Origin of the sequence: Pedosphaera parvula Ellin514 (assembly GCF_000172555.1) — a bacterium.
Lineage (GTDB): Bacteria > Verrucomicrobiota > Verrucomicrobiia > Limisphaerales > Pedosphaeraceae > Pedosphaera.
Genome location: NZ_ABOX02000009.1, coordinates 115,344 through 173,014, shown reverse-complemented (window position 1 = coordinate 173,014; position 57,671 = coordinate 115,344). Strand labels below are relative to the sequence as shown.

40 protein-coding genes and 2 tRNA genes (2 of these 42 cut by a window edge) are annotated in these 57,671 nt (G+C 52.0%); 20 read left to right on the top strand and 22 right to left on the bottom strand.

What is annotated here, in order from left to right; genetic code table 11:
* Both CFLAV_RS09545 and addA read left to right on the top strand, forming a co-directional pair.
* On the top strand, positions 1-1,191 hold the 3' portion of the coding sequence (locus CFLAV_RS09545) for a PD-(D/E)XK nuclease family protein (RefSeq protein ID WP_007414492.1). 2,199 nt of this gene lie to the left of the window's left edge; the window shows 1,191 of its 3,390 coding nt (coding positions 2,200-3,390); its start codon lies off the left edge, out of view; it ends in the stop codon at positions 1,189-1,191.
* A gap of 139 nt (positions 1,192-1,330) precedes the next feature.
* Complete coding sequence (addA, locus tag CFLAV_RS09540; protein ID WP_007414491.1) at positions 1,331-4,966, top strand: helicase-exonuclease AddAB subunit AddA; 3,636 nt, start codon at positions 1,331-1,333, stop codon at positions 4,964-4,966.
* A gap of 16 nt (positions 4,967-4,982) precedes the next feature.
* Here addA and grpE read toward each other — a convergent pair whose 3' ends face one another.
* Positions 4,983-5,894, bottom strand: a complete 912-nt coding sequence (gene grpE, locus CFLAV_RS09535) for a nucleotide exchange factor GrpE (RefSeq protein ID WP_007414490.1) — start codon at positions 5,892-5,894, stop codon at positions 4,983-4,985.
* A gap of 248 nt (positions 5,895-6,142) precedes the next feature.
* Between grpE and CFLAV_RS09525 the strand changes: the two genes are divergently transcribed.
* From CFLAV_RS09525 to CFLAV_RS09490, 8 genes are all read left to right on the top strand, one after another.
* The gene (locus tag CFLAV_RS09525; protein ID WP_007414488.1) at positions 6,143-6,634 is read left to right on the top strand and encodes a PulJ/GspJ family protein; all 492 of its coding nucleotides are present in this window, start codon (positions 6,143-6,145) and stop codon (positions 6,632-6,634) included.
* A 12-nt stretch (positions 6,635-6,646) separates the two neighbouring features.
* Positions 6,647-7,210, top strand: coding sequence for a PilW family protein (locus CFLAV_RS09520; protein ID WP_007414487.1), 564 nt, complete (start codon positions 6,647-6,649; stop codon positions 7,208-7,210).
* Between the two features lie 16 nt (positions 7,211-7,226).
* The gene (locus tag CFLAV_RS09515; protein WP_150107341.1) at positions 7,227-8,735 is read left to right on the top strand and encodes a DUF7305 domain-containing protein; all 1,509 of its coding nucleotides are present in this window, start codon (positions 7,227-7,229) and stop codon (positions 8,733-8,735) included.
* 357 nt (positions 8,736-9,092) lie between these two features.
* Entirely contained in the window at positions 9,093-9,995 is a 903-nt protein-coding gene (locus tag CFLAV_RS09510; RefSeq protein WP_007414485.1) for a diacylglycerol/lipid kinase family protein, read from the top strand.
* Between the two features lie 159 nt (positions 9,996-10,154).
* Entirely contained in the window at positions 10,155-11,036 is an 882-nt protein-coding gene (locus CFLAV_RS09505) for a sugar phosphate isomerase/epimerase family protein (protein WP_237712387.1), read from the top strand.
* 256 nt (positions 11,037-11,292) lie between these two features.
* Positions 11,293-12,015, top strand: coding sequence for a hypothetical protein (locus CFLAV_RS09500; protein WP_007414483.1), 723 nt, complete (start codon positions 11,293-11,295; stop codon positions 12,013-12,015).
* Positions 12,016-12,093: 78 nt separating this feature from the next.
* Positions 12,094-13,350, top strand: a complete 1,257-nt coding sequence (locus tag CFLAV_RS09495) for a DUF7305 domain-containing protein (protein WP_040547732.1) — start codon at positions 12,094-12,096, stop codon at positions 13,348-13,350.
* 21 nt (positions 13,351-13,371) lie between these two features.
* On the top strand, positions 13,372-14,616 hold the full coding sequence (locus CFLAV_RS09490) for a DUF7305 domain-containing protein (RefSeq protein WP_007414481.1): 1,245 nt from the start codon (positions 13,372-13,374) through the stop codon (positions 14,614-14,616).
* A 342-nt stretch (positions 14,617-14,958) separates the two neighbouring features.
* Here CFLAV_RS09490 and CFLAV_RS09485 read toward each other — a convergent pair whose 3' ends face one another.
* The 8 genes from CFLAV_RS09485 to CFLAV_RS09450 all read right to left on the bottom strand — a co-directional run bounded on the left by CFLAV_RS09485 (position 14,959) and on the right by CFLAV_RS09450 (position 29,004).
* On the bottom strand, positions 14,959-15,684 hold the full coding sequence (locus CFLAV_RS09485; protein ID WP_150107340.1) for a response regulator transcription factor: 726 nt from the start codon (positions 15,682-15,684) through the stop codon (positions 14,959-14,961).
* Positions 15,665-17,671, bottom strand: a complete 2,007-nt coding sequence (locus tag CFLAV_RS09480; RefSeq protein WP_150107339.1) for a sensor histidine kinase — start codon at positions 17,669-17,671, stop codon at positions 15,665-15,667. Before CFLAV_RS09480 ends, CFLAV_RS09485 begins: the two co-directional genes overlap by 20 nt.
* A 115-nt stretch (positions 17,672-17,786) precedes the next feature.
* Positions 17,787-17,957: a hypothetical protein gene (locus CFLAV_RS35490; protein ID WP_160164542.1), complete on the bottom strand. Its 171-nt coding sequence runs from the start codon at positions 17,955-17,957 to the stop codon at positions 17,787-17,789.
* A gap of 44 nt (positions 17,958-18,001) precedes the next feature.
* On the bottom strand, positions 18,002-18,847 hold the full coding sequence (locus CFLAV_RS09475; protein ID WP_007414478.1) for a prepilin-type N-terminal cleavage/methylation domain-containing protein: 846 nt from the start codon (positions 18,845-18,847) through the stop codon (positions 18,002-18,004).
* A 345-nt stretch (positions 18,848-19,192) separates the two neighbouring features.
* Positions 19,193-23,533, bottom strand: coding sequence for a glycoside hydrolase family 78 protein (locus tag CFLAV_RS32110; RefSeq protein ID WP_007414477.1), 4,341 nt, complete (start codon positions 23,531-23,533; stop codon positions 19,193-19,195).
* A 227-nt stretch (positions 23,534-23,760) separates the two neighbouring features.
* On the bottom strand, positions 23,761-27,633 hold the full coding sequence (locus tag CFLAV_RS09460; RefSeq protein ID WP_007414476.1) for a beta strand repeat-containing protein: 3,873 nt from the start codon (positions 27,631-27,633) through the stop codon (positions 23,761-23,763).
* Between the two features lie 362 nt (positions 27,634-27,995).
* Positions 27,996-28,071 (bottom strand) — tRNA-Lys (locus CFLAV_RS09455).
* A 126-nt stretch (positions 28,072-28,197) separates the two neighbouring features.
* Complete coding sequence (locus CFLAV_RS09450; protein WP_007414475.1) at positions 28,198-29,004, bottom strand: M48 family metallopeptidase; 807 nt, start codon at positions 29,002-29,004, stop codon at positions 28,198-28,200.
* Positions 29,005-29,960: 956 nt separating this feature from the next.
* On the opposite strand from CFLAV_RS09450, the gene larA reads away from it, so the two are divergent.
* Both larA and CFLAV_RS09440 read left to right on the top strand, forming a co-directional pair.
* Positions 29,961-31,223 (top strand): nickel-dependent lactate racemase, encoded by a 1,263-nt coding sequence (gene larA, locus CFLAV_RS09445; RefSeq protein WP_007414474.1) that lies wholly within the window; start codon positions 29,961-29,963, stop codon positions 31,221-31,223.
* A gap of 171 nt (positions 31,224-31,394) precedes the next feature.
* Positions 31,395-32,861 (top strand): arylsulfatase, encoded by a 1,467-nt coding sequence (locus CFLAV_RS09440; protein ID WP_007414473.1) that lies wholly within the window; start codon positions 31,395-31,397, stop codon positions 32,859-32,861.
* Positions 32,862-32,878: 17 nt separating this feature from the next.
* On the opposite strand, the gene CFLAV_RS09435 is transcribed toward CFLAV_RS09440, so the two are convergent.
* Entirely contained in the window at positions 32,879-33,985 is a 1,107-nt protein-coding gene (locus CFLAV_RS09435) for a formylglycine-generating enzyme family protein (protein ID WP_007414472.1), read from the bottom strand.
* Positions 33,986-34,207: 222 nt separating this feature from the next.
* Between CFLAV_RS09435 and CFLAV_RS09430 the strand changes: the two genes are divergently transcribed.
* Both CFLAV_RS09430 and CFLAV_RS09425 read left to right on the top strand, forming a co-directional pair.
* Positions 34,208-34,918, top strand: coding sequence for a hypothetical protein (locus tag CFLAV_RS09430; RefSeq protein ID WP_007414471.1), 711 nt, complete (start codon positions 34,208-34,210; stop codon positions 34,916-34,918).
* A gap of 251 nt (positions 34,919-35,169) precedes the next feature.
* Complete coding sequence (locus CFLAV_RS09425; RefSeq protein ID WP_007414470.1) at positions 35,170-36,018, top strand: CPBP family intramembrane glutamic endopeptidase; 849 nt, start codon at positions 35,170-35,172, stop codon at positions 36,016-36,018.
* A 442-nt stretch (positions 36,019-36,460) separates the two neighbouring features.
* Here the strand turns inward: CFLAV_RS09425 and CFLAV_RS09420 are convergent.
* Positions 36,461-36,550 (bottom strand) — tRNA-Ser (locus CFLAV_RS09420).
* Positions 36,551-36,864: 314 nt separating this feature from the next.
* On the opposite strand from CFLAV_RS09420, the gene CFLAV_RS09415 reads away from it, so the two are divergent.
* A complete protein-coding gene (locus tag CFLAV_RS09415; RefSeq protein ID WP_007414469.1) occupies positions 36,865-37,839 on the top strand; it encodes an NBR1-Ig-like domain-containing protein in 975 nt (324 codons plus the stop codon).
* Between the two features lie 48 nt (positions 37,840-37,887).
* On the top strand, positions 37,888-38,073 hold the full coding sequence (locus tag CFLAV_RS35485; RefSeq protein ID WP_160164541.1) for a hypothetical protein: 186 nt from the start codon (positions 37,888-37,890) through the stop codon (positions 38,071-38,073).
* Positions 38,074-38,130: 57 nt separating this feature from the next.
* Here the strand turns inward: CFLAV_RS35485 and CFLAV_RS09410 are convergent, their stop codons facing one another.
* The 7 genes from CFLAV_RS09410 to CFLAV_RS09380 all read right to left on the bottom strand — a co-directional run bounded on the left by CFLAV_RS09410 (position 38,131) and on the right by CFLAV_RS09380 (position 47,239).
* The gene (locus CFLAV_RS09410) at positions 38,131-38,607 is read right to left on the bottom strand and encodes a hypothetical protein (protein WP_007414467.1); all 477 of its coding nucleotides are present in this window, start codon (positions 38,605-38,607) and stop codon (positions 38,131-38,133) included.
* 65 nt (positions 38,608-38,672) lie between these two features.
* The gene (locus CFLAV_RS09405) at positions 38,673-39,962 is read right to left on the bottom strand and encodes a TolC family protein (protein ID WP_007414466.1); all 1,290 of its coding nucleotides are present in this window, start codon (positions 39,960-39,962) and stop codon (positions 38,673-38,675) included.
* Positions 39,959-43,120, bottom strand: coding sequence for an efflux RND transporter permease subunit (locus CFLAV_RS09400; RefSeq protein ID WP_007414465.1), 3,162 nt, complete (start codon positions 43,118-43,120; stop codon positions 39,959-39,961). Before CFLAV_RS09400 ends, CFLAV_RS09405 begins: the two co-directional genes overlap by 4 nt.
* A gap of 28 nt (positions 43,121-43,148) precedes the next feature.
* On the bottom strand, positions 43,149-43,841 hold the full coding sequence (locus CFLAV_RS09395) for an RraA family protein (RefSeq protein ID WP_007414464.1): 693 nt from the start codon (positions 43,839-43,841) through the stop codon (positions 43,149-43,151).
* 50 nt (positions 43,842-43,891) lie between these two features.
* Positions 43,892-45,070: an efflux RND transporter periplasmic adaptor subunit gene (locus CFLAV_RS09390; RefSeq protein ID WP_040547786.1), complete on the bottom strand. Its 1,179-nt coding sequence runs from the start codon at positions 45,068-45,070 to the stop codon at positions 43,892-43,894.
* Between the two features lie 49 nt (positions 45,071-45,119).
* On the bottom strand, positions 45,120-46,562 hold the full coding sequence (locus CFLAV_RS32105) for a sensor histidine kinase (protein ID WP_007414462.1): 1,443 nt from the start codon (positions 46,560-46,562) through the stop codon (positions 45,120-45,122).
* Positions 46,559-47,239, bottom strand: a complete 681-nt coding sequence (locus tag CFLAV_RS09380) for a response regulator (protein WP_007414461.1) — start codon at positions 47,237-47,239, stop codon at positions 46,559-46,561. The genes CFLAV_RS32105 and CFLAV_RS09380 overlap by 4 nt, the downstream gene beginning before the upstream one ends.
* A gap of 342 nt (positions 47,240-47,581) precedes the next feature.
* Between CFLAV_RS09380 and CFLAV_RS09375 the strand changes: the two genes are divergently transcribed.
* Positions 47,582-48,127, top strand: a complete 546-nt coding sequence (locus tag CFLAV_RS09375) for a hypothetical protein (RefSeq protein WP_007414460.1) — start codon at positions 47,582-47,584, stop codon at positions 48,125-48,127.
* Between the two features lie 72 nt (positions 48,128-48,199).
* On the opposite strand, the gene CFLAV_RS09370 is transcribed toward CFLAV_RS09375, so the two are convergent.
* Together CFLAV_RS09370 and CFLAV_RS09365 are read right to left on the bottom strand one after the other, a co-directional pair.
* A complete protein-coding gene (locus tag CFLAV_RS09370; RefSeq protein WP_007414459.1) occupies positions 48,200-49,207 on the bottom strand; it encodes a sulfate ABC transporter substrate-binding protein in 1,008 nt (335 codons plus the stop codon).
* A 19-nt stretch (positions 49,208-49,226) separates the two neighbouring features.
* On the bottom strand, positions 49,227-50,633 hold the full coding sequence (locus CFLAV_RS09365) for an OprO/OprP family phosphate-selective porin (protein WP_007414458.1): 1,407 nt from the start codon (positions 50,631-50,633) through the stop codon (positions 49,227-49,229).
* 573 nt (positions 50,634-51,206) lie between these two features.
* Here CFLAV_RS09365 and CFLAV_RS09350 point away from each other — a divergent pair.
* The 3 genes from CFLAV_RS09350 (at position 51,207) to CFLAV_RS09340 (ending at position 55,795) form a co-directional block, all read left to right on the top strand.
* On the top strand, positions 51,207-52,793 hold the full coding sequence (locus CFLAV_RS09350) for a sigma-54-dependent Fis family transcriptional regulator (RefSeq protein ID WP_007414456.1): 1,587 nt from the start codon (positions 51,207-51,209) through the stop codon (positions 52,791-52,793).
* 111 nt (positions 52,794-52,904) lie between these two features.
* Entirely contained in the window at positions 52,905-54,155 is a 1,251-nt protein-coding gene (locus CFLAV_RS09345; protein WP_007414455.1) for an HlyD family secretion protein, read from the top strand.
* A gap of 26 nt (positions 54,156-54,181) precedes the next feature.
* Positions 54,182-55,795, top strand: a complete 1,614-nt coding sequence (locus CFLAV_RS09340; RefSeq protein WP_007414454.1) for a DHA2 family efflux MFS transporter permease subunit — start codon at positions 54,182-54,184, stop codon at positions 55,793-55,795.
* A 72-nt stretch (positions 55,796-55,867) separates the two neighbouring features.
* Here CFLAV_RS09340 and CFLAV_RS09335 read toward each other — a convergent pair whose 3' ends face one another.
* Both CFLAV_RS09335 and CFLAV_RS09330 read right to left on the bottom strand, forming a co-directional pair.
* Positions 55,868-56,659: a type II secretion system protein gene (locus CFLAV_RS09335; RefSeq protein ID WP_007414453.1), complete on the bottom strand. Its 792-nt coding sequence runs from the start codon at positions 56,657-56,659 to the stop codon at positions 55,868-55,870.
* 52 nt (positions 56,660-56,711) lie between these two features.
* Positions 56,712-57,671, bottom strand: partial view of a LamG-like jellyroll fold domain-containing protein gene (locus tag CFLAV_RS09330; RefSeq protein WP_007414452.1) — the final stretch only. The gene runs 3,285 nt beyond the window's last position; the window shows 960 of its 4,245 coding nt (coding positions 3,286-4,245); its start codon lies beyond the right edge, outside the window; it ends in the stop codon at positions 56,712-56,714.

Genomic DNA, 57,671 nt, shown 5'->3' with positions numbered 1-57,671 from the left:
TTGCGCGAGCGATTGAAACATTTTTCAACCACGCCAACTGAAGAATCGCTTTCACCAGAGCTGGCGGAACGGCTTTACGGCCCGGCCTTGCGCACATCCGTGAGCCGGATGGAACAATTCGCCGCCTGTCCGTTCAAGTTTTTCGTCCACTCCGGCCTGCGTGCCGAGGAGCGAAAGAAGTTTGAGTTGGATATACGGGATCAAGGCAATTTTCAACATGAAGTGCTCGCGAGTTTTCATGAGCAGTTGAAGACAGAAAATAAACGGTGGCGTGACATCAGCCCACAGGAAGCGCGGGAACGCATCAAGTCCATTGCCCTGACCATGATGGTGAGTTATCGCGATGGTTTGTTGCAAGTCAGTGAAGAAACGCGCTTCACTGCGCGCGTGCTTACCGAATCGTTGCAGGATTTTGTCGAGACGCTGGTGGGTTGGATGGGGCAGCAATATGCGTTTGATCCCAAGGCGGTGGAACTGCCTTTCGGAGAGGATTTGTTCCCAGCATGGGAGCTTGAACTCGGCAAAGACCATAAACTCCTGTTGCACGGACGCATTGATCGCATCGATATCTGCCGCGAGTCGGAGGATGCCGAGGAAGCGCTTTGCGTGGTGGTGGATTACAAGTCGAGCCAAAAGCAGCTCGATCCGTTGCTGATGGAGCATGGACTCCAACTTCAATTGGCAGCGTACCTGAATGTTCTCCGCCATTGGCCTGATCCGCGTCCCATCTTCGGCGTGCAACGATTGATTCCCTCAGGCGTGTTTTACGTAAATCTGCGTGGCCGATACGATCGGGAACAAAACCGTGATCTGGCATTGGCAGCCAGTGAATCCGCGCGCAAACTCGCCTACCGCCACTCAGGCCGGTTCGATGCGGGCGTGTTGTCCAGGCTGGATCAGCGCCCGGGTGTGAAGGAAGGCGACCAGTTCAATTTTCGCCTGACCAAGGATGGGAAGATTCATGGCAATTCAAAGGAAGCGATGGAGACTCAGGCTTTTGCGATGTTGCTGAACGGGGTTGAAACTTCCTTAACCTCAATGGGGCAGGCAATTTACTCAGGAGTGGCCAAGTTGGATCCGTATCGGAAGGGAACCATGACGGCTTGCGAGGGTTGCGATTATAATTCCATCTGCCGCGTCGATCCATGGGTGCATCAGTTTAGGGTGTTGCGGAAAGCTGAGGAGGCATGAGGGCGGAGTAAAACCGAGAAAGCTTCCTGCCTGCAGGATTTTGCAACTCGCCATTTCGCCATTGGCAGCTTATACTAAAAACTTAAATTGATTCAGAAATGCGGGCTCTTACCTGTTATTTCCATTTCAAATTGCGTCCATGAGTTTTACCCCTGCACAACAGGAAGCCATTATTGCGCGCGGAAACGTGCTCGTCGTCGCCGGAGCCGGGACCGGGAAGACCCGCACGCTGGTGGAGCGTTGCCTGCATTGCCTGGTGGAGGAAAAGCCGCCGACTTCGCTGGATGAAATTCTCATGGTTACGTTTACGGATGCGGCGGCGGCGGAAATGCGTCAACGTATCCGGGCCCGGCTGGAGCAGGAATTGGCGAAACATACGGACGACTTGCGTTGGACGGAGCAGTTGACCATTTTCGATACAGCGCACATCGGCACACTGCATAGCTTTTGTCTGCAATTGGTGCGGCAGCATTTTTATGAACTGGAACTGGACCCGCAATTGACGGTGCTGCCCGAGGAGGAGGCGCGGTTGCTGGCGGATGAGACGTTGGAAAATTTGTTACAGTCCCATTATGCGGGTGACGCGGAAGGGGCTGAGGCAGTGCAACAGTTAATCCAGGTTCAAGGTCGCGGGTGGGATCAACCGATCCGAACGCTGGTCCTGCGGCTGCATCATTACACGCAAACGCTTCGTGATCCGGCAGACTGGTTAAAATCGCAACTCGAGATGTTCGCCTCGCCCGAGCCGGCACAATGGCGCACATGGCTTATCGAAGGCATTACGGATTGGCGCAACCGATGGTTACCGGCGTTGCAGAGTGAAAAGTCCGACAACTTGAAGGCCACCGAATGTTGCAGGGCGTTGGCGAGCCTGCTGGAGAATCCCTCGTTGGAGCAAGGCGCGGAAGCGTTGGAAAACATTTGGGCAGCCGATCTGGAGTGGCCACGAGGTAAAAAAACCGATTGGCGCAAGCCATTGGAGGATTTTTTGGAGGAGGCCACTTTCCTCAGATCCCTGGCGAGAAAGACAAAAGAGGTCGACCCGCTGGCGGAGGATTGGGATTGGATTCGCGGGCAAATGACGAGCCTGTTGGGATTGGCAGAACAGTTTAGTGCCGCGTTCAGCCTGGCCAAGCGGGAGTTGGGAGTGGTTGATTTTCATGATTTGGAGCAGCACTCGTTGCAATTGCTGTGGGATCGTAACACGAAACAAGCGACCGCAGTGGCGCGACAGTGGCGCAAGAAATTGCGGTTCGTTTTCGTGGACGAATACCAGGACATCAACGATGCGCAGGATGCCATTCTCAAAGCCTTGAGCCGTGAGGGCGAGGAGTCGAACCGCTTCCTGGTGGGCGACGTGAAGCAGAGCATTTATCGTTTCCGCCTGGCTGACCCGCATATTTTCCAAAATTATATCGAGACCTGGCGAGGCGCGGATGGAAAAGCGATTCCGTTGGTGGATAATTTTCGGAGCCGGGAAGCCATTTTGAATTTCATCAATTCGCTGTTTGAGGGATTGATGCGCCGCGACATTGGCAGCGTGCCCTACGACGATGAAGCGAGATTGCGCTTTGGAAATGCCGAAAATCGGGTGGACCTCAGTTGTGCGAAGGAAGATGCACCGAGGGTTGAGTTGCATCTGCGGCTCAAAGGCAGCCTGGAGGCGAAGGACATGCCCGAAGGTGAAGGCGAAGGTTCGCGGGCTTGGACTGAGATGATGAATCTCGAAGAGGCGGAAAAAGAAGCACGGTTGATTGGCAAACGGTTGCTCGCCTTAAAGGCCGAGAAGCACCTGGCGTGGGATGAACATACCAAAGCGATGCGACCGGTGACCTGGAGTGACATGGCGGTTTTACTACGTTCGCCAGCTCGCAAAGCTGAGAGTTATGCGAAGGAATTCAGCCGATTGGGCATTCCCCTGCTGGTGGCACGCGGCGGCTTTTACGAGAGCATGGAAGTCACCGACCTGTTGAGCTTATTGCAACTATTGGACAATCCGCTGCAGGACGTTCCCACGCTGGCAGTGTTGCATTCGCCATTGGTCGGCATGTCCCTCGATGAATTGGCAACGATCAGGCTGAAGCTGACGAAGGGACCGATTTGGATGGCATTGCGCCGGTTCCATGAATCAGATGAAGAGCATGCTGGCTGGAAAAAAGCTGATCGGTTTCTCAAGAACTTTGCATCGTGGCGTCGATTGGCGAGACAGGTTTCGCTGTCACGGTGCCTGGAAGCGGTGCTGAGCGAAACACATTATGCCGCGTGGTTGTTGACGCAGCATCGGGGGGAGCAACGCCACGCGAATGTTCAACGATTGTTGGGTTTGGCACAGCAATTTGATCGATTCCAACGCCAGGGATTATTTCGCTTCCTCCGTTTTATCGATGCGCAACAAGCGGCTGAAACCGAACCGGAGGTTGCGGCCGTGGCTGAGGAAGATGCGGTCAGCCTGATGAGCGTGCATCAAAGCAAAGGTTTGGAATTTCCGGTCGTGGTGGTGGCGGATCTCGGCAAGCCGTTCAACATGATGGATCTGCGGGCTGAAATCATGCTGGATGACAAGTTTGGTCTTTGTCCCCAGGTAAAACCGCCGCACACCGGGCAGCGTTATCCCAGCCTGCCCTACTGGCTGGCACGCCAACGGCAGAAGCAGGAGATGCTCGGCGAAGAGATGCGCCTGCTTTACGTTGCGTTGACGCGTGCGCGGGATACTTTGATTTTAACCGGCAGCATTTCGGAGCCGGTTTTCAACAAACGCTGGCTGGAAACATCCGAGTTGACTGCGGCCACGCTGCTGGCGGCGCGAAACTTTTTGGATTGGCTGGCCGGTTGGTGCACAAAAATCACAGGCACAGTTTTGAAGGAAAATCAGGGAAGAAATTCCCTGTTCTGCTGGAAGGTGTATGAGGACGACACGCATTTGATTGAGACATCCCCGTCGGCAGCCAGCGAGGCAGAAAAGATGGAGCAAACCAGCGTTCCGATGGATGCTGCTTCCTGGAAGAAGCTACAGCAAAAACTCTCATGGATTTATCCTCATAGTGCGGCGACACATGAACCTGCCAAGACTTCTGTTTCCGCGTTGCGACGTCGAATGGCTGAGGACATTGAGACGGAAGCCCGGCCTTTATTTGAGTTGAAGAGCGCCAATCCCCAAACTAAGGCGCAGCAGCGCAAAAATGGGAATAACAATTCCGAACGTCTTTCAGCCGCTGAAGTTGGCACGACGCATCATTCATTTCTACAAATGGTTTCTCTGGAGCGGGTTGGCAGTGTGGAAGAATTGAGACGGGAGGCGAAGCGACTGGAAGCGGAGCAACTCCTCACTGTGGAAGAAGCCGGTTCGCTGGATTTTCCCGCACTGGCGGCATTTTGGAAATCGGAGCTGGGGTTGAGAATTCAAAGGCAATCCAGGCACGTTCGCCGTGAGTTGGCTTTCACGGTGCGCTTTTCCCCGGAAGAAGTGGCAGGCAACACGCCCAAGGATCCGGAACTGTTTGACGAAGAATTTGTCGTGGTGCAAGGCGTGGCTGATCTCACGGTATTGTTGCCAGACCAAATCTGGCTGGTGGATTTCAAAACCGACCGAATCACCAGCGCAGAACTGGCGGAAAAAGTTAAGATCTACGAACCGCAGCTACAGCTTTATGCGCAGGCTCTTGCTCGCATTTATCATCGTCCGGTCACTGAGACGCAGCTGTATTTTCTGGCCTTGAAACGTTCGGTTGCGGTCAAAACCGGACGATCCAACAAACTGTCGCAGACTGAAGTTTGACTTCAGGCTAATCCCCTCAGAGCAACGTCTGTTCTTCGAGGTTGGGAGGGACGGACTGGCCGTTCACTTGCATGGGTGCAGGATCTCCTCCTTGCGTCATCTCCTCCACGGCGATTTCAGGGGCTGCCTCCACGAACTCCTCCACTCTCTCGAGGATCTCGGTTTGCAGCGTAACCAAGGCAGCACGGAGTAATTGTCCCTGGAAGCTGTAACCGGTGGCAACGACTTCGCCCACTTTCGCGTCAGGCTGAGGCTGCGCATTGGTATCGGCCAATTGATGGAATTGAGGATCGAAGGGATCGCCGGCATTGGGGATGAACGGAGCCAAGCCGGTGCGCCGGGCAACGTCGCGACAGGCATTCTGAAAATTGCCGAGTTGCTCGATCAAACCAGATTGAGCGGAACGAATCGCGGCTTGATGCAGGGCATACGTGTGGTCCAGCATGCGGATGATTATTTGCAGCCACTCGCTTTCAGCACGCTTGAGTTTTTCCACTTCCAGGCGCAGATGCGCCTTTTCGCCATCGTTGGCCTTTTGCAGGAATTCAGTAAAACCTTGTGCTTCAGCGGCGATTCGTTGAGCGACTTCATCAGCGGTGCTGACCGTTTTTGCCGAGTGTTCCTGGACGTTTTGCCATTGGGCAGTGGCGGCACCAATCTGAGCGGCCAACTGTTCTACATTTTGGATCTGTGACACCGCAGAGGTGAGTGTGTTGGTTTCGCTCAATTTCAGCGCAGCGCGATATTCGAGCAGAAAGGGAAGCACCGCGATCCAGGCGCCCAAGGCGCCGCAAAGAACAAAGAAGAGCATCTGCCAACCCGTCATGGGACGGGTGCTCTGATGGTAGATAATATAGGCGAGACCAACCAGAATAGCGTCTCCGATGATGAATGGAATTTTGGACAGCTTGGGCTCAGTCTGATTCATATGGGACATATCATGTAGAGGAAGCGGAACCAAAGTTCAAGACTATCAAGCAGCCCCTGTTTCAGCTCTGTCTTAATAATGGACAAAGTGTCCACGTTTGAAGGCAGTTCACGTGTAATCATGCTTCGATAAAAAAATCTCCATCCCAACAGTCCATCTGGTTCTGATTGGCAAAGGACTTGCTGTCTCACTGCCGGGCCGGTTTCAGCACAAATGAAAGTTATAACAGGCATTGGCCCACGTAGAATATGAATTTGATTAAACCGATCAACAAAGCGCGCTCGAGCCGATCAGCCTTCACCTTTATTGAGGTAATGGTGGGGATGGCGATCATGCTGGTTTTATTTACCTCCTTGTTTGCTGGATTGACCATGGGACTGAGCGTGACTCAAATGTCTCGTGAAAATCTGCGCGCAACCCAGATTATAACGGATAAATTGGAAGGTCTTCGGCTTTATACCTGGGGTCAATTGACGGATCCCAGCTATCTCAACACCTCTTTCGCGAACTACTTTTTCGAAACCAATAACATCCAATCGACCAACAGCCAGGGAAACGGAATTATTTATACTGGCACTATCACAGTAACTAATTTTCCATTCGCCACCTCATATACTACGAACTGCCGGCTCGTGACAGTCACGGTCGGTTGGTCTTCAGGAGGGGTTGACCACTCTCGCAGCATGGTGACAGTTTACAGTGAAAAGGGTTTACAAAACTACGTTATTTACGGCAATTAACCAGCGTCCAAAATGAATTTAAACAGACACTCAAAAGAGTCCATTGCGAAGAACCGCAATGGTTGGACGTTGGTGGAAATGATGATCTCAGTCGGACTCGGGGCGGTTATCATGGCCGCAGTTGCAAGCACCTATATTTTCAGCAATCGCACACTTGATGCAACGGCGAATTACGCCGAGTTGGACCGCCAAAGTAGAAATGCGTTGGATAAAGTCACAGGTGTCGTCCGTGAGGTCGCCAAGGCCACAAGCATCAGTCCTACAAGCGTGGATTTGCAAACACTGCCTGATGCCGCAAACCATTTCTACACGGTGACTTTTAGATCTAATAACAACACCTTAGAATACATTGGTACTAATGGGACAACCACTGTCCTTCTAAAGGGGTGCTCGTATTTTCATTTTAGTTATTTTCAAAGAACCCCCCTCCCCAACACCACAATGCTTTTTAACCCCGCATCAAGCGCTGATGACACCAAGGTGATTATCATGGACTGGGTTTGCAAGAAAACCAACTACATGAGCATCACCGATTCAGAGAGTATCCAGACTGCAAAGGTTGTCCTTCGTAATTAACAAAACCCGTATAAGTATGAAAATAATACGCTCCTCACACAACTCATATCGAGGCAGTATGATCATTATCGCCCTGACAGTTGTGGCCATTACTGCAATCATGTTGGGAAGTTACCTAACATTGGTTCAGTACCAAACTGCCTCCGTGGCGAGATCGCAGGCTTGGAACGCCTCCGTTGCCGTGAGTGAAGCTGGTATTGAAGAAGGGATGTCTCTGATGAATAGATGCTATCCGAGTCCCAAAGGTGATAAGTGGATCTGGACGGCAGGGATTACCTCCGACAACTGGAGTCCGTGGGCAAGCAACATCACGTCCATCCATCGCGATATTTATACCAACGGTTATGGCGTGTACAGTTATGACGTGGCAATCAACATCACTGGCGGAAACCCGGTGATCACTGCCACCGGTTTTGTGCCTTTTGCATCAACTCCATGGATATTTGGCTCGAACCAATTTGTGGGGCTGTCATTCCCGTTGCAACCTTTTGTGGCCGCAGCCGGTCTGTCGAGTGGTGGCCAGTCAGCGGGTAAAATTACGCGGGTGGTTCAGGTCGATACCAAACTTGATATTATTTTCACCAGGTCCCTATCCACCAGTAACGACATCACTATGAACGGGGGTATCCTGGTGGATAGCTACAACTCCACGAACATTGCTTTCAGCTCTTGGGTGACGAATGCCACCTGGGGGACGAACTTGGTTTATAACCCCAACAAACGGAGCGATCATGGAGACGTGGCGACCGACTCATCGTTGGCAAATGCCGCCGATTTAGGCAAGGCCGATATCTATGGCACACTGCATACCGGCCCAGGCAGCACTAACACCACGGCGTCTCTCGGAAATGGTGGCGCGGTTGGAAGCCTTGACTATATCAACAAAGGCGGTACCGGCTTTCAATCAAACTCATGGTCGTATGACATGAACGTCTCCTTCCCGCCCGTACCCGTCCCAACGACTGGGTCGCCTCCTACACCAAAAACAGGCAGTTATCTAGGAACAAACTATACATATAGTTTATCGAGCGCCGATCAAATCTACCAACTCAATCAACCCCTGAGCGGAACGGTTGTTGTAACCGCTCCGAACACAATCCTGTGGGCTAAAGCAGGGATTAGCTTTTCAGGACAGGATGGTCTCTATATTGCCCCAGGTGCCAGTGTGCAAATCTATGTAGGTGACAACAGTGGCAGTCCAGTACCTTGCAACCTTACCGGTCAAGGCGGCATGAATGCGAACGGTTATGCGGTAAATTGTCAACTTTACGGCCTGGCCACCTGCACCAGCATTTCCATGAGCGGCAATGCCGCTTTTGTGGGAACCATTTATGCCCCGTATGCAGACCTGACCGGTAACGGTGGCGGTAAAGACCCCAACGATGTCATGGGCTCCATCATAGTAAAGAGCGCGACGTTCAATGGGCACTTTAGTTTCCATTTTGATGAAGCTCTGGCAACCAGCGGCCCCGCGCGGGGGTGGATTGCCAGAAACTGGCGGGAGATCAATTACACAGGCAATTAAAGATTTATCACTCAGGCGCTGCCCGGCGGGCAGCGCCTTTTTTTTGTACCTATCGAGGGCATCTCTCCATCCTAAATATTGTCAGGAAGAAGGTGGTGGGAATGCACAGATAGCGCTGGTTGATTCCGCTTCGGATTGGCTGCCTCGAGTTGTTTAAAATCGCGGGCCGAAGCGGGGGGGGTATTTGGCCGGGTTTCCAGCCCGTTGGGCTTCGCTAAGATAAGGCCGGTCCTTTGGACCTAATATACGTCGGGACGGTTCATCAACACCTGGAACCCACTCAGGCTTGGCGGCGAAGTCAGAGTTCGAGTGCTTTAAGCTTTGACTCTTTTAGCGGTCATCCGGCAAATATCTCCTGTGCGCACCTGTGTCATTTTCAACCCAACTGCCAAAGGCGACAAGGCGAGACGGTTTCGTCGCAATCTGGACCGTATTGGGGCAGAGTGCACGTTGAAGCAGACCACGCACGCCGGGGCGGCACGCACACTGGCGGCGGAAGCGGTACAGGAAGGTTTTAACATCATCGTCGCGGCGGGTGGTGATGGGACCGTCAATGAAGTGCTGAACGGCATCGGGGATGCGCCTGACGGATTTAAGCGTGCGTGCCTGGGTGTGTTTCCACTGGGAACGGTAAATGTCTTTGCGAAGGAGCTGGGTTTACCAACGGAGATCAGCCAAGCCTGGGAAATCATCAAAGCGGGACAAGAGACCACCATCGATTTGCCAGCGGTGAAGTTTGCCGGGGCAGGCGGCGCTTCCGAGAGCCGTTATTTTGCACAATTGGCAGGCGCAGGTCTGGATGCCCGGGCGATTGAGTTGGTAGACTGGCAATTGAAGAAGAAGCTGGGACCCCTGGCTTATGTGTGGGCGGGAATGATGGCCTTGCGAGGCAAACCTGCCCAGATCACGGTGACCAATGGAACATCCTCAGCCACCGGGGCGTTGGTACTCGTCGGCAACGGCCGGTTTTATGGCGGCAGATACCGCGTTTTTCCAGAGGCCGACCTGCAGGATGGACAATTGGAAGTAGTGGTGTTTCCGCGGGCGAACTGGCTGACCCTGGCACGGTGTAGTGGAATGTTTTTGGCCGGACAGGCTTTGCCAGCCAGCGTGGCGAAATCGTTCAAAGCTCATACACTTACTCTCACCAGCACCTCCCCTACTCCACTGGAAGTAGATGGTGATAATATTGGGCATTTGCCAGCGGTGATGTCGATTCAACGGCAGGCGTTGCGGGTGGTGGTGCCGGGAAAGGGATGAGGGCTCCAGCTTCGAGGATGTCGAGTCATGGTAGCAGCAATCGAAGGCGACGGTTGATTTTTTGGGATAATGGTTGTCTCGGGCGGGAGGTTGTGTTCTAAAAAGGCGAACCAACTGAATCCTTTTGCAGACGGAACGTCAGATAATGAAACAACAATTATGTCATTGAAAAACAGATTTCTCGGCGGAGTGGCGTGCGCGGCATCCCTGGTTGCGTTGAATTTCAGCCCTGCCCTTTTGGCGGAACCGATTCCGGCTTCCTGCAAGGTGGGCGACTTTGTCGTGGGCTGCCAGGCTTATACGTTCAATCGATTCAGCGTCATGGAAGCAATCGAAAAGACAGCGCAAGCCGGTGGCACGGTCATTGAGTTCTATCCGGGGCAAAAACTGTCGCCGGAGCAGCCGAAGGCGAAATGGGATCACAATGCGTCACCGGAAACCATCAAGATGGTGAAGGATCAACTCGCCAAATATCACATTCGCCCGGTGAGTTATGGAGTGGTTTATCCGAAGGGCGGCGAGGCGGAGTGGCGGAAGATTTTTGATTTTGCCAAAGAAATGGGCTTGTACAGTATCACCACGGAATCGGTTGGCGAATTGGATCTGATTGAAAAGTTGGTGAAGGAATACGACATCAAGGTGGGCATTCACGAACATAAGAAGCGGCCTGATGATGCGAACTATAAGATTTGGGACCCGAATTATGTGTTGAGCCTCGTGAAGGATCGTGATGCACGCATTGGGGCCTGCGCGGATACGGGGCACTGGGCAAGCTCCGGAGTGACACCGCTGGAAGGCATAAAGATTTTGAAGGGGCGCATCGTGAGCCTGCATCTGAAGGAACGGACCGAGATTGGCAAACAATTGCCGGATGCGATTTATGGCACCGGAGTTTCCAACATCAAAGGAATTCTGGATGAGTTGAAGGACCAGAAATTCGAGGGGCCGATTGATATCGAGTACGAGAATAATTGGGATCATTCCGTCCCGGACGTGGCACAGTGCATCGGTTTTGTGCGCGGGTATAGCACTGCGAAGTAAGCGATTTCTCAAAATTGAGACGGAGTTCGGGTAAGACCTGGACTCCGTTTTGTTGTAAGAGCCTGATTTAAAATTATGGAGGGTGCTGTTTTCGCGCAAAAGGCTGTATGGCAAGGCGCGACGAAGGAGAATATCCCTGGTGGATCTTCGACTGAGGAGCAACGCCGCCAGACGGCCTTTTGCGCGAAAACCCTCCGGGCGGCGGTGCTTTTGGCCGCGGCCGGCGTTAGCTCGGCCTTCACAGCCCGCTGCGGGGATGCTCCGGCCTCGCCGCCTTGCCGCAGCCAAAATCTCCAACCGCAGCACCCTCCAGAATTTTAAAACAGGCTCCAAGGAGGGGTTTGAAGCTTTGCCCAGGTATTTGGCAAAGGACTTGCTGACTACAAGCCTCGTTGTGAGGAAGACCCACTCATTGATTATCGAAGGATTTCGCCGTGGTTGTCACGGTTTGCGACGGTTCCATCTGATTTTGTCTGCCGGACTGCGTTTCAGCGGACGAGAAACCTTGCGGGTGGCCGCAGTTGCCATTTTTCTAATGGCATTCGGACTTTCGACGTTCCTGATTTCTGCCCGGGGAGACGACATGCCATTTATCACTGGCATCGTCCGAACAAATCCCCCCATCTGCTTGATCTCTTATACGAACTGCAACGATACGAATTTTGACTATTTAGTGCAGAGCTCCACCAATTTGGTGGACTGGGCAGGTTCTCCAGCCGTGCAGGGAGCGACGACGAACACAACAGCGGTTTGCTCTGTGGTCGAGCCAGGGAACCAATATTTCCATCGTGTGGTCAAGGTGCCTCACACCAATGGCTTTTTATTTGCTCTTATTGAGGCTACAAACAACATCCACATGAATGGAAGCAACGTGATAGTTGACAGCTATAGCCCAGGCGGCACGAATTACTACACGGGGACGAATACGTTCCCGACAAATTTATTCGGGGGAAACACGAACATATGGCACTATCCATAACGGCCCTAACAGTTCGACCAATATAGTGTTCTTCGGTGCACCGGGTTCGGTTCAGTAAAAAAGAAAATTAAAGGAGCGATGAATAAAATGTGGATTTCCTGCTTTAAGGCGGGCATGTGGTTGGTGGTTTGCGTCGTTGTAACGTTGGTCTGCGGGAGGTTTTCTGTCCGGGGTGAGGACGCGCCCTTCATCACTCGCTTTGTTCGAACGAATTCACAACCCCTTTGCTGGATTTCGTACACGAATTGTAGCGACAGAAATTTCGACTATTTCGTGCAGAGTTCGAGCAATCTGGTCGATTGGGTGGACACCCAGGCGGTGCGAGGGTCAATATCGAACAGGACAGTGATTAGATCCGTGGTGATTGCGTCACCCAAGCAAAGCTTCCATCGCATCGTCAAGACGCCGCACATCAATGTTCCGATGTTTTCCATGGCCATTCAGGCGGGTTCGAACATTACCTTCATGGGAAACGGTATTGTAATTGACAGCTTTGATTCCAGTTCCAGTGTTTACAGCAGTTGGTCAACGAATTCGCTATGGGGAACCAATCTGGTTTATGACATCCTTAAACGCAATGATCATGGAGATGTCGGGACCGACTCATCGTTGACAGATTCTGCCATGCTGGGCAATGCGGCCATTTACGGCAAATTGCACACCGGTCCAGGCAGTTCAACCGCCACCGCACAAATTGGCGCGAATGGTATCGTTGGAGATCTGGCTTTTCAGGCTGGCGGCGGCAACGGCTTTCAAACTAATGCCTGGTTGTACGACATGAACGTCGCCTTTACTCCTGTGGTGGCACCAAGTGGCCCCGCCCTTCCAGCACCAAGCTATAGCACCTATTCTAACATCATCAGCGTTTTCAATTTCAATCAGGCTGATCAGCTCTACGTACTCAACCAACCGCTGAATGGACAGGTTGTCGTGAGCGCTCCAAATGTTGTAATATGGGCAAAAGCAGGGATCAACTTCTCTGGTACCACAGGCGGACTCTTCATTGCCCCGGGCGCCGGTGTAGTCATCTACGTAGGCGACAACAGCGGCAGCTCAGTAAGCGTCAACCTTAACGGTCAGGGCGGCGTCAATGCCAATGGCTACGCAAAGAATTGCCAAATCTACGGCATGACTACCTGCACCAGCATCGATATGGTCAGCTATGCCGCCTTTGTGGGAACCATTTATGCTCCCAATGCAGACCTGCGGGCTGGCAGTGGCGGTAATAATACCGCGGATTCCAGTGGAGCCATCATTGCAAAAAGCATCACATTGAGTGGGCACTGGAATTTCCATTACGATGAGAATTTAAAAAATAGTGGGCTGTATTGGTAAGATAAGAAAATCCAGGGAGCCATGAATATTGTGCGAGTAACGCGTTTTAAAGCGGGTATCTGCTCGGTGGTTTGCGTCGTTGCAATGTTGTTAGGTGGGAACTTTTCTGCGAATGGACAACAACTGGCTCCATCGTTGGATTTACCCGCAATGCGTGGAGGCGGCCAACTGCAGCTCAAGGTGCGGGGGATTGGAAATTTTGTTTATGAGCTGCAGGGCTCGCAGGATTTGACGAACTGGGTTCCGGTGCAGCAACAGACAGCCGATTGGTTCACGAATACTGCAGCTTTTCAATTTCCAGCCACGAACCAGTGGCGGTTTTTTCGGGCATTGGGAGTCAGGGAAAGCAACCATCCATTGTTTCAGGCCGGTTTGATGACGTTAAACAGCATCGATTTAAATGGGAATAATTTTCTTTCCGATAGTTACAATTCATATAGCAACTATTTCAGTTCCTGGGTGACAAACGCCGTGTGGGGAACGAACCGTGTTTATAATGTAGCCAAACGCAACGATCATGGCGATGTGCTTGCGATGGGAGGAATCACAAACGCTCCGGATATCGGATCGGCAGACATTTATGGAAGGCTTGGGACGGGACCAGCAGGCGCAATCTCAATCGGTCCGAATGGAGCAATAGGCCAGATGACATGGCAGAGCGGTACAATCTCTGGGATTGAACCGGGTTTCAGCAGCGATCAGATGAATATGACATTTCCCTCCGTAGCGGCACCAACTGGGGCCGGTCTCCCACCGCCAAGCTACAGCACCTATTCTAACATCGCCGGCGTTTTCAATTTCAATCAGGCTGGTCAACTCTACGTTCTCAACCAACCGCTGAGTGGACTGGTTGTTATAAGCGCTCCAAATGTAGTAATATGGGCCAAAGCAGGGATCAACTTCAGCGGCCATGATGGACTTTTTATTGCGCCGGGCGCCAGTGTAGTCATCTACGCTGGTGACAGCTCTGGCAGCCTAGTAAGCTCCAACCTTAACGGTCAGAACGGCGTCAATGAAAATGGCTACGCAAAAAATTGCCAGATTTACGGCTTGCACACCTGCACGTGGATTTCAATGAATGGATACGGGGCTTTTGTAGGAACCATTTATGCACCAAATGCCGATCTGATCGGCGGCGGCGGGGGCGGAAATCAGGTAGCTGATTGGATGGGGGGCATTGCAGTAAAAAGCATAACGCTAAATGGCCACTTAGATTTCCATTTTGATGAAGCGTTATTGTTGGATGGGCCAGGCAGTCCACCGTAAGGAGCGTAAATTTCCCCGCCCTTATTGATGTGGTCGAGCTTGAGCAATAGAATGGCGGAGAGGGAGAAGGCTCTGGATGTTAAATGGTGGGTTGGCAGGGACTCGAACCCTGGACCAATGCCTTAAATGAACATCGTTCCATACCGCTTTTACCTTTATTGACTTTCGCTAAGTGTATCCGATGAGAGAGTAAAAGAGAGCTGAAAGACATAAAAACCATTACTGGCTACCGCACCAGAATTTTAATCGTCGCTTGAGTCGCTTCCCGTCTGTTGCTCAGTAGCGGCAGACCATTCCATCCGCCCATTACTATAAATTGAAGTAGTTGATGAGGCGGTATTATTATAAACCCTCAGGCTTCTGCCGTTCAGTTTTTGAGGCCATGTAGCGAACCACAGCTTCCGTGCGCGAACTGACGTGCAGCTTGTAAAACACGTGCTTAAGGTGACTGCAAACTGTGTCGATGCTCAACTCCAGCTTGCTGGCAATTAATTTGTTGGAGTAGCCTTGCGAGAGCAGCAACAAAATCTGTTCCTCCCTTACAGAAAGGCGCACAGATTCGTCACGGTTTTTGGCATTCCTGCGAAACGACTCGATGACCCGACGTGCAATTTGTCCGGTCATTGGCGCCCCTCCGCGCAACACTTCCAGCAAGGCGGTTCGCAAATCAGCCGGCTTTGTTCGCTTCAATAGATAACCATCTGCCCCCGCTTCGAGTGCCAGGAAGACCAGTTCCTGATCATCCATGGCCGTGAGAATAACGATCTGAGTCTGGGGTAGCAGAACCTTAAGTCGTGCCGTGCATTCAATGCCTGACATGCGAGGCAGAAAAATATCCATCAAAATCACATCCGGTTGCTCTTGCGGAATGATTCGCAGGGCTTCTTCTCCACTGGTGCAGGCACAAACGCAGGCAAAGTCAGGAAAGGAGTTGAGCAACCGCGTCCAACTCTCCCGCACCTCGGGCTGGTCTTCAACCAGGGCCACTTTGATTCGCTTCTCCGTTGAAGAGTCAACGGCCTGGCTGGCACTGGCCTGCTTCGTATTTCTAGCAGTTGGTCGGATCATGGATTTTTGCGCCTTCATTCTCCCGGGACTGTTTCATTTCATTGCCTGGCGTGGAAAACCTTTTTGCTTTCAAAATCCAGTCCCACGGCCGCTGGCGCCAATGGGTTAAAGGGATCGCAAACTCAACACGGCATCCGTGACCGGGCTTGCTGGTAACGAGGCAATTGCCCCCGAGTTCTTTCATTCGTTGTGACATGTTGGTCAAGCCATTCCGCCCCGCTTTTGCTTTCGCCATGTCAAAGCCCTTGCCATTGTCCTGTACCACCACGATAAGCTTTTGGCGTTGCCACCGGATTTGCAGCAGTAACTCGGTGGCTCCAGAATGTTTGACCGCGTTATTAAAGGTTTCCTTGATGGCCATGAGGAGGCTGCGCCGGAGGGGCAGATCAAATCGCGCAGCCGACATTTCCGGATCAGCATCAAATATACATTGGATGGAGGTAAGCTTGAAGAATTCCTGTGCGTAACCGCAGACGTAGGATGCAAAATCACGCAACGTATCCCGCCTGGGATTTACCGCCCACAGAATTTCATCCACGCTGGACAAAAGCCCGCGGGCCTCCTCACAAATATCCTGCAATTGGGAACGTGTTTCCGACTCAGCCGATAATTCGCTTTGCGCCACCTCTCCATGCAGCACCAGTTGCGTCATCCTCGATCCAAGGTCATCGTGAATATCTCTGGCGATGCGCGCACGTTCCTGCTGCAGCAGCCAGCGTTCTTTTTGGTGCAGCGCCAGTTGGGCCATCAAGCTGAGACTGATTAGCAGGATCAGCCCGCATAATACCATCAAACTGATTTCAAACCAGCTGCTTTGCCAGAAGTAGCTCTTGATCGGCTGTAATGGGGGAACGACTTCAATATCTTCGGGTTTTTGCCACCACGGCAACGCCCCGAGTGGAGCAACGATCGTAGCGGGCTGCCAAGTGTCCGGCGCCTCCGTCATTTTTTCCCAACCACGTACTCCTTCCGGAACAATTCGCCAACTGCTGTCTGATTTCACTTGAAGCGTCCGCCCGTCCGCCAGCTCCACCCGCAAGCCAAAAATCATTCCTGCAAAACCAGCCGAGTTGAAAGCCATAACCCCAAGTACATGCCGGCCAGGTGACATCAAATATGTCAAATCGTAATCACACAAGTTGCGCCACTCGGCTCCGCGGCCCAATTCCCGTCCATCGAAAAGGAGAGTGTGCTCATTATCCACTGTCATTCGCAGTCGTGCCCGCATGACTGTAGCTCCCGAAGGAATTTCAAATGAACGCCAGAACTGACAAGTCTGCCGGTCAAATATGTGCGCAGCCCAAATCCATGAGCCTAAAACATTGGTCGGGTTATCAAAAGACCCCAAGGCTTCGTTAACGATGTCACTATGTCCGATTGAAGGGCCTACAAAGGTTTTGATCGGCTGAATTGGGGGAATGACTTCAATATCTGCTGGTTTTTGCCACCACGGAGAGGCCCCCAAGGGAGCGACCACGGTGGCTGGCTGCCAGGTATCGGGCGCTTCAGTCATTTTTTCCCAACCACGCACTCCTACAGGAATTATGCGCCAACTGCTGTCTGACTTGACTTGAATCGTCCGGCCGTCAGCCAGTTCAACTCGCAACCCGAAAATCATTCCCGCGAAATCCTTGGAGTTGAATGCCATAACCCCCAACACATGACGGCCCGGAGACATCAAAAGAGTCAAATCATATTCACATAGATTACGCCATTCGGCTCTGTGGCCCAATTCGCGTCCATCAAAAAAGAGTGTGTGCTCATTATCGACTGTCACGAGCAGTCGTGCCCGCGTGACTGTGGCTCCTGAAGGAACTTCAAACGAACGCCAGAATTGACAGGTCTGCCCATCGGATGTGTGCGCTCCCCAGATCCATGAGCCTAAAACATTGGTTGGGTTGTCAAAAGACTCCTGGGCTTGGTTAACAATGTCCGTGTGATCAGTTGCGCGTGCGTTGGCCAGTTGGGTGATGGAAGCAAGGCACAAAAATAGCCATAAAATTGTGGCTCCCCTGAACTGGAAGGAGCACAACCCATTTCTCTTTAGCCAAAGATTGACGGAAAGGTTCAACAGATTTTTGTTTATGACAATCGTCGGAGTATTAGCCTGTTTTTGCACCAGGGGCAAGCATGATGAAGGTTATTTTAGCTGCTCCAAGGCTGTTATTTTGCTTCTGCTTCATTGCCTGTGGTAAAAACCTTTTGATTTTTCGGCATTCAAGGGGAATCTGTCCTGAAAAGGCATCACTCCAAGCGAACGAGTCAGTCATCATCGACCTCCAGTTTGTAATGGGAGGTGACAGGTTTGCTCTGAGAATTACCAGAGTTCTGGAGGATAGGTGGTATTAAAAAGTTGTTGCAGATCCCGGTCATTTGCCTTCGTGTGTGCGGCGACCGGCCCGCTCCGCGAGTTTCCTTTTAACCCTTGAGTCGTACCTTCGAGCCACTTCATCCTTTGAGCATGGCCATCCGCATATGAGATCAGGCCGGCGTTACCGTGACGACTTGCCGGCAAATTGCGCCAGTTGCCCGATGTCCTCGGACTGGTTGATTCAATGGCATAATACCCATCATCAATGCTGGACAAGGCGGGGTTGCGGGGATCAGATTGTTCGTCAAAGAAAAACGAAGCCATCGAAGGACCGGGATTTTTAATCTCGGACAACTTGCGGCATTCCTGAATGTTCGGATGGACGCCATTCGCTCCGCCATTATCTCCCATCATGCCATTTAATGAATAGCTGCGCGCCCGAAATCCGCTGCTCCCTTGGACACTAAACTTGTCCGCCGGACAGTGGTAAATGCCTTCAGATTTGCTGTAAGGAAAAAGCAGGGCCGCCCGAATATCCGCAACGTTGGTAGCTCCGGGCAGGTAACTGACATCCCCCCCGACCCAGGCACTGTTATTATTGACCAAATTTGGAATGATGGCGTCTTGATTATCGCTTGCATAAATATGGGCCGCCAGCGTGAGCTGCTTGAGATTGTTGAGGCAACTGATGCCTGTTGCACGATCCTTAGCCTTCGATAAAGCTGGAAGTAACAATGCTGCCAGAATTGCAATTATGGCAATCACCACCAACAGCTCAATCAGCGTAAAGGCCGCACTTCTTTGGCTGCCCTTTCGATCAGTCGCTTTCTCAATGTTCGCTGCTTTCTTCATATATAAAAATTTAAATTGTTTCGGCCTATTTTATGGATTGCCGTGAAAGCAGAATTGTTGCTCATTCATCATGCAGATTTATTTGTAATCAACGACACCCTTAGCCGTGTCATGCTTCGACGAGGGTTGATGGGCGACGATGAAATGTTAAATGGTTCGGCTTACTTTATTTCCAATCCAGCATATCCGCCAAGCCACTGAACATGGTGACACTTGCATCACCGAAATAGGGGATGCTTCAGAAGATTTCGTTTCAACCCGGCCGCGGTTCGCTTCGAAACTTTTCGAACACTTGATTCCAAAACGAAGTTTCACGACTTTTACAACGTTCTCTCACTTGTTAACCTAAGGATATAACAATCGATAAAAGACGCCACCATTGCCCGGGTTGATGGGAAAGAAAATTTGGTTGGTGGTCGTTGCTCCAGCGACATCAAACCAATTAGTGCCGATCCCGACATTCAAGTTATTGGTCTGCACTTGCAACCGCCAACCGAGGTGGTCGCTGGGCCAGTTAAGCATCAAACTGTTGGCTGATACTTGAAACAGGAGATTGGTTGGATTGGTCGCGGGTGGAACCACGACTTGAGTGGGAGTTCCAAACATGGTTATTCCCGCATAGCCACAATAACCGTTCTCGGACCCCGGAGTGGTAAAGTTAAACTTCACGGCCGCCACGTTGGTCGCCAACACACCCGTTGAAGAGGTCACCACTACTCGCGTGGCGGACTGAATGCCGCTGGCAATCTGGGGATTATAGTTTACGACCGCCAATGAAATGAAATTCGTGGGGGCCATGACTGTGGAGTAAGAAATAGTGTAGGCCTGTTGATCCCGGCCATTGTCAGCCCAACCGCCGTAAACCGTGATGTTAGTCAGGTCGTAACCGCTGGCAGAATTGGTGAGCGAATAAACCAACAGCGAACCCGCCCCGCTACCGTTGCCGCAGGTTACATAGTTCGTGCTGGTGGTATATCCCGAAGTTCCGGGTATCTGGGTGAGCGCGAGACTGTGGCTGGTCGTCAGTGAAAAAACGCTCCGACCGGGAATTTCCATGCTGAAATTGCCACTCATGCTGCTCGGACGTTGACCGGCGATCAAGCTGCCGTTGGTCACAATGGTCCATGGCGGGATATAGGTACCACTGCCGTTCCCAGTCTGGTTGGTTGTAGAAACGAGGACGCTCGGCGTCACAGGAATTTGAAGCGGTGAAAACCAGGCATAGTGGCCGGAACCAACAGCGTAAATGGCGAAGCCATTGGAAGCGCCAAGATAACTCACACCGGGTGAAGTGGTCGCCAGGACGCCGCTTTCCGTGATGGCACCGGCATTTGAGGTTGGCAAATAAATTTCGGCGGTCGTATTTGGCGGAATCTCCATATCCAAATTGAACACGCCTCCGACATTGGTCCAGGCAGTAGAGATCAGCCCGGGCGTTGAATTGTAGCTGGTATTGGCCCAGGTCAATCCGGCGCGGGGAACCGGCTGGATGCGAATCGTCTGATAACCCGGGCTCGCTGGTTTGATACCGCCAACAACACTATATAAGTATTCGCCCACGGCACCAAAAGCATAGTGATTGAAGGAGTTCATGATGACCGTCTGAAATCCGCCGCCAGGCGTCCACCCGTCCCAACGTTCCCACATGGTTGTGGCTCCGAGATTCACTTGGTAAAGCCAGGATGGATAGGTGGTCTGAAGCAACAGTCCATAGGCCAGATCGTCGCGATCAGCGGCATGCAATGCGGGCAACAGGCGTGGTGTGCCGATGAAGCCAGTCGCCAGGTGACCACCAAACTCGGAGATGGTGTCGGCGAACTTTTGCGAAGCCTGGGCACGCAGTGCGTCAGGAACCAAGCCCAGCGTGAACGCCAGCGCGTAACCGGTTTGATCACTGCCGTCCTTGAACGAGCCATCGGGATTGAAGAAACCGGCGAAGGCGACGACGATGTTGCTGTGTAAGGCGGCGTAGGTGGCGGCATCTGAAGTCTTACCTATGGCGGCAGCCATCTCCGACATTGCTTGCGCATAATAAGCGTAATAGGCAGTGTCCATCACCGCTGAGGAAGCTCCTCCTCCCAAGTTGAGCCAATCGCCAAAATCCCCGGGCAGACTTGAAATCACGTAGTTTGACGCACTGGCAGCATCGAATTGTCCGTTGCGCTGCATGGCGGCGTAATGCTCGCTGATGACATTGGTATCGCCATAGGCTCGATACATATTGTAGGGGCAGATCCACCCGGCATCACCCCAGGCGGTCCCGCCGCTGCCCGATCCCATATCAGGCGCAACCACGGCAAAGGAACCATCAGAATGTTGAGAATCTTCGCATAGCGTGACCAGATGCCGTCGGAAGAAGGACTGGACGTCGAAATTGTAAGCGGCAGTTGGAACGAAGAATTCCGTGTCCCCGGTCCAGCCCAGACGTTCATCGCGCTGTGGACAGTCCGTAGCCGTTTCAAGATAATTGCCTTTCTGTCCCCAAATGATGTTGCTGAAGAGCTGGTTCAACTGCGGATTTGAACATTGGAAGTTACCAGTCCGCGGCATGTCCGAATGGACTACGATACCTGTCACTGAATTCAGTGTGGGCGGCACCTTGAGTCCCCGTATTTCAACATAACGAAAACCGTGGAAGGTGAAACGTGGCTCGTAAACCACCGTGCCATTAGTGCCGAAAGTATAGAAGTCGGTCGCAACCGCACCACGAAGATTTGCCGTGTAGATTGATCCATCGGGATTCAGCATTTCACCGTGCCGCACTGTGATGCGGTCGCCAACGCCGCCGCTAATATTCAACCGCACCCAACCGACCATGTTCTGGCCGAGATCAAAGGTATAACAATCCGGTTTCGGCAAAGTGAGATTCGTGGCTGCCAGTGTTTCGAAACACCTTGAGGGTTCAGTGACCGCGGCTTGCACTTGAAGTCCACCCAGACCAGGAAACGCGGCCGAATTACCGTAAAGCGCCTGATTGATGGTCAACGTCTGGCCTCCACCGCCAATTTGAACCGTGGCGTTTTCCCCAAAGAATAAGGTCTGGTTCGTACCGCCGAGCGTAAAATTGATTTCCAATATTTTAACGACGCCGTAGGCAGGATCGCCGCCCATGGTGGTATTATTCACCGAAAAATTGAGTTGGTTGTTTGTCACGAGCCCCCGAACGATGGTCGTCACGTTCGAGTAACCACCGCTCGTGGCCTTCAGGCCGGTCAGTACCGGCGACCACGCGTTGTCATTAAAATTGGTCGTGTCCCATCCAGGCACTTCTTGTCGGGCGTCATAGCCCGATCCGATTAGCAAATCGCCAAATTGAATCGGACCATAGCTGGCTTTCCACGAACCATTGCTGACCACTGTCTGCTTGCTTCCATCCGCAAGTTCCAGGATGAGCTGGGCCAAAAATCGCGGTGTGCCGCCATAGTTAAGGCGCGAACCCTTGAAGGCCACATCGCTGGCATACCAACCGTCCCCGAGGATGGCACCGATGCTGTTTGCACCTGCCTGCACCATACCGGTGACGTCATACGTTTGGTAATAAACTCGTTTACTGAACTCGGTCCAGCCGGGAGTGAGCACATCGTTCCCGACTTTCTGGCCATTGATATGCAATTCATACGCACCTAATGCGGTCACATAAATCGATGCCCGCTTGATGCTTTGCCCGACCACAAAATTTTTCCGCAAATAGCTGGCCGGAACCCGCGCGAGGTCATTCAGCGACGGAGTGCCCCACGGTGTTCCGCCGCTGGTGGGAGTGATCCACGCTGAATCATCATAATTGGTCTGCGTCCAACTGCCCGTCGGCCATTGTGCCGCTTTCCAGGAAGTGTCCACCGGTATGTTGGATATACTGCCCGAGGAAAATTGGACCACCAACCGGCCAATCACAGTGGCTGACTCCTGGGCATCGCCGCTCGTGGCTCCGAGCGCCAGTACATTGGTACCCGCGTGCAGCCAGGGCGCTACATTGATTCGGGAGGTGGCTTCCCAGCGTGCTGCCGAATTCGTCATCTGCTGTCCGTTCACAAAAACGTCACAGGAATTATCCGCATAGAGTGCCACGATGGCGTTGGTAATATTCTGACCCGCCGGCAGGATCACTTTCTTCCTTAATGAAGATTGATAAATGCCGTTCTGCGGCGTTTGTCCCGGGTAACTAATCCAGTTCAAGCCCGAGGTGTTGAACAAAGCGTTGTTTGCTGCCTGTTCCGGCGTCGGGTTATATGCCGCATCGAAGCCCACCCACTGCCCCGTCCAATCCGATTGCGACAGCAGCCCCATGGACCATTGCGCTGGCGCGCTCCAGGCTGACACATTGTTCCCCCCGTCATATACCCGCACCTGCCAGTAACATTGCTGCCCACTGGTCAACGGCTGGCCCGCGTACGAGATATCCAGCGTCGCCGGACTCATTACTTTCCCGCTATTCCATAAATCTGTCATCCCCGCCGACGAACCAACCTGAATTTCGTATGCGGTTTGCACCTCTCCTCTCGCAGTTCCGGTTCTTTGAAGTTGCCAGGACAATCTGGGAGGGACGTCGCCGATGCCTTGCGGATTTACCCGGTTGGAGCAGCGCAAGTTCACTGGTGGCAGCGCTGCCTGCGCGTTTATGCCAGCCACGCTGGTTACAAACAGGATGGCACATAGCACTGTCCGAACAAAATGTTTAGAGTAATTCATCGAAACCTAATTTCGGGGAGTTTGGATATGCGTTGGAAGAGGTGGCAGAGGTGCCGAAGCGAAATGGAAACCAGTCGAGCATGCGGATTCCATTCACTCCAATCCTTTGAACCGGGCATTTCACTTTGGTACAACTACCGAGTTTTATTTTAATGACCCTTAACAAGCCAAGTGCCCGGAGACCTCAAGGTCTCCGGGCCAAAACCGTTTTGCCCTTCGCCTCAATCTTAAGGCATGCGCAGCTGGAAAAAGCTGGCTGGCTGAGCGGCATTGATTGGCACTGCATTCGAGAATGATCCAGTGCCACTCAGCACACCGGTCGAGTTCGTCGTCCAAACAACCGGGGCCGAAAGGTTGGTAGTACTGAGCCAGGTGTAGGGCCGGTTCGGCGTGCCGCCGGTGCCCGTCAGAATCAGATTACCATTTGCGACATATGGTGAATGGACCGTCGGAGATGTTGGCGCCGACAGGTTGACTCCCTGCAATACGATTTCAGCGTAGCCGGAATAACCGTTGTCCAAGCTGCCGTTCTGTCGGGTGAAGTCGAATTTTACAGCGGCGACCTGTGTGGCCAACGGCGAGTTGTCCAAGCGAGCAATCGCGACGCGGTTGACTGAAGGTCCGCCAAGGTTTGGCGGATTATAATCGACCGTTACCAATGGGATGAATGTGCCTGGGGCCGACAGTGTGGAGTAGGACACATCGTAGAACTGACCGTCGCGGTCAAAATTGCCCCATCCACTGTAAACTACAATTTTGTTCAAGTTCCAACCAGTGGCCGCACCATAGATAATGGAGGACCCTGCTCCGAAGCCACCACCACACGTGGCAAAGTTGGTGTTACCCAGTCCAAACGGACCAAAGGTGCCGTCGGTTAGAACAGGCAGACCACCCGTAAAGGGTTCATTATTGAAATTGCCCGCGAACGAGCCAGGCCCAACGCTGCTCGGGAGTTGGTTTTCAATCAGGCTGTCGGTTTCGACAGTCCACGTGGGCGTATCCGTGTTCTGATTCTCTGTCGTTGTCGCGATGGCGTTGGCCGGCACAGCTCCAGAAGGAACGCCATAAACCGCAATTTCATCGTAACCTGAATAAGCGTTCTCGCCGACCGGTGAGGTGAAATCAATCAGCACAGCGGTTACGTTGGACGCGAGTAATCCCGTAGGGCTGACCAAGGTCACCCGTGAGTACGATTTCGTATTACCAGGATTGGCAGGGTTGTAGTTGACGCTCGTTAAGGGGACAAACAAAGGGTTCGCCACGGTGGCGTAGTAAACCGTGTAAGCCTGCTGATCACGTCCGCCATCATTCCATCCGGCCCCCACAGTGATGTTGGTGAGTGTGTACCCGTTAGTGAAGACGCTGGTATCGAAAGTATAAGTGACATACTGACCAGCGTTCGGCCCGCAGGTGGCGAAACTGGGATGAGCACCTGAATTATCAATGGAACCATAGGTGCCATCCGTAAGTGCGGGAGTACCACCTGCCAGGTAGTAGGAAGCGGGATTTACATCCGGGTCATTGAAGTTTCCCGTTCCCATATCGCTGGGAGCGGCGTTGGCGATGAGACTGCCTGAAGCGACCGTCCACGTGGGACCGAAGGCTTGAGCGTCAGAAGTCTGGGTGGCAACGTCCAGCACAACGTTATTCGCATCGGCCGCCGGTACGGGAATAACCGTGAGCGCGCAAGCCCGGCTGGAACTTGATCCCGAGACATTGGAGGCCACCAGACGGTAGCCGCCGTTGGTGGCGGTGGAACTGAGTTGCAGATTATTCAACGTCAGAGTCGACAACGTGGCTCCGGCGATGTTGGCACCATCTTTTTGCCACTGGTAACTCGTTGCACCGTTGAAGGTCGCCGTCATGGTAAGCTGGCTGCCTACCACATCCGAGGCGTTGAGCGGCGAGACATCCTGCACCAGAATTGGCTTGGGCGCGGAAGGCACACCAAACAAAAGAATCTGCGAGTAACCTTCCCAATTGTTTTTAGGTGGCGCACCCACCATATTAAAGTCGAACATCACTGCCGCAACGTTTTGCGCCACGGCTGTCCCTGAAGGCACCAGTGTCACCCGAGTGGCCGACTGTGCATTGGCAGGATCCGCCGGGTTGTAATCCACGGTTGCCAGCGCGTTGAAAGATGTCGGTGCCGCCACGGTCGAGTAATAAACAGTGTATTTTTGTTCATTGCGCCCCCCATCAGCCCAACCGCCGAAAACCATGATATTGGTCAGGTCATAGCCGGTGGCCGAAGCAGGTAGAGTGTAAGTAATCGACTGGCCTGCCGGATTGATACCGCACGACACATAATTGGGAGTGGTGGTAAAAGGTGCCGTTGTTCCGGGCATGAGTGAAAGTGAGCCATTGCCTCCAGCCGTCAAAGAATCTACAACCCGAGTATCAAGCTCCATGCTGAAATTGCCGAGGCCAACACTACTGGGTAACTGTCCCGCAATCAGACTGTTATTCGTTGACACGGTCCAGGTGGGAATAAATTCACCAAAACCGAGGCCAGTCTGGGCAGCCAGTTTGGTGATGACACCATTAACCGGTGCCGGCACGCTGCTGACCGTTAGCGGCCTGGCGGCGGAATAGGAAACTCCCAGGTTGTTGGTCGCGTTAATTGCCTTCAACTGATACGAACCTGAGTCTGCAACCTGCAGGTTATTGAGTGTTAGCGTCGTCGTTGTGGCTCCGGGAATGTCGTTGGTCACCGCGCCGACGACCTTCTGCCATTGAAAGGTGGCGGCGGGGGAATTACTGAAGGCCGCCGTAAAAATCACCTGTTCGCCTACCATATTTGCTGCGCTGGCAGGCTGGGCATCCGTGAGCAAATAAGGTGCAGGAGGTGCGGTTGGAGGCGCGGAATTGATCCCTTCCACAATGATTTCAGCATAGCCGGAATAACCGTTATCCACGCTGCCAGCTTGCGGTGTGAAATCGAATTTAAGGGCACCAACGTTTTGGGCGAGCGGCGCGCCTGTGGAAGTACTGATGGCTAACCGATGTGCGAACGGGGCGGTGCCATCGGCAAGCGGAGGATTATAAAAAATACTTGTCAGAGGAATGAACGTCGTGGGGGCTGACACCGTGGAGTATAAGACGTTGTAAAATTGACCGTCACGATTGCGATTTCCCCAACCGCTGTAGACAACTATGTTCGTGAGATCACTCCCGTTCGCGGAATTGGTGAGCGTGTAAATGAGAGAATTCCCCCCCGAAGCGCCGCCCGTCGCATAGGTGGCGGCGGAGTCAACAGTTCCAAATGTACCGTCCGTCAGCGCCGGGGTGCCGGTTGCAAACTCTTGCTGAAAATTGCCGCCACCAACAGTGCTGGGAACTTGTCCGGCAATCAAACTGTCCGTTTCAATGGTGAAAGTGGGGCTGTTACCGGCACCAGGAGTTTGATCACTGGTTGAAATCGCAATAGGCAGTGCGGTCACTGTGGCCGCCGCTGTCCCCTGCACCGTGATTTCCGCATAACCAGCATAACCGTTCTCGACAGTTGGAGCTGTAAAGTCGAATTTAATCGCCGCAACGTTCGCTGCGATTGGCGCGCCCAATGAGTCTGTCAACATCACACGGTTGGCTGATGGCCGGCCGCCGCCAACCGAAGGATTGTAATTGACGTAGCCCAAAGAAATAAAAGAGGTGGGATTCGCCACGGTGGAATAAGAAACATTATATGCCTGCGCGTCGCGGCCATTATCACCCCACCCACTGTAGACGGTAACATTGGTGAGGTTGTATCCGTGAGCGGAAGCCGGGAGAGTGTAAACTAATGTCGCACCTGCCCCGCCACTGTTGCCGCAAGTGGCAAAAGGTCCCGTGCCGCTACCCACCGGGCCAATGGCACCATCAGTTAATTTGGAACTGCCGCCAGCTGCCTCCAGGGTAAGGTTACCGGAAGAACTGCTGGGAGAGGCCCCGGCAATTAGACTATCAGTGGCGACGGTCCAATTGGGAGTAAACGAGCTGGCGCTGTTCTGATTGTCCGTAGTGATGGTCAATGCCGCAGAAGCAGCACCGACGAAGAACAGCGTAGCCAGGCAACCAAGGCTCACCGGAATTTTGCGTTTGATGATTTGGGCTTTGTTCATATTGATTTCGCCAGCGACATTATCTGGCTGGATAGGTTTGTTGGTGGATTCAGGGTGACGGCGGTGAACCCACAGTCGACGATCAATTTTTAGGTTGTTAGCTTCGTTAGACAGACAAAGTCGAGACGGGAATAATTCCGTCCTTGTTTGATTGTGTTTGGCTGATTGAGGTGGAATATAGGGAAAAAGTATCGACCTTCATATCCCTGAATATGGTTAAAGCTCTATCACCGAAATAGGTGATGCTTGCAGCGGCGACTAAACATACTCATTTTCCCGACTTGATCAGACGCTGTGAATGGAGAAATAAAGCTAAGAAGATAATGAACCTTACTTGGGGAGGTTCAACCTGAGGTACGAAATGGTGGGTTGGCAGGGACTCGAACCCTGGACCAATGCCTTAAAAGGGCACTGCTCTACCAACTGAGCTACCAACCCACTGAAAAGTGCAGAACCAACCGGCGGCGTTGAGGATGGTTTACATCAAACGCGCCGCGAAAACTAATCAACGAACCGCCTTCATGCAAGGGTTTTTTCCAAAAAGTAACAACGCCAGTAATGGAATTATTTACTTGTTTGGTTGCTTGCCGCCTGGGCTTCGGGCAGCCACTTCTGTATATCGGCAATGCGGGTGGCATCGACCGGATGATCGCTCAGGAAGCCAGGAGTCGTCCCCCCACCCTGTTGCTTGTTGTATTCGGCAAAGCGTTGCCAAAAAGCCAGCGCGGCTTTCGGATCGTAACCCGCCTTGGACATGTAAACCAGACCGATATGATCCGCCTCGGATTCCTGTTTGCGGCTGAATGGCATCAACACACCATATTGACTGCCAGCACCGTAGGCCAGTGCGGCGAGCTGTTGGGTGGTTTGTGATTTGTTGCCCAACGCTGTACCAATCAACTGTTGGCCCTCCTGGGCAACCATTTGGTGGCTCATGCGTTCATCGCCATGATGAGCGGTGGCATGCGCGATTTCATGGCCCAAAACTGTGGCCAGCCCGGCTTCATCCTGTGTGATTGGCAAGATGCCGGAATAGACGCCCACTTTGCCACCGGGCAGGCAAAAGGCATTCGCTTCCTTGCTGTCGAACACGACGAATTCCCACTGGGCATTGGGCATGTCCTTGCCCGCAACTTCCGCAATGCGCTTGCCGACCTTTTGGACGAGGGCATTCTCTGCCGGGTTCGTGCTGATCTTTTGTTCCTTTTTCATTTTATCGAACTCGGACAATCCCATCTGCGTGGCTTGATCTGCAGAAACCAGGCTGAGTTGGGAACGTCCAGTCACGGGTGCAGTCTGGCAACCGGTGAGCGTCCAGATGGATAATCCAAAGGTAATGCACGAGAGGTATTTAAGTGTTTTCTGCTTCATGATTTTATCAATTTTCAATAACCAATCACAATTTCCGCCAAATTCAACCTAAGACTCCGCCCCAGAGAAATTGCGATGGGTGGTTCGCTAAGTTCAATCACGAATGAACTCGAATAGGCACGAATAAACACTAATTAAGACGCGGATGCTATTTTTCAGGCTGGAATGTCGGAACGAGTGCTAGCGATAGAAGGTCGGGGTAGAAAACTTGTTCCCGCACTTAGATTTATCTACGTTCTTACTTTAACTAACTTTTTTGTTGACATATGCTGGCACATGCCCATACTTTGGTAATTATTCGTCAACATTCGATATTTGTATGACTTGCCAAGGCATAGCTGGAAATAGAGGGATTGATCCCCTCTCCCTTAATCCCTCTTCCCCGCTTGGGCGTGGCGAGGGAAATTGGCGTCGATGGACGGTCGACGGGATGGGCAGTTCGGACGGTATCGGTCGGTATTGGACGCCAAAGGTCGGCAACGGTCGGTTAAAAATTTTATGCGGAGAGTTGGGATCTGTGTTAATGACCCGGCGGAGTCTAACGCCAGATAACGGTACATAACGGTAAATAACGCCAGATAACGGGTGAAAATTTTTTATGCAGGTAACAGTTGGCAGCCTTGGGGCAGTTCTGGTTTATACCGAATACCAAAATTAATTTCCGGAATGAGGAAAGAACCGAAATAAGAAGGAAGCGATGAGCTCGATGAAAGTGAAGACACAAACAGCCAACTCCTTGGAGAGGAGAAACCTCATTAGTCATTGGGTGCAGGGTGCTTTTGATTTGAGGCGGCGTTGTCGGCCTAGGTGTTATCTTTCAGATAGCGCCTGCGGCCTCCGCCTTCCTCAAACCAAAATCCCCTCTGCCATTCGGAAATTTCTTTTGGTATTCGGTATAACCTTTCCTAACGATCTCATTTTGAGTAGAGACTTGTCGAATATCTGGTCCATTTTGCATGAACGTCAAACTTGCCTACGGTCACGGACACTTGTCCATTGATTTGCCCGAGAACCGCACCACTGTGATCGAGCCTTCCCGAATACCGGGTTTGGCTGATGAACGGGCTGCGGTTATCGCTGCCTTGGAGAATCCCATCTCCGCCAAACCGTTGCGTGACTGGATCAAGTCGACGGACAAGGTGTGCATTGGTTTCACAGATATTACGCGAGCCACGCCCAATGACCGGATTATCCCGTGGCTGCTGCAACATTTGTCGCATGTTCCGAGGGAAAACATCACATTGCTTAATTCATTGGGCACCCATCGCCCGAATACTCGTGAAGAACTTGAGAGGCTACTGACACCCGCAGTGGTTCGTGATTACCGCGTATTAAACCATGAGCCCGAGAATCCCGCCGAGCTCGTTCAGTTCGGCACCACCCGGGATGGCACCCCTGCGCTGATCAACCGTCATTTGGCCCAAGCGGACGTGCGCATCATTACCGGTTTTATTGAGCCTCATTTTTTTGCCGGATTCAGTGGCGGACCGAAAGGGATCATGCCCGGCCTAGCGGGATTGCAGACTGTGATGAGTAATCACGGTGAGAAAAACATCGGCCATCCCAGATCAACATTTGGCGTGACTGAAGGCAATCCGATTTGGGAGGAAATGCGCGATATTGCCTTGCGCGTGGGACCGAGCTTCCTGCTCAACGTAACTTTAAACGAGCAGCGCCAGATTACCGGGGTGTTCGCAGGCGACCTGGTCGCCGCCCATAAAGCCGGCTATGAATTTGTGCGGCAATCCGCAATGCAACGGGTAAAAGCTCCGTTTGAAATTGTTATCACCACGAACAGCGGTTATCCCCTTGATCAAAACCTGTATCAGGGTGTGAAGGGAATGAGTGCGGGTGCGCGCATCATTCAGAAGGGTGGAATGATGATCCTTGCCTGTGAATCCCGCGAAGGGGTTCCCGCGCAAAGTCCCATGGACATGCTGCTCCGAAGCGCAAAAAGCCCTGAAGAGATTTTGACCATGCTTGCAACTCCTGGCTTTTTGCGTCCCGAACAATGGCAGGCTCAAATTCAGGCCCTGATTCAACGTAAAGCAAAAGTATTGCTATACAGTTCCCTGCCCGATGAAGTCGTTCACGCCGCTCACCTTACTCCATGTCACGATATCAGCGCTGTAGTGAATGATCGACTTCAAGAACTTGACCCCGGCGCACGGGTGGCTGTGCTGCCGCAAGGGCCTTTAACCATCCCCTATCTGGCCTGACCTGGCAATTATTGGTCGCACAACAAAACGGCTCCTCCGGTGTTAAAATGATCAAAGAATGAAGCTTTCCGGCGGTTGGTTGTCTATTTTCGATAAGCAAGGCCGCCAAACAGCGGCCAGAATAAAATAATTGGCTTTAAATTACCGATTTAATTTATAATCAACCACATAATGTCTCGTTACACTTTAAGTCTTTGCCGGAAGCTTTTGCTCTGGTCGATGGTTTCGTTCTCGGGGCTCCTAACCCTGACCTCAGACGCTCAAACGAGCACCAATCGGCCCCCTGCCCCGCGGCGTCCGAACATTATTCTCATCCTTGCCGATGATTTGGGTTATGGCGATCTCGGTTGTTATGGACAAACACAGATAAAGACACCGAACATCGATAAACTGGCTGAAGACGGTATGAAGTTCACCAGCTTTTATGCTGGCAGCACCGTTTGTGCGCCATCACGAGCCACTCTCATGACCGGTAAAAATACCGGCCACGTAAACATCCGTGGAAATGCTGACCTTTCTCTTAACGGTGAGGAGCTTACCATTGCGAAAATTCTGAAACTTGCCGGTTACGCAACAGGATGTATTGGCAAGTGGGGCTTGGGAAATGAAGGTAGTCCCGGTCTGCCGGGTCGACAAGGCTTTGATGAGTATTTGGGTTACCTGGACCAGGTTCAGGCCCATGACTACTATCCCACACATCTTTTTCGCAGTGATTCAAAAGGTGAGGAATCAAAAATCGCACTCACTGAAAATGATGCTGATCACAAGGGTCTTTATTCCAACGATTTTTTTACTCAATCCGCACTGAATTACCTTCGCATCAACAAGCCGAGCAAGCTCAACAAACACCGATCCTTTTTTCTGTATCTTCCTTACACCCTGCCGCATGCCAACAACGAATTGGGAAACAGAACCGGCAACGGCATGGAAGTTCCCAGCACCGAGCCCTACACAAATGAACAATGGCCTCAGGTGGAAAAAAACAAGGCTGCCATGATTACGAGGCTCGATCACTACGTTGGGGAGATCATGGATTATTTGAAAAAGTCCAAGCTCGACGAAAACACCGTGGTGATTTTCGCGAGTGACAACGGGCCTCACAAGGAAGGCGGGGTCAATCCCAAATATTTCAACAGCGCGGGCGGCCTGCGTGGCATCAAACGTGATCTTTACGAGGGCGGCATTCGTGTGCCCTTCATCGTGCGCTGGCCTGCCAGGGTAAAGGCAGGCAGCATTAGCGATGCGCCACTTGCCTTCTGGGATTTTCTGCCGACCGCTGCCGAGATTGCCCGCACCTCAAGCCCAACCAATATCGATGGCATCTCCTTCCTTCCCACCCTCTTGGGCAAGGCTCAAACCAATAGGCATCAGTATCTCTATTGGGAGTTTCATGAGCAGGGATTTGATCAGGCTGTCCGCATGGGTGACTGGAAGGCCGTCCGTCATGGTATCAATGGTCCAATCGAGCTTTATAATCTTAAGACTGATGTGAGCGAAAAGGACAATGTCGCCGATAAGAACCCAGAGGTGATGGCTAAAATTGCCGATTACCTCAAAAAGGCCCGCACTGATGACCCTCGTTGGCCGGCAAAGACAGTCGCCGAGATCAAAGAAGACCAGGAAACGAAGGTTAAATAATTCGCTCTCCGGTGATTTTAGTTGGACCAAACACAGCGAAACCCGCTGTGTGACAGCCCCGTGTCCGGCGTGCATTTCATGCGTGAACTCGGCTTGTAGCCACTGCAATAAACATCATTGCAAAGATACGAACCGCCACGTTGCACACGCTTCTTCGCACCGGGTTCTTCCGGATCAAAGCTATCCTCGGGACCCTTCGGGTTTTTTCCAACGCTTTGCGCGTAATAGTCCGGGCGATACCAGTCTGAGCACCATTCCCAGACGTTTCCAGCCATGTCATGGAGCCCATAGCCATTGGGCTTAAAGGTGGCCACGGGAGCAGTTCCCTTGAATCCATCAGCACCCGTATCTTCATTTGGAAAATGGCCTTCCCAAATATTGGCCTGCCAATTTCCATTGGTGTTCATCTCTTTTCCCCAGACATACGGCTGGCGGTCCAACCCACCGCGAGCCGCGTACTCCCACTCAGCCTCGGTGGGCAACCGCTTACCCGCCCATTTCGCATAGGCCATGGCGTCTTCCCACGCGACGTGAACTACCGGATGCTTCTCACGACCTTTAATCGTGGAATTGGGACCTTCAGGATGACGCCAATCGGCTCCGGGAACATATCGCCACCAGGCTGAGGCATCAGTCAGAGGCACAGATTCGGATGGAGGAGAAAATACCACTGAACCGGGCACCAACAGAGAAGGATCAGCATCGGGATAATCCTTCGGGTTAGGCTTTCGTTCGGCCATGGTGATGTAACCGGTTGACTGCACGAACTTCTCAAACTGTTCGTTCGAAACCTCTGTCTTATCCATCCAGAATCCATGCACAGTCACTTGATGAACAGGCTTTTCATCCGGTCTGCCTTCCTCTGAGCCCATATAAAAAGTCCCACCTTGAATCCATGCCATTCCATTGGTGTTCGGCACAACTGCTTCCGATCTTGGCGCGGTACCGTTGGTCGGAGGTGTATCAACCGGCTCAGAACGGGGCACTGGAAACGCGTTTTCCTTGTAGCTTCGGGTTTGTTTGACCAACTTGTACATCCAAAGCCCCCACAGGACTGCCCCGAAAACAAAAGCACTCGCGATCAAGGCGGGCCAGAAATAACTGCGTTTTGCATTATTACTCATATAACTGGATTATTATTTCCCGAACTTATCCCAAGCACAACCGCCAAATTATCTGGTTTTCCCCCGCCCGGCATTAATTAGTTACCAAAATGGCAGCAAATGAAGCTTTCCAACCGAATCCCAGGCTGCATAATTCTCTCGTTCAGACTTATCCAAACAGGCGATCGTTTCACAATCGTTTTACCACTGGCCTTTGTGCCGGAAAAATATAGTTGGTGACTAATGAGAACATCATTGAAAATCCTGGTCTTTCTCGGTCTCGTCGCTGGCATGGTAATGGGTTATAACCAATGGAAAACCATTACCCGGTTGCGCGGGGAAAATAATGATCTCAAAAGGAAAATCGAAGAGGTCAAGGCCACTGCAGAATCCAATTTCGATCGGAAGCTGGTGGATTTAGACAAGGATGTCGACCTGCTCCGAACACAGGTAAAAGAGCTCCCCCGATTGCGGAATGAATTACAGCAACTCAGAAGGTCGACGAATGAACTGGCAAAGCTACGTCTGGAAAATCAACAATTAAATGCAAGACAAAGGGAATCGGTTGCCCTGCCATCAACGCCCGTTTTCAGCCAGGGCGTTTTGATGTCAAAGGAGAATTGGGTGTTTGCAGGGTATGCCACTCCTGAATCCGCTCTTCAATCCGCGGTCTGGGCCATGAGCAAGGGTGATCCGAAAACCTTCATTGCAAGCTTATCACCGGAGATGCAGACAGAGATGAAAAAAGAGTGGGATCAAAAGCCAGAATCTCAAATCGCTGCGGAGGGAAAGGAAGGCATGCAAAAAATTACCGGCTACCGGATTCAAAGCACCAAAACCATTTCAGCAGATGAAGTCATCCTAAGCATGCATCTGGAGGGCGAGGATAAAGTTGAAGACCTGACCATGAAGCGATTGGGCTCGGAATGGAAGCTCGCGGGACCAGTCAAATAGTCGCCGTCAGTTCACCAACTGTTTTGCATCCTTGCCTGGCGGAAGCGAAAGGTGAGCGCCCGCCAGGCTCGCAATCGCCAATAAAATTCATTGTGACGGCTGGTTTGCGCCTCAAACCACTTATCGCCACGCAAACCTCTCCCCCTCTCATCAAGTAACCCAAGCGAACGCACCTCCGTAGATAATGCCGGCCTGTGTGCTAGGTTTCGCTCGACCTCGTTGCAGCATAACGCAAGAATCGAATAGAACGCATGAATTTAGAAGGCATACCACCAATCATCACAACGAATGACTCCAACGAACAACCAATTAGTGTGGCTCGTTGGCGATGGTGGGTGCACCTTGTGCTTTTGGCACTATTCCCACTGACGATTGGGGCTCTGACGATATTTTCGGGAAGCCGCAAAGTTGGTCCCGCTCTTCCCGAAGATGTCACCGGACTGCTTTACGTCTCCGTTTCCGAGCTCGGCTTCTTCACCGTTCTTTTTTGCATTGCCTGGCTTTTTTCCCATGCAAACGGAAAACAACTGTTGCTGAGGTGGCGTGGAAGCTGGCAACCCATCGTCCTGGGTTTCGTGGGTTCGATAGTTCTACGCATTGCCGTGATGGTTCTGGCTACAATTGGCATGATTTTTTGGTTCCTGCTTCGGGGAATGAATGAGAAGGAAATGCAGAACCTGAAATCCCAGTCAGAACATATCATCAATGCTTCGGCACTCACAAATAATCCGCTCTACCTGTTCCTGACATTGACGCTGATCAGCTTTGTGGTCGCCGGGTTGCGGGAGGAACTCTGGCGTGCTGGCATGTTGGCAGGATTTAATGCTTTGTTCCCGAAAAGCCATGGCAGCTTCAAAAAGGAAATGGGATATGTCTGTATCGTGGCTGTGTTGTTCGGTTTGGGACATACACTGCAGGGTTTGAGCGGCGTTCTGCTGACCACACTGCTTGGAGTTGGACTGGGCGCAATCATGATCTGGCGCAAATCGATTTGGGAAGCGGTCATCGCTCACGGTTTTTTCGATGCGAGCACTTTTGCGATGCTCTACATGCTCGCAAAATATTTTCCAGAAGCCTTGAAGCATGTGGCCTCGATTTGAAAAAGAATTCGCATCGGCAATCAAAAAAATAACGGGTGGCTCCATACTTCCCCCACGGAGCCACCCGACTTTATCCAGTTGCCAGAGGCCCTGGACCGCAGTGAAAAACTATAAACCTTACCTAATGAAGCGAAATGGGATATAATCTCTAATCAAGACAGAGGAACTTCCCCATGTAAAGGGAAAGGCGGCACAGCTGACTGCGCCGCCCCAACCTACTAACCAAACATGGAACTAACCATGAGGTAACAAAAGCTAAGTCGGCAAATCCATTTTCCAACTGGGGTGTTCACCCGGTGGAATGCCATAAGAAAGCGGGCGACGGTGCAGTTTGTATGAACGAATGCTGCAGGGACAGAATCCACTTACTCAATTTACCTCCAGCAATAGAAGAATTGCCTCGGAGCGAAAGCTGGATCGCCCACCCAAAAGGACCTTAAAATGGCGGAAGGGGTGGGATTCGAACCCACGGTAGGGTTGCCCCTACTCCTGATTTCGAGTCAGGTGCCTTTAACCACTCAGCCACCCTTCCATACTACGACCATCAGTATGATACATTCTTTGCACGAGTGCTTGTGCACAGCAAGCGAATAGTAATGATTTGATGATCGGGATAAGCCAGGTCGGGAAAGCCGTGCCGGTCTGTTATGAGCTCAGAGTAACGATCCCTGCTTTGCCGCTGCAGCCTTACTCATCCCTTCCAGCAAAATGACCAGCCCTCATGGTTGCAACAAATTTCACAGTACAATCTGACGTTAAAAAGATTGAAATTCGTTGGCAATTTGTGAACAATAGATTCCGGCCCCATTACGAATTGCAAGAGGACGTTTTCTTAAGTCGGCAGTCATGAAAAAGCATAATATTTTCGCTTCCGCCTCCCCTATTGGCATCGTGTCAATTTCTTTGGGGATATTGATTGGAAATATCAGTGTTCTGGCAGCGGACAACGCGGCTTTGATTTCCGTTTCGGTCACCAACAACCAGCCGGTGATGCCGAGAACAATTTTCACCCAGACTTGGACGGTTCAAAATACTGGAACGACAACCTGGACGGCGGGTGCGTCGGGTTACACTTTAAACATGGTCGGCCGGGATAGTTTGGGCGCGATAGAGCTTTACACAAATACTGCATCGAAGCATTACAAGCCCACGGCGATTATTAACGGCGGACATTCGGTAGCGCCGGGTCAACAGGCGACGTTCAGCATGAGTTTCATCGCGCCTGAGCCGGCTGGATTGTATACCGATACTTTTCAGATGAACAGTGCCAGCAGTGTTTTCTTTGGACCGATGTTGACCGTGCAGGTCACGGTTCAAAGTGCAGGCTCAACCAACCAGTATGACAGGGCCAGGGCAGTTTCCTTTGCCAATAATTATGCCGGTTATGTGGTCCCGGATGGCTACTTTTGGACGAATAGCTCCGGTTTTTATTTTTACGGCTCGAACGCTCCAGTTCCCACAACCTTAATTGGGGATGATTGTGCACATTTCGTCTCCTGCTGCATCGGAAGACAGACGAATGAGTGGGGCGGCGGTTTGCCTATTCCGAGTCGCGCATCGCCGACTTACGGTGAACCGGGTGCAGGTCGGTTGGTGAGTACGGTCTTGATCGGGGGCGGTTATGCGAAGGAGGTTTTCTCACTGAACGACATGATGCCGGGAGATGTAGTGGGTTGGAATTGGGAAGGCGATACAAACATTGCCAACCTGGACCACGTCACGTTTTATGTTGGCAACGGCATGCTCGCATCTCATGCCGCCTCAGCGCTCGATGTTTCCGCCAACACGTGGTACCAAAGCTCGGAATCGCTTGCGGTGTGACATCTGGTCCACATTTTCGACGCTCCCACCGTCAACTTTGCCGAGGTGATGGGGAACAAAATGGTTTTCTCCTGGGGAACCAACTGGACGGGATACGTCCTGCAGTCGTCCACATCGGCTTCACCGGGAGCAACCTGGGCTAAGGTCACGACCACCCCAGTCAAGGTGGGTAATCTGTACCGTGTTACAAACAGCATGTCGGGCGTGCGGTTTTATCGTCTGGTACATCCCTGAGTTGACTGCACATCCGCGGAAACTGGATGAACCCGCTATTTTGCCAAAGCTGTCTCGCTATTCATACCAGCCAATCATACGACCATCCTGCAGACGAATGATCCGGGGATCGTCATTATTCTTTGGTTGATTGCCATCTCGTTCGAGATGAATCACCAGCTTTTTTCCCTGTTTCACCTCGATGGGAAAGGTCGCGCGTCCATACCAATCAGATTCTGCCCGCAATAGATAATGTCCTGCGGGAATGGGCACGATGCTGGGCGCGTTGTCCATGGTCCCTACATGGTTGGGAACATATTTCACAAAGGTTCCATTTGGATCCATTATGGTATAGCCAGTGTGGGGGTAATAATAGGTTGCCCAGCCAAGAATCCGTGTCTGTGTGGTGCTATAAACCCTGAGATACCCGGCGGAACGCGGATTTGTTCGCAGCTCTTCCGTACTCTGCTTTGCAGCGGATTCGGGCTGATTTGAAGCGCAGGAAACCAGAAACGAAACCATCAACAACGAAACGCATTGTGTTATTTTTTTCATTGTTCTTCCTTTCATTTAAATAAATTCCACAAATGACATGTCGCGAAGACCTGACATCGGCGCGCCTATTTGATCTCTCCGGTTTGGTAGCTCAGGACCGATTTCCGGACCTGATATTCATATTTGGCCCGGGCTTGTGCTATTTCCGCTTCAGTCTTCGCCAACTGCGCCTGGCTTAATTCAACAATGGAGCTGGAGCCGACCTTGTAGCGGGCTTGAGCCAGATCAAAGGCATCATTGGCGCTCTCGACCAACTTGCCGGTGAGCGTCACCCGCTCGGCCGCGTAGTTCAGGTTCAGCGCCGCGAGCTTCACATCACGGACGATATTGTTTTCCTCATCGAGCATGGTCGCCTCCACTGCTTTCGCCCTGAGTTCAGCCTCCTTCGCGCGGGCCGAAAAGAGGAAACCGTCAAAAATGGGCAAACTCACGTTAATCCCCGCAGCGGCATAGTTGTCATTCAATTTGGAATCATGCAGAGGAATAATTCCCGCGCTGCCCATGGCATTGATGGTTGGGTAATGCAGATCCTTCTCTGCGCGGGCAAACTTTTTTGCGGCCTCCTTCTCAAAGCGCAGCCGCGCCAGATCCGGCCGGTTCTGCAGGGCTTTTTCGACCAATTGATTTTGGTCCATATTCAACGAGGCTGGAGAAGCTGTATCCAGCAGATGGTATTGTTGCTGGTCACGATCTCCCAAAAGCGCCGCGAGCGAGGCAAAAGCCCCTTGCAGGTCATTCTCCGTTTTGGCCAGCAACAGCTTGCCTTCCTCCAGGCTCACCCGCGCAAAACTCACATCCAAACCCGATTTCAGCTTGTTGTTCGCAAGTTCATTTATCTGGTCAAAAAGCGTCTGCCGTGTCGCCACCGTCTGGTTAGCCACTCCGAGAACGGATTGCGCCTGCAAGGCATCAAAATACGCGGCATCCACTTGCAACACAATTTGCGCGCGCGTTGCCAGAGCATTTTCCTCCTCGGCCCTGGAACGCAATTCCGAACTCGCCGTCAAATTCGCGGTGCGTCCGAAATCGTAGATTAACTGGTTGACATTAATGCCTTCCGCATTTCGATCCAGGATGAGTGGGTTGTTCAAGCCGCCAGCGGCGATACGCGTATTGTTGCCAGAGCCTCCAGCGAGCGTGGCATTCCCGGTGATCGTGGGATAGTAAGCTGACCGTGCTTCACGGGTCACCTGTTTGGAAGCGAGGGCTCTTAGCTCCGCCGCCGTAATCCGGGGATGCTTTTGCAGTGCAATGGCCTCTGCATCCTTCAGACTCAACGGTTTGGCATCCTCCGCCGAAGCGGTGATGCTCGCTAGAACCAAAAGGCAATGAATGGTCAGTTCAACAAATCTCATATGTTACCTTGCTTCGCAGTAGTTGGGAGGACCTCACCCGCCTTCGTCTGGCGACGGCCATAGACGAGCAGATAGGCCGCCGGCACGATGAACATGGTCAGCACGACGGAAACCGCCAATCCACCAATGATGGCCCGGGCCAGAGGCGCATAGGCTTCTGATCCAGTGCCCAGCTTGGCGGCCATCGGGATTAACCCAATGAGCGTAGCCAGCGAGGTCATCAGCACGGGACGCAAACGCACACGGCAAGCGACCGTAATCGCTTCCAACAACGGTTTTCCATCCTCCCGCAAACGATGCGTAAACTCCACGATCAGAATGCTGTTGGAAACCACGATTCCCACCATCATCACCACTCCCATCAATGACATCACATTCAACGTCGTACCAGTGATAACGAGTGTGATGAGAACACCGGTAAGACCAGTCGGCACAGCCAGCAAGATCAGGAAGGGATCGCGAAATGACTTAAATTGTGCGACCAGAATCAGATAGACCAGGACCACGGACAAAATAAGCCCCAGACTGAAGCTTTTGAACGAGGCGTTCATTCCCTGCACCATGCCACGCACGTTAATACGGACGTTTTCAGGAAGCGATGTCTCGCCGATCTCTTTGTTGACCGAAGTCGCCACCGAGCCGAGATCTTCGCCTGATGTTGCCACGTAAATATCCACCACCCGGCGCAACTGATAATGATCCACCTCGGTTGGAGAATGAATGTGTTTAAGATGTGTGACAGCATCCAGGCGGGCAGGAAATGTCTTGCCGGCGGAACGTAATGGGATGGCCTGCAATTCATCCAGGGTCTTGATGTGATTTTCCGGATACTGAACGGTCAGCAAATAATCGTTGCCGCTCTTCGGGTCGACCCAAAAGCTCGGCGCAATCATTCCATCCGACGTCAAGGCCGTAATCACATTGCCGACCACTTCGCGCGAGGACAATCCCAACTGACTGGCCCGGGTGCGATCGATGTCGAGCTGGATGGCTGGATAATCCACATCCTGTGGAACCAAGACGTCGCTCACCCCTTTTAGTCCCCTGATTCTGGCAGCGAGTTCCGTCGCGGTATGATGCGCCGCCTCCAGATTGGAACCGCTTACCTGTATGTCGATTGGCGCCGGCAAGCCGAGGTTTAGGACTGCATCGAGCAATCCGCCGGATTGTATATAAGCACTGATTTGCGGCAGGTCGTTTCGGAGTCGTCGCCGCACTCGTTCCATATAATCATAGCTGCCGCGTTTGTGCTTCTCCCTGAGGCTCACCTGCACGAAGGCCGTGTGTTGACCGGAATTGCTGGTGTACATCGCGGAAAAGTCCGGGGTGATGCCGATGTTTGCCACGACAATTCCGAGGTCATCCTTATCCACCTCCTCGCGAACAATCTCCTCCACCTTTTTTATAAAATCCTCGGTGTTTTCAATTCGTGTTCCGGTGGGCGCTTTGAGGTTAATGACAAATTGCCCCGGGTCCGTGCGTGGAAAATACGAAATCCCAACGAATTTGAACAATCCAAGGCTGAGCACGAAGACGCCGGTGATGACCAAAATCGTGGCCCAAGGCCGCTTGAGCGACCAACCGAGCAGCAGTCCATATTTGTCGAGCATCGCTCCAAACCGGGTGTTGAACCAGCCGTTAAAGCGGTCGCTAAATGATTTCTTTCCATGGTCCGCCCCGTGTCCATGAGCACTTTTAATGAACTTCGCACAGAACAAAGGCACGACGGTGAGCGCGACAAAATAGGAGGCAAACAGTGCGAACACAACGGCCAAGGCCAGTGCCGAAAACAAAAATCGGCTCACTCCATAGAGAAATGTCACCGGAAAAAATACGACGGCAGTGGTCAACGTGGCCGCGAGCACTGGCAGCGCCACCTCCTGTCCGCCCTTCTCCGCCGCAACCTCAGGCGTCTCGCCCAGTTCCAGATGGCGAAAAATGTTTTCCAGCACCACCACGGAGTTATCAATCAAGCGCGAGAATACGAGCGCGAGTCCGCCCAAAATCATGGAGTTGACTGTTCCACCACCCATTCCGAGTGCGATGAAGGTCGCCAGAGTGGATAGAGGTATCGAGAGGAATACAGCGATGGTCGCCCTTGTGCTGGCAAGAAATATCAAGATCATCAAGCCGGTCAGAAGCAACCCGATGGCGCCTTCATGAATCAGGTTTTCGATGGCGGTTTTTACGAAGACAGACTGATCGAAGACCACTTTGGTCACCAATTCCTTCGGCACATCCAATAAATGGGAAACGGCATTCTTGATGCCATCGACCACGGCAATGGTATTGGCATCGCCGCCTTGTTTGAGCACAGGCAGATAAACCGACTTCTGACCATCCACCCGCACAACATTGTTCTGTATCTGCGAAGCATCCTTCGCCTCGCCGACATCCGCCACCATTACCGAAGCGCCCCCAACGGTTTTAAGCGGGAGATGATTGATGTCTTCGATGTCGCGCAACTGGCTGTTGGCATAAATATTGTAATCGAATGGACCAATACGCACATCGCCAGCTGGAAGAATCAGGTTGGAATCGTTCACCGCGCGCACCACGTCCATCACGCTCAGTTGATGCGCCTCCAGTTTCAGCGGATCGACATACACCATGATCTGGCGATAACGTCCACCGAATGGTTGAGGCACCGAAGCACCAGGAACGTTGGCCACCTGATTACGAACATTAAACTGGCCGAGGTCGCGCAATCTTGTTTCGTTCAGTCCTTCACCTTTCAACGTGATCATGCAGACCGGAAGACTGGAGGCATCGAACTTGAGCACCACCGGCGGCAGGGTTCCAGGCGGCAGACGTCGCAGGTTGGCAGAGGCCAGGTTGCCGATGGTGCTGACGGCCGTATCCGGATTACTGCCGGGTTGGAAATAAACTTTGATCAGGCTCACCCCCGGGAGAGAGCGGGATTCGATATGATCCACACCGCTCGCAAGCGTAAAGAAACGTTCAAAGCGGCCGGTGATGTCATTCTCGATTTGCTCCGGCGGCATGCCAGAGAAGAAAGTGGCCACCACCACAACCGGAATATTAATCGGTGGAAACAAGTCCACCGGCATCCGGAGAAGGCTTGTTACACCTACCACACAGGTGATGAGGCAAATAACGATAATGAGATACGGATAGCGGAGCGCGAATTTAGTCATGAGAGTTCCTGGTAAATGAAATTAAAACCTATGGCTTCTGTTTGACCACAACCCTCAACTTTTCCAGCGAGAAATCTGCGGAGCGGCAGAGCGCGATTACTTTTCTCTCCTGCTCCAACAACCTGGCGGCAACTGCTGGAATCTGGCCGGCGATTTCGCCGGGTACGGAAAGAATTCCATGCCGGTCAGCGTGAATCAGATCTCCGGGCTTGATTCTCAATCCGCCGATTTCCACCTCACCGCCAATTTCCACGATATGTGAGTACGCGTGCGATACCGCCACGCTGCCGGCAAAAAATTGAAACCGATTCGACTCAACCGCTGAAAGATCGCGAACGGCTCCATTGGTTATTGCGCCGATGCAGCCCAATGCCTGCAAAATGCTCGAATGTACCTCTCCCAGGAATGCTCCATTTCCCGGGAACTCATCCACATCCTGAATCACCACCACGCGAGGTGTCGGGAATTTCAGAATTTGGTTCCACCAATCTGTCCTGTCGGGATAGGCATTTCCCGCGATGGGTGGGCTGGAACATTTGATCTTAAGCGTCACTGCATAGCCCAGCATTGGGGCGAGACGGGGAAACATACAGCGAATGCTCGCGTCAGCGTAACCCTCGTTGCGCAAACGGAGATCAAAAGTGTCGATGGCATTGGCAATGGTGCAGGTTTCCAGCCTGCGGAGCGACTCAAACTGATCCAGTGAAAGAACGGGTGTCATAGGAATAATTCAAACAACTTAGGCAAAAACGCATTCGCAGAGACAGCCCTTTACTGCAGGCTACCCATTTCCATCAATTTGGGTTGCACTTTCTGGCCGGGCTTAACTTGTGAGCGGCTGCCGAGCATCACCAGATCGTTTTCTTGAAGCCCTTCAACCACCTCGAGGCGATTGGGGGTTTCCAAGCCGAGCGTCACCGCCCGCTCTTCGATTTCACCAGCCGGATTCAGCACAAACACGGTGTTACTTTTTTGACGTGAGATGGCTTCGGTGGGGATGGTCAGAACCTTTTCCCTGCGGTCCAGTTTGAAATCCACGGCGGCGTAAACTCCCGGAATCAGCGAAAGGTCAGGATTTGGCAAATCCACTTCCGCATCCATGGTGCGGGTGGCGGTATCGACCTTTCTGGTAAAGCGGCAAATTTTTCCAGTAATGTTTTTGTCCATGCCAGGAATCCGAACTCCGACGGAATCACCCAACTGCACATGGGCCACGTAGGAAACGGAGACTGGAAAAACCAGGCGCAGTGTATCGATTTGTGAAAGGCGCACCAGCGGCATGGCCGAAGCACTCGGTGTTACGCCGCCCTGCACCAACGCGCCTTCATCGGCAAATCGTTTCGTGATGACACCGGAAAAAGGCGCGGTGATTTTGCAGTAATCTGCGATGGCCTTCAGCTTTTTCACTTCAGCCTGGGCAACCTGAACTTCCTGCCTGGCCGCTGCCAGCGCGGCTTCGGTTGTTTGATCCTTGGCCTGAGCCCCATCAAGATCCTGCTGGGCGATAAGATTTGGTTTCGTCTGGTTGACCGAGGAAATTCGGGTGAAAACCCCATGGGCTTCGTTGTGTGCCGCGGCAGCACGTTTGATCTCCTCCTCGTCGCGGTGAAGGAGAGCCGTTGCTTTTTCCAGATCCTCGACCAACTCAGGAATTTCCAGCGTCGCCAGCAGGTCACCTTCCTTAACTCGATCTCCGATGTCCACATTGATACTCTTTACGAAACCGGCGACCTTGGCATGGAGGTCGATTTCCTGGTACGGACGAAACTCCGCTTCAAAATTCTGATTCTTTGCGAGGTCCTGCCGAATCACCCTGGCCACAGCTACAGTCACCATATCGCTGTCAGGGGCAGGTGTTGCGTGCGCATTCCCGCGCGACGAACTCCAGAATCCGAGACCTGCCGCAACGATCGCGGCAGGGACGAGTGTTTTCCAATTTAAAAAGCTCATTAAATTATCCTTGCGGGCAGGTGCCGGCTTCATGCCTGGTTGTTGATTTTCAGAGTCCATTCGTCTTCTCCCCCATCTCATTGTTTGACCGGGACAGGGGCAGTTCCACGACGAAACGACTTCCCTTTCCTTCGGTGCTGTAAAAGTCCACTTTGCCACCATGAGCGGCACAGATTGATTTTACGATTGAAAGTCCCAATCCTGCTCCGCCGAGATCGCGGGACCTTGCCTTGTCCACGCGAAAGAATCGTTCGAAAATGCGCGGCTTTGCCTCGGCTGGTATCCCGATCCCAGTGTCCTCCACTTCAAGCGATGCCCTCCCACTCTGCGCACTTACTGAAAGCGTGACCTTCCCACCTGAAGGCGTGTATTTGATGGCATTGTCCAACAGGTTGACCACCACCTGTTTCATGCGTGCGCGATCTCCTTCAACCATCACCTCCTGCGCATTGTCACATCGGACAACGATTCCCTTGTCCTCGGCCAGCAGGCACATCTGCTCGGCTGTATTGGTGGCAAGTTTGGCGAGATCAAATCGCACCATTTCCTTTTGAGCTTCACCGGCGTCGAGCCGGGATATGGCAAATAATCCTTCTACGATTCGCGTCAAACGTTCCACTTCCTCAAGAATGCTCACCGCCTTCGTCTGAACCTCCGGCGCAATTTGATTTTGTATGACAATGGCTTCCAACTCCCCGCGCATGATGGTAAGCGGCGTGCGCAATTCGTGGGAGGCATCGGCGATAAAACGCCGATTCTGTTGAAATGCATCCTCCAGACGGACGATCATATTATTGAGTGAGATGGACAAGCGCTCCAGTTCGTCTCCAGTTTTCGCCACGGGCAGTCGTTCCCGAAGATTATGCAAGGTGATTTGTTCTGCGCTTTTGGAGATTTGATCAACGGGTGCCAGCGCCTTTCGTACCAGCCAGTATCCGCCAGTGATGGCTACAATCACCATGGCGGTAAGTGCGAAAGCCACAAGGATCACCAAACGATTCAAAACCGCCTGCACGGGATCAAACAGCGCACCGACCTCCACTACAAATTTCTTTCCATCAGGTGTTCGGTAAGGGACCGCCGCAATCAGCAATTCCTTGCCATCGGGAACTGGTTCCTTCCTCCATGTTCCTGCTTTGGCCGCCCCGGTGTAAACAGGCACATGACTCGCATCAAAACTCAAGTCCTTGGGATTCCGGGAAGCATACATGACTGAAGAATCACTGCGCATGATACGAATGAACCGATCGCTTAGCTCAGGAGCAAATACGGAATTGATTTCATTGATCACCGGGGTTTCTCCAGTCTTTTCCACATTGGCCAGCAGGCTCACAGCGATCTGCTGGGCGCGCCTGACCTGAGCGTCACCCAGGCTTCGCTCCAGGTAAACTCTGACACCAGTGAACATAAAATAGCCCAGCAGAACAAACACCCCGATCAAAAGACCGGCGTACCAGACCACCAGACGGAATCTAATGGATTGTGTGTTCATGTCTCTCGTTCATCACTGACCGAATAACCCACCCCTCTGACCGTGCGGATGAGTTTGCATGGATAGCCTGAATCGACCTTGCTGCGGAGGTGACGCACGTAGACATCAACAATATTGGTGAGTCCTTCAAAGCTTTCGTCCCAGACATGCTCGACGATCATGGTTCGGGATAACACCCGACCGGCATTGGCAGCCAGGTATTCCAAAAGTCCGTATTCCTTGGAAGTCAGATCAATCTTCTTCCCGCCTCGACGCACCTGCTGAGTCAAACGGTCAATTTCCAGGTCTCCCACATGGAGAACGCTCGAACGGTTGGCGGTGCCGCGCCGCAGCAAGGCCTTTACCCTGACCAGCAGTTCGGCAAAGGCAAACGGCTTGGTAAGGTAGTCGTCCGCACCGGCCTCAAAGTTCTCGATCTTTTCCGCCATGCCGTCGCGGGCCGTCAGGACTAATACCGGGACTTGGGAGCTTTGTTTGCGAAGACGTTTCAAGATTTCGGTGCCGCTCAACGTGGGCAGCATCAAATCCAAAATCATGAGGTCATAATTGTATGTGGATGCCATTTCGTATCCGCTCAGCCCATCGTTGCAAACATCCACCGCAAACCGCTCCGCCCGCAATCCGCGGGCTACAAACTCGGCGACTTTTTTCTCATCTTCGACCAGGAGGAGACGCATAATTATTTCTTTTGCTTGTTGAAGTTGACTATCAACTCATTAAACAGCCCTGAAGTTCTGATTAAAATTCATTCAGAAAGCAAATTATTCGACTTTTAAATCTAACTCCCATTCATTTTCGGGCCAATTTGGAAGTATTTGGATTGCCCCAATGCCTGACAGGAATCAACTCCCCTCCGCGGAATTAAAATGATTCATTCTCCTATTCCGTATGCGAGCCCGTTCAGATAAAGCGATTCTGAAAGGATTTTAATCAGATTTTCAGGACCAGTTAATGCGGTGGCATTCAAATGGAGCAGGAACTGAGATGCCGAGCATAGAAATCAAATTATAAATCTTGTTATGAAATATCTGAACCGTTGGCTTTGGTTAAGTTCATTAACCTTATTGCCTGCCTGTGCCTTCCACGCCGCACCCGTTGCCAGCCTGGCACCAGTTGGCCCCGCTCCGCATGTGGCATCGAAAGCTTCGAAGGAAGGATACCTACTGGTTTATTCCGCCTGGGAACCATTTAGGCTGCAGGATTCGCGGTTTGACCGACATAGCAATTACAAACTCCTCTCCTCGGATGGCAGAACGGTTCAGAATATCAAGAATTGCATTGATAGATTTGACGACAATCCTGTGTGCGTCGCCCTGGTCCCCGGCAGCTATCAGGTATCAGCCCGCTCTGCCCATTCCGGCCGGGTGACCGTGCCAGTCCTCATACAAGAAGGAGAAACCACTTGTGTTTACCTCGACGGTTCCAATCAGCCGCAAACAGCCCCGGCAGCGGATTCAACACTGGTGAAGCTGCCCAATGGACAGGTCGTAGGTTGGGCGGCAAAGGAGGAAAAAGAGAATTCGGTTGTGGCCAGTTCACGGTCACAACAGGAAAAAGCAAAATAAGAGGAAGCCAGAAAAATGGCGGCACCTGATACATAAGCAGGTTGCCGCCGCTGAAAGAACCACCTCGAGGGTTTATTTCTGATAGATTTGATCGAAGGTTCCGCCATCAGCAAAATGAGCCTTTTGAGCCTTTTGCCAGCCACCGAACAGCTCATCGATGGTGAATAGTTTCAATTGTGGAAACTGGTTCGCGTACTTCTTCGCAACTGACTCCAACCGGGGGCGATAAAAATTTTTCGCGGCGATTTCCTGGCCTTGTTCGCTGTACAAGTGTTCCAGATAAGCCTTGGCAACCGCTTCGGTTCCGTGGCGCTTTGCCACCTTATCCACCACGGCCACCGGAGGTTCAGCAAGAATGCTCACGGAAGGAACGACAATTTCCACTTCGCCCTTGCCCAATTCCTTGGCCGCGAGAATCGCCTCATTTTCCCAGGCAATCAGCACATCGCCAATGCCCCGTTGAACGAAAGTGGTTGTTGCCCCACGCGCACCGGTATCCAACACGGGAACATTTTTGAAGAGGTTCTTCACAAACTCCTTCGCTTTGGATTCATCGCCATTAGAACGTTTCAGTTGGTATCCATAAGCGGCAAGGTAATTCCAGCGCGCTCCCCCGGAAGTTTTGGGATTCGGTGTGATCACAGAAACGCCCGGGCGGATAAGATCCTCCCAATCCTTGATGCCCTTGGGATTGCCCTTGCGCACCAGAAACACGATCGTGGAGGTATAAGGCGAGCTGTTATTTGGAAATTTTTGCTGCCAATCTTTTGGCAGCAACTGGGCCTTCTCAGCAATTACATCGATGTCATAAGCCAGTGCAAGCGTAACCACATCGGCTTCCAGACCATCGATCACCGCACGGGCCTGCTTCCCGGAACCGCCATGAGATTGTTTGATTTCCACATCCTTGCCGGCTTTGCCTTTCCAATATTTGACGAACTCAGAGTTATACGCCTGGTATAACTCCCGCGTTGGATCGTAGGATACATTCAGCAGCCTGGTGGATTTTTCCGCCCAGGACGTGGTGGAGAGCAACACCCCTACTCCGAGGAGTGCAATTAATTTTAATCTCTGTTTCATAATTCTGCTTTTTCCTTGTTTAAAATGAGAATTGAACCCGGCTCAAGATCACATGTTCTTCGTGCGCGGTGACGGCATTCTTTACCTTGCTCCCACCCCGGAAACTGGTGGCTTCATAATCCAGATTTAGTTTTACGTTGCGATTTAAATACCAGTTGGCCCCAACGCCCCATGCCGTAGCTTCCTTGGCAGAGGTTGAAGTGACGTATTTGGGAAAAGCGTCCTTATCCAGTGAAAGTTGTTGGACTCTGAGGGCCAACTCGAAAGCTCCCCAACCACCGTTGACCGGACCAAAAGGATGCAAAGGATTGATTGTCTTAAATGTGTTTTGCTCACCGGTGAGCAAATAGGAAGCTTCAACCTGCCAGGCAGTGTTATTGAACCGGGCATTGGGGGGCGTTCCTGCGGCGGTGGATCTAACTTCCTGTGAGGACAGAACATATTCACTCAGAATTCCGAACGGTCCCCAATAGTAGAATAGTTGAGGATCAAGTCGGTACTGCGATCCATTGGCCGTGGTGGTCGTCGAGTAGCTGAAGAAGGTTTGCTGCCCGGCAGTTTTATAGGTCGCCAATGGTCCGTTATGATGCCCAATTGAACCGGCGACACCAAAACCCAAACCGCGCAAAGAGTCGACATCCCTGTTTAAAAACGGTTGCAGAAACAATCGTCCGACAACGTCTTTACCCTCGTCAGAAACGTCGAGATCATCACTCCCGGCATCACCAGCGCCGTTAAAGATGCCGATGGCGTAATTGACGGGGGTGTTAAACAGGGCATTGTGAATCATGACGCCAGTGTCATAGTTCGGCGTCAACTGCGTGGCAAAACCAGTTTCGACAAAAACCAGGTCAGCAGTGGATTTCAAACGTTCGAGCCCTACTGGCGATTTGTATTTACCCACTTGAACCTGGAACTGGTTGAAGAACCGGGCGTTCACGTAGGCGTCGTCTATAAGCGCGTTGTTCGCTGCTGAACTGCCGGTGACATTCCCCGTAGCCACATCAAGCATCAACCGATAGTCGAATTTGTCATAAACCGTGCCTTCAATGATGGGGCGCACCCGGCGCAGCAGAAAAGTGTCATTGGCTGTCTCACGATCATTTAGATAAAAACGCCCATCGACTTGGGCGTAGCCATGAATATTCATGACGAAATTGGTATCAGCAGAACGGACGAGCAATCCGTTGGAGCCGAGAGAAACTGTAGGAGCTGCTTTTGACTTCTCCGTCGCGATCTCCTGATCGACTTCCCGGTTACGTTCCAAAACTTTTACTTTTTGCTCAAGTTCATCAATGCGTTGCAATAATTTGTTAACATCTTCACTGGAAATATCTGTGGCACGAGTTGGAGAAATATAAACAGGAGCGCCGAGGAGAATTGCAGCCAGCGCCAGATAACGAATCTTCATTGGGTTGTGTTTCATTTGGGTTGGGAACTTCCTATGGTTCGGTCAGTTCACTCATTCTGATTGTATTATCCTCCAGTTTTACTGGTGGGAGATTTACGCCAGCTTTCGTTTTGCTTGAGCTGCGTGGTTCGGAAGTGCCACCCCGGGATATCTCGCTCACAAATAAATGCCTGTCCAGTCGGGTCGAAAGCTCAAAAAACCGAATACGACCGATCGATTTCAACAACTTATTATGTTTGTCCCGATGCATGTCAACTTCTGAATAAACAATAAATTAGAGACATTCTCTACTATGTCAATAGAGATTATTATAAATCATTTATTTTTGATTTATAAGGTGTTACAGAGTTTTAGAATCAGATCTAAAATCATTCCGAGCAGAACAGTCAACTTTCGGCATGAAGATTTCAAATCCGCTGCTTTCAAACGGAAAGTTTATCTGGTTCAAGCGGTTGTCATGATTCGTCGCTAAATATCGAGAAACCTAAGTTTATTTCTGAACGTGTTCCTGCTGTTGCGTTAACCATAGTTTTCGACTATGCCGTGAGTGTGGACCCGATACCGGATTACAAACCTGAATTTGAGTCGATGAAGGACCGCCTGCTCGAACTGGCGCAACAGCGGTCGGTGGATAGTTTGCTCAAATTCATGGTGAACGGCGCTGCTTCGCGTCCACATGTGGCGCTCGCCCGCATCTGGCTCATCGATAAAGGCGACCTTTGTGATACCTGCCATTTGCGAAAAGATTGTCCCGAGAAAATTCGTTGTCTGCATACAGTTGCGAGCGCGGGACGATCCATCTCCAATCCTACCGAGGACTGGTCGCGCGTCGATTCTGAATACTGCCGGATACCGCTCGGTTTCGGGAATATCGGCACGATCCCGACCACTGGCCGGGAAATTATTGTGAAGGATGTTCAGGCGGCAGACAAATGGATTGGCCGGGAAAATTGGGTTAGGAAGGAAGGCATTCGCGGTTTCGTCGGAGAACCGATCATCTATAAGGGCGAAGTGCTGGGAACGCTGGCCGTATTCACGCGGACTCCAGTGGCGGAAGAAGCTCCCAAGTGGCTGCGGATCTTTGCCGACCATGCGGCGACCGCAATTGTAAATGCACGTGCCTTTGAAGAAATAGAGCGGCTCAAGGCACAATTGGAATTGGAAAACACCTACCTACGAGAGGAAATCGAAGAGCAGCGCGCTTACGGAGAAATTGTTGGCAGCAGTCCGGCTTTGCGGCATCTGGTGTGGCAGATCGAGCTGGTGGCACCGACGGAGGCAAACGTGCTGATTCTTGGGGAATCAGGCACCGGCAAGGAGTTGGTGGCCCGTGAAATTCATTTGCATAGCAACCGTAACAAACGCCCCATGATCCGCGTCAATTGCGCATCTATTCCCAAGGAGCTGTACGAAAGTGAGTTTTTTGGCCATGCCAAGGGAGCTTTTACCGGCGCGTTGAAAGATCGCGCGGGAAGATTTGAAGCGGCAGATGGAGGAACTTTGTTTCTGGATGAAGTGGGAGAGATTCCGCTCGAATTGCAAAGCAAACTGCTGCGCGTGCTCCAGGAGAAACAATATGAACGTGTGGGAGAGGAAAAAACGCGTCATGTGGATGTGCGCATCATTGCGGCGACAAATCGCAACCTGAAGCGCGAGGTTGAAGCCGGGCGTTTTCGGCAGGATTTGTATTATCGGTTGAATGTTTTTCCCATCGAGGTAGCGCCGCTTCGAGATCGCAAGGAGGACATCCCTGCCCTGGCAACGCACTTTCTGGATCTGGCGGCAAAGAAGCTCAATGTTCCCAAGCCAAGGCTGACGCAGGCGAACCTGTTAAAACTGCAAGGCTACGACTGGCCAGGGAACGTGCGTGAACTCCAAAATGTGATCGAACGAGCCGTAATCATCGCACAGAAAGGTATTTTGCAGTTTGATCTGCCGGGGGCCTCAAGCGAATCCGAACGTCTCGCACCGGCACTTTCCAAATCGGGGATTAATCCCGAGATCGTGCCGGAAGCAGAGATGCTGCGGCGCGAACGCGAAAACATGATTGCCGCATTGAAAAAAGCCAACTGGAAGGTCTCGGGTCGAGGCGGTGCTGCCGAGTTACTGGGCGTGCGACCAACCACTCTGGCCACCCGCATGCAGGCGATGAAGATCCGGAAGCCTCGGGAGTAAACCTCGTCAGGAAATCCCAGATTTTTCACTTACTGAAATTCGTAAACGCATCTACGGCTTTCCGTTAATAACGACTTTTCGTTAGCATTCCAACTTCCTCAATATTTTCACATGTATCTTCACATCAATAGCTTCTGCACAATCTCCCACGTTGGCACAGTTCTAGCATTACATCGGCATAAGATTATGAACGGCACAACAATGGACGAAACAATCCTGGTGGATGGAACAACGACGCGCATAAATGGAGATGCAACTCTCCCAGCAAAGAAGTTTACACAACGGACACCGCACGTAACGTCGGCGAACGGTGAATCCAAAGAACCGCGCAAACGCTTTTCCCCAAAAGTGATTGGGGTGTTGACCGTTGTCCTGCTCGCAATCGGTTTTGCCGGCTACCTCTGGTGGGAGCATATGCAGGGCTATGTGAACACGGATAACGCTTATGTCACGGGTCATATTCACCAAATTAGTTCACGCATTTCCGGCACCATCAGTGAAGTTCTCGTGGACGATAATCAATCGGTCACCAACGGTCAGGTGCTTTTGAAGCTGGACCCTCGTGATAATGAAGTCCATTTGGAGCAAGCCAGGACACAGGTGCAACAAGCCGAGGCTCAGATTGCACAGAATCAAGCGGCAGCAGACCAGGCCGAGGCTCAACTCAATCAGGCCAGCGCTCAGATTTCTCAAGCAGAGGCCCAACTCGAAAAGACCTCGCTTGATTATCAACGCGCGAAAAATCTTTTCCGCGATGGCATGAAGGCGATTTCACAACAGGAATTGGATGCTGCCAAGGCGGCCTACGATGTGGCTCAAGGCGCCCTCAAGGCGGCCAAGGCCAACGAGGTGGGAAGCAAAGCACAGGTTCAATCGGCGAAAGCTGCTCAGTCGGTTGCTCTGGCAAAGCGACAGAACGCGGAAGCAGCTCTGAAGGATGCGGAGTTGCAACTCTCTTACACCACCATTCCAGTGCCGACCTCGGGACGGATTGGACATAAGACGGTCGAGGTCGGCCAACGAGTGCAACCCGGACAAGCGCTGCTCGCGGTTGCTGACGATCAAACCTGGGTGGTTGCCAACTTCAAGGAAACACAATTGGCCAAAATGAAACCAGGTCAGAAGGTGGAAGTCGAGTTGGACGCATTGCCACATCATCGCTTTAGCGGGAGGGTGGAGAGCTTCGCCCCTGCTTCAGGCGCTCAATTCGCATTGTTGCCGCCGGATAATGCGACTGGGAACTTCACCAAAATTGTCCAGCGCGTGCCGGTGAAAGTAGTTTTCGATCCCGAAAGCATCCGAGGCTTTGAATCGCGCATTGTTCCCGGATTGTCAGCTGAGGTGGATGTGGCAGTTCGTTAAATGAAAACCATAATAGGAAATTAAATATGAATGGAGTCGAGACCATGGACAGCAGACCGAAGGCGAAGCAGTTCGCCCAACCGCTGCCGGTTGATCCGGACCACGTGCCACTCAGGTCCTGGATTGCGGTGATTGGTTCCATGCTTGGCGCATTCATGGCGGTCCTGGATATTCAAATTACCAATGCCTCGCTTTCCGACATCGTCGGTGGCCTTGGTTCTTCATTGGAAGAAGGCTCCTGGATTTCCACGTCGTATCTTGTCGCGGAGATCATTGTCATCCCACTGACAGGGTGGCTCGCTTTGGTTTTCTCCACCCGCAGATATTTAATGGCAAACTCGGCGCTGTTCCTTTTCTTCTCCATGTGTTGTGCCTGGGCATGGGATTTGCCAAGCATGATTATATTCCGTGCCTTGCAGGGCATTACCGGCGGTGTGTTGATTCCCATGGCGTTTAATATCATTCTCACCAAGCTGCCCGCGTCCAAACGACCAATGGGTTTTGCGATGTTTGGCATCACGGCGACGTTTGCCCCGGCAATCGGGCCGACGATTGGAGGCTGGCTCACAGACACATATCATTGGACTGCCATCTTCTACATGAACATAGTGCCGGGACTCGTCCTGCTCGCGGCGATTTGGTATGGTGTGGAGAGTCAACCGATGAAACTCAGCATGCTCAGGAAGGGCGATTGGTGGGGAATTCTGTTCATGGCGCTTGGGTTGGGCAGCCTGATCATTGTGTTGGAGGAGGGAAATCGTAAGGACTGGTTTGGTTCACCATTTATCACCCGCTTTGCTGTCATTGGAACTGTGTCGCTGATCATATTCCTTGTCATTGAGTTCCTACGCAAAGAACCGGTAATCAATCTGCGCTTGTTGGCCCGCAGAAATTTTGGCCTTGGCTCGGTAGTCAATGTGGCGCTCGGATTGGGCCTCTACGGAGCTTCCTTCATCCTGCCGGTCTATCTCGCACAAATTCAGGGCTACAACGCAATGCAGATTGGCGAAACCATCATGTGGGCGGGCCTACCGCAATTGTTTATCATGCCTTTGGTTCCGCTGCTCATGAAGAAATTTGATATTCGCACCCTGATCAGCGCAGGTATTGTCATGTTTGCCGCGAGTTGCTTCATGAACGCCTTCATGACTCACGATACGGCGGTCGACCAGTTGAAGTGGTCACAAATGCTCCGCGCGTTGGGCTCTCCCTTGATCATGGTTCCTCTCACCGAACTCGCAACCGGCATGATCGAGAAGGAACAGGCTGGTTCCGCCTCCGGTCTGTTTAATATGATGCGCAACCTTGGCGGATCGCTGGGAATTGCCATTCTTTCCACGATGCTGACCCGCCGCGAACAGTTTCATTCCGTGCGGCTCGGTGAATCAGTGAGTGCATTTGATTTGGCCACTCAACAGAGATTGGATCAACTCACATCGGCATTCATCAATCATGGTTCAGATCCAACCACGGCAGCCAACCAGGCACTTGGCGCCCTGAACAATGTGGTGCATCGTGAAGCGTCCATCATGGGATTCAATGATTGCTTCTACATCATTGGCGTGGCCCTGCTGCTGACTCTGGGAGCAGTTTGGTTTAGCCGGAAGGTAAAGGTTTCAGGCCAGGCTATGGCCCATTAATTCAGGATGATAAAGCAAAAAGCAGCCGGTTACTTTCGGCTGCTTTTTGCTTTTAAACTGTAGGCTTACAAATCAGGGTGGCCAGGAATCCTGCGCGCGGTGTATATCAGATATATCCAGAGGGTTACTGCTAACCGTCACATTGATCGCAACGTTGTCGGCGGCCACACCATACCCGACGCCCCAAACGCTTGATCCCTTCCACTTCCAGCTTTCAGCATGAGCGTCCGCAAAGGACACAGTTCCAGCCTTGTTGTGCGAGCTGGTCGGCAGGTTCTGCCAGGTCAGGGAGGGTGACGCATTAACTCCAAAGGCTCCGTTATCAATACTGCGGGGATCTTCACACCAAAAGACTGATTGTTGGGAGACACCTGGAGCAATGATTTGATTCATTTTGGTCATCACCGCTCTTGTAGCGGGATCGCCGCCCAGGCAATAGCTGATTGAATAGCTCCGCGTTCTTGGCACTCCGGGCCCCGAAAGACCCGCGACCGTCTTATAGGTATCTGCAGGGCACACATAAATTTTGACGGCTTTATTGTACTGGAACAGGAGTCCACTTTCGATGTTGCTGGTGGTAGTGTCATGCCTGGCGCTTCCGAAGATCCATGAATCATTCAAACTGTTGATCGGGTTGGCATGATTTACCGCCATCGAATCGTTATTGTCGCCAAGATACATTTGCCAGCAAAGCTGCAACTGCTTGATATTATTTAAACATTGCGTGGCCTGGGCCTTCTGTTTGGCCTTGGATAGCGCGGGCAGGAGCAACCCCGCGAGGATTGCGATGATGGCGATCACAACCAGCAGCTCAATCAGTGTGAAACCTCCCCTTTTACGGGATGACTGGATCATCTTGTTCATACCTCAAATAGAGTTTTAAGTTAAATATCCTCAAAAGTTTCGGGCAACAAAACTACTGTTTGTGCAAACGGTAGAACTTCTGTGCTGCCGTTACGCTGATGTTAACGCTGCTGACCCCATTGGAACTCGTTACGGCATCAGGCGCGGTGGTCCAAGCCGAGCCGCTCAAGTCCGCAGCCGATTGCAATGTAAAGTTTAGATTCGGTGTGGGCCAAGAGAGCACGATACTCCCTCCGCCAGTCGCAGCAAGTGTAATTTTCGGAACCGGACCAACAAGGATTCCATATTTGCTGGTCAGGTAGGAATCGATGGCAGCACGATCTGCATCAGAGACCGCAGAGGTGAACAGCAGAATTTCTTTGAAATCACCGTTCATTTTCGGTTGGAAGCCGTCGCGAGTACCAATTCCAATCACCTTGGTGGGATTATCACCGCCTACCTGGGTAATTGTGCCAGTTCCGTTGGTCAACCCGTCCAGATAATGCGTGGCCTGGTTTCCATTCATCACCACTGAAAGAATATGCGTGGAGTTGATTGGCGGTGCCTTGGTGCCTGTCACTGAACCATAAGGTTGCCCCTGCCCTGCTCCGCGATAGAACCAGGGTAATCCAGTCGTTTTGGCGAGATAATAATCAAAAGGAGCGGCCAGGTTACCGTCTGTCTTTTCCACCAAGCCCACCTCATTTGTGGTGGATGTGAAATCCTTGATGCGCGCCACGACGTAGATTGAAAGATCGCCGGTAATGGTCAGGCTGGGTGAGGGATTCACAGCCAGGTACTGATTCGTGCCATTGAAGTTAACTGCAGGCAATCCATCATTGGCACTCGGGACGAACAATGGATAAGCAGTCGGATCATAGAAGCTTGCGGTATTGCCATAGCCCGACTGATCAGCCCAGGAACTGACATAATTCTGGGCGTCGACAGTGAGCCCGGCATCGGCCTTCAGCCACAAACCAAGGCTTGCGGGATAGTAACCAACAGGGGTGTTACTGGTCGAAATGGTATTGTT

What these genes read in the sequence shown, in the direction of transcription:
- CFLAV_RS35485 (WP_160164541.1), top strand. Translation starts at nt 37,888, where the DNA reads ATGGGGAACAAAATGGTTTTCTCCTGGGGAACCAACTGGACGGGATAC.
- CFLAV_RS09335 (WP_007414453.1), bottom strand. Translation starts at nt 56,659, where the DNA reads ATGAACAAGATGATCCAGTCATCCCGTAAAAGGGGAGGTTTCACACTG.
- CFLAV_RS09425 (WP_007414470.1), top strand. Translation starts at nt 35,170, where the DNA reads ATGAATTTAGAAGGCATACCACCAATCATCACAACGAATGACTCCAAC.
- CFLAV_RS09450 (WP_007414475.1), bottom strand. Translation starts at nt 29,004, where the DNA reads ATGAAGCAGAAAACACTTAAATACCTCTCGTGCATTACCTTTGGATTA.
- CFLAV_RS09515 (WP_150107341.1), top strand. Translation starts at nt 7,227, where the DNA reads ATGAAAATAATACGCTCCTCACACAACTCATATCGAGGCAGTATGATC.
- CFLAV_RS32105 (WP_007414462.1), bottom strand. Translation starts at nt 46,562, where the DNA reads ATGAACACACAATCCATTAGATTCCGTCTGGTGGTCTGGTACGCCGGT.
- CFLAV_RS09345 (WP_007414455.1), top strand. Translation starts at nt 52,905, where the DNA reads ATGTATCTTCACATCAATAGCTTCTGCACAATCTCCCACGTTGGCACA.
- CFLAV_RS09460 (WP_007414476.1), bottom strand. Translation starts at nt 27,633, where the DNA reads ATGAACAAAGCCCAAATCATCAAACGCAAAATTCCGGTGAGCCTTGGT.
- addA (WP_007414491.1), top strand. Translation starts at nt 1,331, where the DNA reads ATGAGTTTTACCCCTGCACAACAGGAAGCCATTATTGCGCGCGGAAAC.
- CFLAV_RS09485 (WP_150107340.1), bottom strand. Translation starts at nt 15,684, where the DNA reads ATGATCCGACCAACTGCTAGAAATACGAAGCAGGCCAGTGCCAGCCAG.
- CFLAV_RS09405 (WP_007414466.1), bottom strand. Translation starts at nt 39,962, where the DNA reads ATGAGATTTGTTGAACTGACCATTCATTGCCTTTTGGTTCTAGCGAGC.
- CFLAV_RS35490 (WP_160164542.1), bottom strand. Translation starts at nt 17,957, where the DNA reads ATGATGACTGACTCGTTCGCTTGGAGTGATGCCTTTTCAGGACAGATT.
- CFLAV_RS32110 (WP_007414477.1), bottom strand. Translation starts at nt 23,533, where the DNA reads ATGAATTACTCTAAACATTTTGTTCGGACAGTGCTATGTGCCATCCTG.
- CFLAV_RS09395 (WP_007414464.1), bottom strand. Translation starts at nt 43,841, where the DNA reads ATGACACCCGTTCTTTCACTGGATCAGTTTGAGTCGCTCCGCAGGCTG.
- larA (WP_007414474.1), top strand. Translation starts at nt 29,961, where the DNA reads ATGAACGTCAAACTTGCCTACGGTCACGGACACTTGTCCATTGATTTG.
- CFLAV_RS09475 (WP_007414478.1), bottom strand. Translation starts at nt 18,847, where the DNA reads ATGAAGAAAGCAGCGAACATTGAGAAAGCGACTGATCGAAAGGGCAGC.
- CFLAV_RS09490 (WP_007414481.1), top strand. Translation starts at nt 13,372, where the DNA reads ATGAATATTGTGCGAGTAACGCGTTTTAAAGCGGGTATCTGCTCGGTG.
- CFLAV_RS09380 (WP_007414461.1), bottom strand. Translation starts at nt 47,239, where the DNA reads ATGCGTCTCCTCCTGGTCGAAGATGAGAAAAAAGTCGCCGAGTTTGTA.
- CFLAV_RS09525 (WP_007414488.1), top strand. Translation starts at nt 6,143, where the DNA reads ATGAATTTGATTAAACCGATCAACAAAGCGCGCTCGAGCCGATCAGCC.
- CFLAV_RS09495 (WP_040547732.1), top strand. Translation starts at nt 12,094, where the DNA reads ATGAATAAAATGTGGATTTCCTGCTTTAAGGCGGGCATGTGGTTGGTG.
- CFLAV_RS09400 (WP_007414465.1), bottom strand. Translation starts at nt 43,120, where the DNA reads ATGACTAAATTCGCGCTCCGCTATCCGTATCTCATTATCGTTATTTGC.
- CFLAV_RS09365 (WP_007414458.1), bottom strand. Translation starts at nt 50,633, where the DNA reads ATGAAACACAACCCAATGAAGATTCGTTATCTGGCGCTGGCTGCAATT.
- grpE (WP_007414490.1), bottom strand. Translation starts at nt 5,894, where the DNA reads ATGAATCAGACTGAGCCCAAGCTGTCCAAAATTCCATTCATCATCGGA.
- CFLAV_RS09415 (WP_007414469.1), top strand. Translation starts at nt 36,865, where the DNA reads ATGAAAAAGCATAATATTTTCGCTTCCGCCTCCCCTATTGGCATCGTG.
- CFLAV_RS09375 (WP_007414460.1), top strand. Translation starts at nt 47,582, where the DNA reads ATGAAATATCTGAACCGTTGGCTTTGGTTAAGTTCATTAACCTTATTG.
- CFLAV_RS09435 (WP_007414472.1), bottom strand. Translation starts at nt 33,985, where the DNA reads ATGAGTAATAATGCAAAACGCAGTTATTTCTGGCCCGCCTTGATCGCG.
- CFLAV_RS09430 (WP_007414471.1), top strand. Translation starts at nt 34,208, where the DNA reads ATGAGAACATCATTGAAAATCCTGGTCTTTCTCGGTCTCGTCGCTGGC.
- CFLAV_RS09350 (WP_007414456.1), top strand. Translation starts at nt 51,207, where the DNA reads ATGAAGGACCGCCTGCTCGAACTGGCGCAACAGCGGTCGGTGGATAGT.
- CFLAV_RS09520 (WP_007414487.1), top strand. Translation starts at nt 6,647, where the DNA reads ATGAATTTAAACAGACACTCAAAAGAGTCCATTGCGAAGAACCGCAAT.
- CFLAV_RS09410 (WP_007414467.1), bottom strand. Translation starts at nt 38,607, where the DNA reads ATGAAAAAAATAACACAATGCGTTTCGTTGTTGATGGTTTCGTTTCTG.
- CFLAV_RS09390 (WP_040547786.1), bottom strand. Translation starts at nt 45,070, where the DNA reads ATGAGCTTTTTAAATTGGAAAACACTCGTCCCTGCCGCGATCGTTGCG.
- CFLAV_RS09340 (WP_007414454.1), top strand. Translation starts at nt 54,182, where the DNA reads ATGAATGGAGTCGAGACCATGGACAGCAGACCGAAGGCGAAGCAGTTC.
- CFLAV_RS09500 (WP_007414483.1), top strand. Translation starts at nt 11,293, where the DNA reads ATGCTCCGGCCTCGCCGCCTTGCCGCAGCCAAAATCTCCAACCGCAGC.
- CFLAV_RS09505 (WP_237712387.1), top strand. Translation starts at nt 10,155, where the DNA reads ATGTCATTGAAAAACAGATTTCTCGGCGGAGTGGCGTGCGCGGCATCC.
- CFLAV_RS09440 (WP_007414473.1), top strand. Translation starts at nt 31,395, where the DNA reads ATGTCTCGTTACACTTTAAGTCTTTGCCGGAAGCTTTTGCTCTGGTCG.
- CFLAV_RS09370 (WP_007414459.1), bottom strand. Translation starts at nt 49,207, where the DNA reads ATGAAACAGAGATTAAAATTAATTGCACTCCTCGGAGTAGGGGTGTTG.